The 57671-nt window shown below is 64.1% G+C and carries 52 protein-coding genes and 3 pseudogenes (1 of these 55 running past the window's edge); 36 read left to right on the top strand and 19 right to left on the bottom strand.

The features are described from left to right. Positions 1 to 143 precede the first annotated feature (143 nt). From ACP150_RS04195 to ACP150_RS04205, 3 genes are read left to right on the top strand one after another with little or no spacing between them, the layout of a single operon-like run. On the top strand, positions 144 to 812 hold the full coding sequence (locus ACP150_RS04195; RefSeq protein WP_424965290.1) for a TRAP transporter small permease: 669 nt from the start codon (positions 144 to 146) through the stop codon (positions 810 to 812). Further along, entirely contained in the window at positions 812 to 2170 is a 1359-nt protein-coding gene (locus ACP150_RS04200) for a TRAP transporter large permease (RefSeq protein ID WP_424965291.1), read from the top strand. Before ACP150_RS04195 ends, ACP150_RS04200 begins: the two co-directional genes overlap by 1 nt. 11 nt (positions 2171 to 2181) lie before the next feature. After that, positions 2182 to 2961, top strand: a complete 780-nt coding sequence (locus tag ACP150_RS04205) for an IclR family transcriptional regulator (protein WP_424965292.1) — start codon at positions 2182 to 2184, stop codon at positions 2959 to 2961. Between the two features lie 109 nt (positions 2962 to 3070). Here the strand turns inward: ACP150_RS04205 and ACP150_RS04210 are convergent, their stop codons facing one another. Next, entirely contained in the window at positions 3071 to 3895 is an 825-nt protein-coding gene (locus ACP150_RS04210) for a LysR family transcriptional regulator (protein WP_424965293.1), read from the bottom strand. 81 nt (positions 3896 to 3976) lie between these two features. Between ACP150_RS04210 and ACP150_RS04215 the strand changes: the two genes are divergently transcribed. Next, on the top strand, positions 3977 to 4966 hold the full coding sequence (locus ACP150_RS04215) for an aldo/keto reductase (RefSeq protein WP_424965294.1): 990 nt from the start codon (positions 3977 to 3979) through the stop codon (positions 4964 to 4966). A 14-nt stretch (positions 4967 to 4980) separates the two neighbouring features. Here ACP150_RS04215 and ACP150_RS04220 read toward each other — a convergent pair whose 3' ends face one another. Further along, a complete protein-coding gene (locus ACP150_RS04220; protein ID WP_424965295.1) occupies positions 4981 to 5889 on the bottom strand; it encodes a LysR substrate-binding domain-containing protein in 909 nt (302 codons plus the stop codon). Between the two features lie 125 nt (positions 5890 to 6014). Between ACP150_RS04220 and ACP150_RS04225 the strand changes: the two genes are divergently transcribed. The 10 genes from ACP150_RS04225 to ACP150_RS04270 all read left to right on the top strand — a co-directional run bounded on the left by ACP150_RS04225 (position 6015) and on the right by ACP150_RS04270 (position 18197). Further along, positions 6015 to 7067 carry a dipeptidase gene (locus tag ACP150_RS04225; protein WP_424965296.1) on the top strand — a complete coding sequence of 351 codons (1053 nt, stop codon included), beginning with the start codon at positions 6015 to 6017 and terminating at the stop codon, positions 7065 to 7067. A 44-nt stretch (positions 7068 to 7111) separates the two neighbouring features. After that, positions 7112 to 8707 (top strand): ABC transporter substrate-binding protein, encoded by a 1596-nt coding sequence (locus ACP150_RS04230; protein WP_424965297.1) that lies wholly within the window; start codon positions 7112 to 7114, stop codon positions 8705 to 8707. Further along, positions 8708 to 9766 carry an ABC transporter permease gene (locus tag ACP150_RS04235; RefSeq protein ID WP_424965298.1) on the top strand — a complete coding sequence of 353 codons (1059 nt, stop codon included), beginning with the start codon at positions 8708 to 8710 and terminating at the stop codon, positions 9764 to 9766. Beyond that, entirely contained in the window at positions 9767 to 10675 is a 909-nt protein-coding gene (nikC, locus tag ACP150_RS04240) for a nickel transporter permease (protein ID WP_424965299.1), read from the top strand. Continuing rightward, positions 10675 to 11532 carry an ABC transporter ATP-binding protein gene (locus ACP150_RS04245; RefSeq protein WP_424965300.1) on the top strand — a complete coding sequence of 286 codons (858 nt, stop codon included), beginning with the start codon at positions 10675 to 10677 and terminating at the stop codon, positions 11530 to 11532. Before nikC ends, ACP150_RS04245 begins: the two co-directional genes overlap by 1 nt. Beyond that, the gene (locus tag ACP150_RS04250) at positions 11529 to 12269 is read left to right on the top strand and encodes an ABC transporter ATP-binding protein (RefSeq protein ID WP_424965301.1); all 741 of its coding nucleotides are present in this window, start codon (positions 11529 to 11531) and stop codon (positions 12267 to 12269) included. Before ACP150_RS04245 ends, ACP150_RS04250 begins: the two co-directional genes overlap by 4 nt. 26 nt (positions 12270 to 12295) lie before the next feature. Beyond that, positions 12296 to 13888: an ABC transporter substrate-binding protein gene (locus ACP150_RS04255; protein ID WP_424965302.1), complete on the top strand. Its 1593-nt coding sequence runs from the start codon at positions 12296 to 12298 to the stop codon at positions 13886 to 13888. After that, a complete protein-coding gene (locus ACP150_RS04260) occupies positions 13885 to 14328 on the top strand; it encodes a GAF domain-containing protein (protein ID WP_424965303.1) in 444 nt (147 codons plus the stop codon). The genes ACP150_RS04255 and ACP150_RS04260 overlap by 4 nt, the downstream gene beginning before the upstream one ends. A gap of 324 nt (positions 14329 to 14652) precedes the next feature. Further along, entirely contained in the window at positions 14653 to 15636 is a 984-nt protein-coding gene (locus ACP150_RS04265) for a hypothetical protein (RefSeq protein ID WP_424965304.1), read from the top strand. A gap of 71 nt (positions 15637 to 15707) precedes the next feature. Next, positions 15708 to 18197, top strand: a complete 2490-nt coding sequence (locus tag ACP150_RS04270) for an ankyrin repeat domain-containing protein (RefSeq protein WP_424965305.1) — start codon at positions 15708 to 15710, stop codon at positions 18195 to 18197. A gap of 288 nt (positions 18198 to 18485) precedes the next feature. Here the strand turns inward: ACP150_RS04270 and ACP150_RS04275 are convergent, their stop codons facing one another. From ACP150_RS04275 to ACP150_RS04285, 3 genes are all read right to left on the bottom strand, one after another. Beyond that, positions 18486 to 19688, bottom strand: coding sequence for an acyl-CoA dehydrogenase family protein (locus tag ACP150_RS04275; RefSeq protein ID WP_424965306.1), 1203 nt, complete (start codon positions 19686 to 19688; stop codon positions 18486 to 18488). A gap of 176 nt (positions 19689 to 19864) precedes the next feature. Beyond that, complete coding sequence (locus ACP150_RS04280) at positions 19865 to 20875, bottom strand: AraC family transcriptional regulator ligand-binding domain-containing protein (RefSeq protein WP_424965307.1); 1011 nt, start codon at positions 20873 to 20875, stop codon at positions 19865 to 19867. Positions 20876 to 21134: 259 nt separating this feature from the next. After that, complete coding sequence (locus tag ACP150_RS04285; RefSeq protein WP_424965308.1) at positions 21135 to 21581, bottom strand: Lrp/AsnC family transcriptional regulator; 447 nt, start codon at positions 21579 to 21581, stop codon at positions 21135 to 21137. A gap of 132 nt (positions 21582 to 21713) precedes the next feature. Here ACP150_RS04285 and ACP150_RS04290 point away from each other — a divergent pair, with 132 nt between their 5' ends. The 4 genes from ACP150_RS04290 to ACP150_RS04305 all read left to right on the top strand — a co-directional run bounded on the left by ACP150_RS04290 (position 21714) and on the right by ACP150_RS04305 (position 26072). After that, positions 21714 to 22775, top strand: a complete 1062-nt coding sequence (locus ACP150_RS04290) for an ornithine cyclodeaminase (protein ID WP_424965309.1) — start codon at positions 21714 to 21716, stop codon at positions 22773 to 22775. Beyond that, positions 22772 to 23725 (top strand): citrulline utilization hydrolase CtlX, encoded by a 954-nt coding sequence (ctlX, locus tag ACP150_RS04295; RefSeq protein ID WP_424965310.1) that lies wholly within the window; start codon positions 22772 to 22774, stop codon positions 23723 to 23725. The genes ACP150_RS04290 and ctlX overlap by 4 nt, the downstream gene beginning before the upstream one ends. Positions 23726 to 24070: 345 nt before the next feature. After that, positions 24071 to 24889, top strand: a complete 819-nt coding sequence (locus tag ACP150_RS04300) for an alpha/beta fold hydrolase (protein WP_424965311.1) — start codon at positions 24071 to 24073, stop codon at positions 24887 to 24889. Positions 24890 to 25196: 307 nt separating this feature from the next. Then, positions 25197 to 26072, top strand: coding sequence for a GNAT family N-acetyltransferase (locus ACP150_RS04305; protein ID WP_424965312.1), 876 nt, complete (start codon positions 25197 to 25199; stop codon positions 26070 to 26072). 154 nt (positions 26073 to 26226) lie between these two features. On the opposite strand, the gene ACP150_RS04310 is transcribed toward ACP150_RS04305, so the two are convergent. After that, positions 26227 to 27447, bottom strand: coding sequence for a M20 family metallo-hydrolase (locus ACP150_RS04310; RefSeq protein ID WP_424965313.1), 1221 nt, complete (start codon positions 27445 to 27447; stop codon positions 26227 to 26229). Between the two features lie 28 nt (positions 27448 to 27475). On the opposite strand from ACP150_RS04310, the gene ACP150_RS04315 reads away from it, so the two are divergent. Together ACP150_RS04315 and ACP150_RS04320 are read left to right on the top strand one after the other, a co-directional pair. Next, a complete protein-coding gene (locus tag ACP150_RS04315; RefSeq protein ID WP_424965314.1) occupies positions 27476 to 28291 on the top strand; it encodes a FadR/GntR family transcriptional regulator in 816 nt (271 codons plus the stop codon). After that, entirely contained in the window at positions 28266 to 29195 is a 930-nt protein-coding gene (locus tag ACP150_RS04320) for a glutaminase (RefSeq protein ID WP_424965315.1), read from the top strand. The genes ACP150_RS04315 and ACP150_RS04320 overlap by 26 nt, the downstream gene beginning before the upstream one ends. Here ACP150_RS04320 and ACP150_RS04325 read toward each other — a convergent pair. Next, entirely contained in the window at positions 29192 to 29875 is a 684-nt protein-coding gene (locus ACP150_RS04325) for a DUF1028 domain-containing protein (protein WP_424965316.1), read from the bottom strand. The genes ACP150_RS04320 and ACP150_RS04325 overlap by 4 nt on opposite strands. A 90-nt stretch (positions 29876 to 29965) precedes the next feature. On the opposite strand from ACP150_RS04325, the pseudogene ACP150_RS04330 reads away from it, so the two are divergent. The 4 genes and pseudogenes from ACP150_RS04330 (at position 29966) to ACP150_RS04345 (ending at position 35427) form a co-directional block, all read left to right on the top strand. Then, positions 29966 to 31540, top strand: a pseudogene (locus ACP150_RS04330) (ABC transporter substrate-binding protein). A 100-nt stretch (positions 31541 to 31640) separates the two neighbouring features. After that, the gene (locus tag ACP150_RS04335) at positions 31641 to 32588 is read left to right on the top strand and encodes an ABC transporter permease (protein ID WP_424965317.1); all 948 of its coding nucleotides are present in this window, start codon (positions 31641 to 31643) and stop codon (positions 32586 to 32588) included. Next, positions 32588 to 34471, top strand: a complete 1884-nt coding sequence (locus tag ACP150_RS04340) for a dipeptide/oligopeptide/nickel ABC transporter permease/ATP-binding protein (RefSeq protein WP_424965426.1) — start codon at positions 32588 to 32590, stop codon at positions 34469 to 34471. Before ACP150_RS04335 ends, ACP150_RS04340 begins: the two co-directional genes overlap by 1 nt. Continuing rightward, complete coding sequence (locus ACP150_RS04345; protein ID WP_424965318.1) at positions 34468 to 35427, top strand: oligopeptide/dipeptide ABC transporter ATP-binding protein; 960 nt, start codon at positions 34468 to 34470, stop codon at positions 35425 to 35427. The genes ACP150_RS04340 and ACP150_RS04345 overlap by 4 nt, the downstream gene beginning before the upstream one ends. Positions 35428 to 35544: 117 nt before the next feature. Here ACP150_RS04345 and ACP150_RS04350 read toward each other — a convergent pair whose 3' ends face one another. The 5 genes from ACP150_RS04350 to ACP150_RS04370 are packed head-to-tail and all read right to left on the bottom strand — an operon-like array spanning position 35545 to position 40843. Next, positions 35545 to 36810, bottom strand: a complete 1266-nt coding sequence (locus ACP150_RS04350; protein ID WP_424965319.1) for a hypothetical protein — start codon at positions 36808 to 36810, stop codon at positions 35545 to 35547. 55 nt (positions 36811 to 36865) lie between these two features. Continuing rightward, positions 36866 to 37681, bottom strand: coding sequence for a hypothetical protein (locus tag ACP150_RS04355; RefSeq protein WP_424965320.1), 816 nt, complete (start codon positions 37679 to 37681; stop codon positions 36866 to 36868). Positions 37682 to 37691: 10 nt separating this feature from the next. Next, complete coding sequence (locus ACP150_RS04360) at positions 37692 to 39056, bottom strand: caspase family protein (protein WP_424965321.1); 1365 nt, start codon at positions 39054 to 39056, stop codon at positions 37692 to 37694. A 4-nt stretch (positions 39057 to 39060) separates the two neighbouring features. Continuing rightward, positions 39061 to 40074: a TAXI family TRAP transporter solute-binding subunit gene (locus ACP150_RS04365; protein ID WP_424965322.1), complete on the bottom strand. Its 1014-nt coding sequence runs from the start codon at positions 40072 to 40074 to the stop codon at positions 39061 to 39063. A gap of 10 nt (positions 40075 to 40084) precedes the next feature. Next, positions 40085 to 40843: a hypothetical protein gene (locus ACP150_RS04370; RefSeq protein WP_424965323.1), complete on the bottom strand. Its 759-nt coding sequence runs from the start codon at positions 40841 to 40843 to the stop codon at positions 40085 to 40087. A 211-nt stretch (positions 40844 to 41054) separates the two neighbouring features. On the opposite strand from ACP150_RS04370, the gene ACP150_RS04375 reads away from it, so the two are divergent. The 7 genes and pseudogenes from ACP150_RS04375 to ACP150_RS04405 all read left to right on the top strand — a co-directional run bounded on the left by ACP150_RS04375 (position 41055) and on the right by ACP150_RS04405 (position 48838). Beyond that, on the top strand, positions 41055 to 41702 hold the full coding sequence (locus ACP150_RS04375) for a hypothetical protein (RefSeq protein WP_424965324.1): 648 nt from the start codon (positions 41055 to 41057) through the stop codon (positions 41700 to 41702). Then, a complete protein-coding gene (locus tag ACP150_RS04380; RefSeq protein ID WP_424965325.1) occupies positions 41690 to 42784 on the top strand; it encodes a DUF4384 domain-containing protein in 1095 nt (364 codons plus the stop codon). Before ACP150_RS04375 ends, ACP150_RS04380 begins: the two co-directional genes overlap by 13 nt. A gap of 27 nt (positions 42785 to 42811) precedes the next feature. Continuing rightward, positions 42812 to 43360, top strand: a complete 549-nt coding sequence (locus tag ACP150_RS04385; protein WP_424965326.1) for an OmpA family protein — start codon at positions 42812 to 42814, stop codon at positions 43358 to 43360. 25 nt (positions 43361 to 43385) lie between these two features. Beyond that, a complete protein-coding gene (locus ACP150_RS04390) occupies positions 43386 to 44891 on the top strand; it encodes a caspase family protein (protein ID WP_424965327.1) in 1506 nt (501 codons plus the stop codon). A gap of 509 nt (positions 44892 to 45400) precedes the next feature. Then, a complete protein-coding gene (locus ACP150_RS04395; protein ID WP_424965328.1) occupies positions 45401 to 46483 on the top strand; it encodes a hypothetical protein in 1083 nt (360 codons plus the stop codon). Between the two features lies 1 nt (position 46484). Continuing rightward, positions 46485 to 48086: pseudogene (locus ACP150_RS04400) on the top strand (ATP-binding protein). An 80-nt stretch (positions 48087 to 48166) separates the two neighbouring features. Then, positions 48167 to 48838: a response regulator transcription factor gene (locus tag ACP150_RS04405; protein ID WP_424965329.1), complete on the top strand. Its 672-nt coding sequence runs from the start codon at positions 48167 to 48169 to the stop codon at positions 48836 to 48838. Between the two features lie 67 nt (positions 48839 to 48905). Here ACP150_RS04405 and ACP150_RS04410 read toward each other — a convergent pair whose 3' ends face one another. The 6 genes and pseudogenes from ACP150_RS04410 to ACP150_RS04435 form a co-directional block, all read right to left on the bottom strand. Continuing rightward, complete coding sequence (locus ACP150_RS04410) at positions 48906 to 49544, bottom strand: hypothetical protein (RefSeq protein WP_424965330.1); 639 nt, start codon at positions 49542 to 49544, stop codon at positions 48906 to 48908. Between the two features lie 53 nt (positions 49545 to 49597). Continuing rightward, positions 49598 to 50140, bottom strand: a pseudogene (locus ACP150_RS04415) (outer membrane lipoprotein-sorting protein). Positions 50141 to 50253: 113 nt separating this feature from the next. Then, a complete protein-coding gene (locus ACP150_RS04420; protein ID WP_424965331.1) occupies positions 50254 to 50385 on the bottom strand; it encodes a hypothetical protein in 132 nt (43 codons plus the stop codon). Continuing rightward, positions 50385 to 50948 carry a hypothetical protein gene (locus ACP150_RS04425; RefSeq protein ID WP_424965332.1) on the bottom strand — a complete coding sequence of 188 codons (564 nt, stop codon included), beginning with the start codon at positions 50946 to 50948 and terminating at the stop codon, positions 50385 to 50387. Before ACP150_RS04425 ends, ACP150_RS04420 begins: the two co-directional genes overlap by 1 nt. Positions 50949 to 51107: 159 nt before the next feature. Further along, complete coding sequence (locus ACP150_RS04430) at positions 51108 to 51617, bottom strand: hypothetical protein (RefSeq protein WP_424965333.1); 510 nt, start codon at positions 51615 to 51617, stop codon at positions 51108 to 51110. Between the two features lie 462 nt (positions 51618 to 52079). After that, positions 52080 to 52970 (bottom strand): LysR family transcriptional regulator, encoded by an 891-nt coding sequence (locus ACP150_RS04435; protein WP_424965334.1) that lies wholly within the window; start codon positions 52968 to 52970, stop codon positions 52080 to 52082. A 109-nt stretch (positions 52971 to 53079) separates the two neighbouring features. On the opposite strand from ACP150_RS04435, the gene ACP150_RS04440 reads away from it, so the two are divergent. Then, the gene (locus ACP150_RS04440; protein ID WP_424965335.1) at positions 53080 to 53967 is read left to right on the top strand and encodes a DMT family transporter; all 888 of its coding nucleotides are present in this window, start codon (positions 53080 to 53082) and stop codon (positions 53965 to 53967) included. Between the two features lie 65 nt (positions 53968 to 54032). Then, entirely contained in the window at positions 54033 to 54473 is a 441-nt protein-coding gene (locus tag ACP150_RS04445; RefSeq protein ID WP_424965336.1) for a GNAT family N-acetyltransferase, read from the top strand. Between the two features lie 174 nt (positions 54474 to 54647). Here the strand turns inward: ACP150_RS04445 and ACP150_RS04450 are convergent, their stop codons facing one another. Continuing rightward, a complete protein-coding gene (locus ACP150_RS04450) occupies positions 54648 to 54818 on the bottom strand; it encodes a hypothetical protein (RefSeq protein WP_424965337.1) in 171 nt (56 codons plus the stop codon). A 467-nt stretch (positions 54819 to 55285) separates the two neighbouring features. Here ACP150_RS04450 and ACP150_RS04455 point away from each other — a divergent pair, with 467 nt between their 5' ends. From ACP150_RS04455 to ugpB, 3 genes are all read left to right on the top strand, one after another. Then, positions 55286 to 56134, top strand: coding sequence for a sensor histidine kinase (locus ACP150_RS04455; RefSeq protein WP_424965338.1), 849 nt, complete (start codon positions 55286 to 55288; stop codon positions 56132 to 56134). Continuing rightward, the gene (locus tag ACP150_RS04460; protein ID WP_424965339.1) at positions 56131 to 56757 is read left to right on the top strand and encodes a LuxR C-terminal-related transcriptional regulator; all 627 of its coding nucleotides are present in this window, start codon (positions 56131 to 56133) and stop codon (positions 56755 to 56757) included. Before ACP150_RS04455 ends, ACP150_RS04460 begins: the two co-directional genes overlap by 4 nt. Positions 56758 to 57033: 276 nt before the next feature. Next, on the top strand, positions 57034 to 57671 hold the 5' portion of the coding sequence (gene ugpB, locus ACP150_RS04465; RefSeq protein ID WP_424965340.1) for a sn-glycerol-3-phosphate ABC transporter substrate-binding protein UgpB. It continues 676 nt past the right edge of the window; 638 of the gene's 1314 nt are visible here — the first part of the coding sequence; the start codon lies at positions 57034 to 57036; its stop codon lies off the right edge, out of view.

The following is a 57671-nucleotide window of genomic DNA, read 5'->3' on the forward strand; positions in this document are numbered from 1 at the left end:
GAGAATGTCGCGCCCCCCCGGTGGTGTAATGGCTGCGGATCACGCCGTTGCCTCGGGGGGCGGCCCCCTTGCGGGGGCCGCTCGACCACACGGCAATCAGACCGGATCAATCCGGCGGTGCGCATCATAGGGAGGAGGGACCGATGGAAATCTGGTCCGATTTGGGGGCATTGATCAGCGCCCTGGGCAGTCAGGATTCCTGGACAATCCGCCAGGCACTGACCCCCAACACAGTCTATATTTTCGGGGCGGTGTTTCTGGCGATGTCTGGCCTGGCTCTGGCATGGGTCTATCACCATGTCCCGATCGTCGAACGCTATTTCGAGCGCACGGTGATGGTGACCTGCTATCTCGCGACCGCCGGGATCATCTTCTGGGGCGTGATCGATCGCTTCATCTTTTCGAACCAGCAGCCCTGGTCGACGACGATCCCCCCGTTCCTCTTCATGATCATGGCGCTCTTCGGCGGGGCCTATAACATCCGCCTGAGGACCCATCTGAGCTTTTCCGAATTCCGGACCGTGATGCCCCGCAAGGCGCAATATGCGTGCCTCTGCCTCGATTTCGCCCTGTGGTTCGGCTTTGCGCTGATCCTGCTGGTGACGACGCTGCGGGTCGTAGCGCTGTCGGCTTCGAACTTCCAGATCGTGCTGGGCACGGACAACACCATGCAGTGGTGGTTCCTGCTCTCGGCCCCGATCGCCGCCACCCTGATGGCCGCGCGCGCGGTCGAGAACATTCAGGATGACACCAAGAACCTGCGAAGCGGTGCGCCGCTGATCAAGCAGGCCGTGATCGGAGGAGATGTCTGATGGCTGACGGAACTCTTGTCACACTGATCTCGGTTGGGGTCACATTCCTGTTCATGCTGGGCGTGCCGGTCTTTCTGGTGATCGCCTATTGGGTGGTCGGCTGCTCCTTCGTGCTGGGCCTGACGCTCGACAATATGGGCGCCGAGATCCTCAACGTCTTCAACAAGGGCTTTGCCCTGCTGGCGATGCCGCTCTTCATTCTGACCGGGGACCTGATCAACAAGTCAGGCATCGCGCGGCGGCTGTCGGATTTCGCCTATGCCTGTCTCGGCTGGCTGCGCGGCGGTCTCGCCATGGCGTCGCTGGGCGCTTGTGGGCTTTTCGCGGCGATCTCGGGCTCGAACTCGGCCACCACGGCGACCATCGGCTCGATGCTGCATCCCGAGATGGTCAAGGGCGGCTATGACGAGCGCTTCTCGGCGGCCACCGCGGCGGCGGGTGGCACGGTGGGGATCATCATCCCGCCCTCGATCATCTTCATCGTCTATGGCTTCCTGATGAACCTGCCGATCTCGGATCTCTTCGTGGCAGGGATCATTCCCGGCACGCTGATGGTGGTCGGCATGCAGCTCGCCTGCTGGATCATCTGCCGGATCAACGGCTGGGGCTATATCATCCCGCTGCAGCTGAACCGCGTCCTGAAGACTGCCTTTGGCGCCTGGCTCGGCTTCTTTGCCATCGGCCTCGTGCTCTGGGGGATCTATACGGGCAAGTTCTCTCCCACCGAGGCGGCGGGCGTGACCGTGGGCTTCTGCATCATCGCGGGCCTCGTATCGTGGCTGCTGACCAAGGTGCTGAGCCTGCGCACGGACAAGACCTGGGAAGAGAAGAGCTATGGCGAGATGCTGGTCGTCGAGGGCTTCACCCTGCGCCAGATCCCCGGGATCACCATGCGCTCGGCCGAGATCACCGGGATCCTCGCGCCGCTCATCGCCATCTCGGTGGTGATGCAGCAGATCCTGTCGCTCCTCGGGGCGCAGCAGGTGATCGGGGATTTCGTAACCTCCATGGGCGGCTACCATGCGGTGCTGTTCACGGCGATGATCATCGTGTTCTTCTCGGGCATGGTGCTGGAAAGCCTGCCGGTGACGATCATCCTCGCGCCGATCCTTGCGCCGATTGCGGCCAGTGTCGGGGTCGATCCGATCCACTTCGCGGTGATCTTCCTCGTGGGGGCCTCGATCGGGTTCATCACACCGCCTTACGGGCTTAACCTCTATGTGGCCTCAGGGGTCACCGGCGTGCCCTATTTCCGGCTTCTGCGCTACACGGTGCCTTATCTTGTGGCACTGATCTCGGTGTGGTTCCTGGTGTCGCTGGTGCCCGATTTGGCCTTGATCCTGCTGCCGAATAAGTAACCCATAGCGGTATGGATGAGACGGTAACACATGAGAAAGACGCCCAGATTCCCACGAACCTGCGGTTGCTTCTGATCCTCGAGGAGGTGGCGCGCCGCGGCGTGCCCCTCAAACCGTCTGATCTGATCGACGCACTCGGGCTGGCCAAACCCACCGTGCATCGCCTTCTGCAGACCGCCGAGGCCGAGGGCTTCCTGCAGCGCGATCTCGATGGGCGGTCCTATGGGCCGGGGCCGCGGCTCCGGCGCCTGTCGGTGAATACGATGTCCTCCGCATACCTGCGCACCGCCCGTCTGGCGATCCTGCGCAGGGTGGCGGAAGAGATCGGCGAGACCTGCAACCTCGCGATCCCGGACCGGGAGGGGATGATCTATCTCGACCGCGTTGAGACGAAATGGCCCCTGCGGATCCAGCTGGCCGTGGGCACGCAGGTGCCGTTTCATTGCACGGCGAGCGGGAAGCTCTATCTTTCGACCCTGCGGCGCAAGACGTTGGAGGGGTTTCTTGCGGCAGGCAGCCTGCCCCGGAGTACCGAGCGTACGCTGACGGAACCGGACGCGCTGCGCGCGGAACTGCATGCGATCTCGCGGAACGGGTTCTCCACCGATGATGAAGAATTCATGGCGGGCATGGCCGCTGTGGCCGTGCCGATCCTCGACGATCAACGCCGTCTCGTGGCGTCGCTGGCCGTGCATGCGCCGGTCCAGCGTCACGATCTGACCGGATTGCTGCGGTTTCTGCCCGTGCTGCAATCGGGCGCGGGGCAGCTGGCGGATCTGCTGGCAAGCTAGCCGCGTGCCCCGCGCGCGGCGGAGGATACTGCCCCTCACCCGAGATCTCCGCAAAAGGCGCGCAGAGGATCACGCAGCACGTCGGCGCCGACTGCATGCAGTCGGCGCGTCACGCTCCGCTGCAATTGTCCTTCAGGATGGCCACGAGCCGCGTGATCACCGCACGGACGGCAGGGATGTGGCGGTCATCCTGATGCATGACCAGCCATTGATCATGGGCCAGCTCATCGATCTCGACCGAGACCCGCTGCAACCCGGTTTCCCGATCCCCGACGAAACACGGCAGCACGGCCCGTCCGGCCCCCGCCAGCGCCAGATCCAGCGCGTTGCGGGGATGGGTCACTTCGACTCCGGTCTCCGAACCTCCCTGGGCCGCCACCCATTGCGACGAGGGCGTCGCCCCCATGACCCGGATCCAGGGCCTTTCCGTACGGTCGATGGCATAGGTCGCAAATCGGATCCGTCCGATCTTGCGCCCGGCGAGCAGGGGATCCTCCGGGCCTTGGTTCCGCACCCCGATCAGGGTCTCGCGCCGCGTGATGCTCAGCACCTCCTCGGCGGATATGAACCGCAGGCGCGCGCCGCTCGTCCCGACCAGCTCGGGCAAGCGCCGGCAGAGCAGCGCGGTGATCCAGCTCCCGGCGGAGATCTTGATCAAAGGTCGCTCTGGTCGCCCGGTCTCGACCATGGGCACCAACTCGGCCTCCAGACGGCATACCTTCTCGAAAAACGCCTGCCCCTCCTCCGTAAGCGCATAGCCCCGGGGCATCCGCTCAAAGAGTTCCTGCCCCAGCCGCCGCTCCAGCGACAGCATCCGACGCCCCAAGGTTGGCGCACTCTTGCCCGTGACATCCACCGCCCGCGCCAGCCCCTGGCCGCGTGCCACGGCCAGAAACAGCCGCAGATCATCCCAATCGAAGTTCATTTCACTCATGAAATGAACTGTACAGTTTGTGTCGTGGAATTGCACCTGCCCGATCCATACCCTGCCTCCGACAGCACAAGGAGCAGAGCTATGGAGTTTCTCGACACCCAGATTGCGCCCCTCGGCATGGGGTGCTGGCCCATCGGTGGACCGATGTTCTCGGGCGACCAGTCCCTCGGTTACAGCAATGCCGAGGATGGCATGTCCATCCGCACCATCCATGCCGCCCTCGACGGGGGGATCACCCTGTTCGACACGGCGGCAGCCTATGGGGCCGGGCATTCCGAGCGCCTGCTGGCCCAGGCGCTGGCCGACCGCCCCGATGCCATGATCGTCACCAAGATCGGCATAGGTATCGACGAGCAGAGCAAGCAACTCTCCTTCGACATGCCCACCCCGGAGGACGTGCAACCGGCCATCGAGGCCTGCCTCACGCGTCTGAACCGCGACCGGATCGACCTTGTTCTGCTGCACCAGAACGAGATGCCGATTGCCGAGGCCGCCGCGATCTTCGACGCCATGGAGGAGGTGCGCCAAAGCGGCAAGATCCGCGCCTTCGGGTGGAGCACGGATTTCTCGGACCGCACCGCCGCCATGGCCAAGCGCGACGGGTTCGTGGCCATCGAGCATGCGATGAACGTCTTTTTCGATGCGGAAAACGTGCAAACGACCGCTCGGGACCATGGTCTCGCAAGGCTCATCCGCTCTCCGCTCGCCATGGGGGTGCTGACCGGGAAATACGGGGCCACCGAACGTCTGGGCAAGGACGACATCCGCGCCTCGGGCGAAACATGGATGGAGTATTTCAAGGATGGCAGGGCCAATCCCGACTATCTCGCACGGTTGGATGCGGTCCGCGAGTTGCTCTGTTCCGATGGGGGGTCTCTGGTGCAAGGGGCCTTGGGCTGGATCTGGGCCAAGGCACCGGACAACATCCCGATCCCCGGCGCGCGGACCGAGGGCCAGATCACCGAGATCGCCGGGGCGCTGGCCCATGGACCACTTTCAGCGGAGGTTCTGACCGAGATCGAAGCCCAGATTGACCGCGCAAGTCAGCCGGTCCCGGAGCGACCCCGCTGAAGCACGCCCCGTTGTCAGGTCGACTGGGTAAAAGGCGTTTTCACCGTGTGGAGTCGCACATGTCGGATGAAGGCGCGGGCGATGGCCGGGGTGGGTTTGCGGTCCGAGGTCACGAAATAGGTCCGGTACTCGATGGGTGAGGCGAATTTGCGAAACACCACATCGCCGGACCGATACTGCACCACCGGGAAGGGGTTGATGACTGTGACACCCAGCCCAGCCTGCGCCAGATCCGCCGCCGCGAACGAGGTCGAGGCCTCGGCCACGATCCGCGGGATGCTGCGACTGTTGGTCAGCACCTTTTCCAATTGCGCCCGGCGCGAGTGCCGGTGGCTCAGGGCGATCAGCGGCTGCTCATGGAGATCCTCGGGCCGCACGACCTCGCGCGCGGCCAGGGGATGCCCCTTAGGCATCGCGCAGACCGCCTCGGAATGCCGATAGGGCGTCAACTTGATCCCCTCCCGGGTCAGATCCACACCCGACAGCCCGAGATCGGACCGATCCTCCTGGATCCGGGTGATCACATCCTCCGATGAGGCGACCTCGAGACTGACAAAGAAATGCGGGTTGGCGGTCAGGAAGGTCGCCATATGTCCCACGAGGAAACGATGGGCGAAACTGGGCGGCGCGGTGAGGCGCAGGGTCTCTTGCGCGGGCTCGGTGGGCCCGTCGATCCGGTCGAGCGCCTCGAACAACGGATCGAGCCGCCGGTTGAGCTGGGCCGCCTCCGAGGTCGGACGCAAGCGCCCACCATCGCGCTCGAACAGGATGCGCCCGAGCCGCGCCTCGAGACTGGCGATGGACCGGCTGACGGCGGATTGAGACAGCCCCAGACGCAGCGCCGCCTTGGAGGTTGTCCCGCTTTCCATGAGCGCGCGCAGCGCTTCGTATTCCGGCAGGCTGTGCCAGGTGCGTCCTGCCATGGGGGCCTCTGCAAAAATCTCATCGGTCTATGATATTTTATCATTCACTCAAGGATGGTCTATGAGAAAATATGGCCTACGCTGGCCCGGTTGCGATCGCTTTGGGGGCGGCACCGATGGAACAGATGACCCAACCACTCATATTCGACGGGCATAACGACGTATTGCTGCGGCTCTTCACCGAAGGGCGCGCGACGGCGGCGCAGGGCTTTCTCGCGGGGCGCGACGGGGCGATCGACGTGCCCTCGGCCCGCGCGGGCGGGTTCGGCGGGGGCCTTTTCGCGGTCTATGTCCCCTCCCCCAAGGATCTCGACAGTCAGCTCGAAGAGATGCTGAAGGACACCTATGACATGCCCCTGCCCGACCCGATCCATTGGGAGGATGCCTTCCCGGTGGTCATGGCGCAGGCGGCGATCCTGTTCGACCTCGAAGAGCAGGGCGCGTTGACGGTGTGCCGCAGCGCAGCCGAAGTGCAGGCCTGCCTGAACTCCGGAATTCTGGCAGCGGTCCTGCATATCGAGGGCGCGGAAGCCATTGATCCGGATCTGAATACTCTGGATGTGCTCTATCAGGCGGGGCTGCGGTCCATCGGACCGGTCTGGAGCCGCGAGACGATTTTCGGCCATGGCGTGCCCTTTCGTTATCCCAGCTCGCCGGATACCGGCCCGGGCCTGACCGACCACGGCTTGCGGCTTGTGCGGCGCTGCAACGAGCTCGGCATCATGATCGATCTGTCGCATCTCAACGAGGCGGGTTTCTGGGATGTGGCGCGCCATTCGACCCAACCGCTGGTCGCGACCCATTCCAACGCCCATGCGATCTGCCCCCATGCGCGGAACCTGACGGACAAACAACTGGCCGCCATTGCCGAGAGTGATGGTATGGTCGGGCTCAACTTCGCGGTCGCCTTTCTGCGATCGGATGGCAAGAAGCTGTCCGAGGTGCCGCTGGAGCAAATGATCCGCCATCTGGATCACCTGATCGAAACGCTCGGCGAGGATCGGGTGGGATTCGGTTCGGATTACGACGGTGCGCTCGTGCCGGACGTGCTTAACTCCTGTGCCGGACTGCCAAAACTTCGGGCAGCCCTGCGCCAGCACGGCTATGACGATGCGTTGATGACGAAGCTCTGCCAGGGAAACTGGCTTAGGGTTCTCGAGAAGACCTGGGGCGCATAACCCGGGTTAAACTTTCCAATTCCCGACAACGGAGGACGACCAAAATGAATACTTTTGCGAAATTGCTCAGCGGGGCCGCATTGGGCCTCGCGGTGAGCGTGACATCCTTCTCGGCCTTCGCCGAGACGCCTGCGAACATGCTGGTGATCGCGCACCGGATCGACGATGTGACCACCATCGACCCGGCCGAGAGCTTTGAATTCGCCGGCTCGGATATCAGCCGGAATGTCTACAGCCGTCTGGTCAATCTCGACCCGAACGATCTGGCCGCTGGCTACAAGCCCGACCTGGCCGAAAGCTGGGAAGTCTCCGAGGACGGCAAGACCATCACCTTCACCATGCGCGAGGGTGTCACCTTCCACTCGGGCAACCCGGTGACCGCCGAGGACGCGGCCTTCTCGCTGCAGCGCGCGGTGATCCTGAACAAGACACCGGCCTTCATCCTGACGCAGTTCGGCTTCACCGCAGAGAACGCGGCCGAGACGATCCGCGCCGAAGGCAACAAGTTGATGATCACGACGGACAAGCGCTATGCGACCTCCTTCGTGCTGAACTGCCTCACGGCGACGATCGGCGCGATCGTGGACATGAAAACCGTCATGGCCAACGAGGTCGATGGCGACATGGGCAACGAGTGGCTCAAGACGAACTCCGCCGGCTCGGGCCCCTACAAGCTCGACAGCTGGAAGCCGAATGAGAGCGTCACGCTGACCTCGAACCCGGATTACTACGGTGGCGCCCCCGCCATGGAGCGCGTGATCGTGCGCCATGTGCTGGAAAGCGCGTCCCAGCGCCTGCTGCTGGAGCGCGGAGATATCGACATCGCCCGCAACCTCAACCCCGAGGACATCGCCGGGGCCTCCGGGGCTGAGGGCGTCAAGATCCAGGATGAGCTGAAGGGCCGCCTGATGTATCTGGCCCTGAACCAGAAGCATCCGGAACTGTCCAAGCCTGAGGTTCGTCAGGCGTTCAAATACCTGATCGATTATGAAGGCATGCGCGACAGCTTCCTGAAGGGTCAGTACACGATCCATCAGAACTTCCTGCCCGCGACCTATCTGGGCGCGTCGGATGAGAACCCGTTCTCCTACAATATCGAGAAGGCCAAGGAGCTGCTCGCGGCTGCCGGGGTCGAGAATCTCGAGATCGAGATCGGCGTGCGCGAAGCACAGGAGCGGATCGAGATCGGTCAAAGCTTCCAGAACGCCGCAGCGCAGGCCGGGATCACGGTCAACATCACTGTCGGCACCGCCAAGCAGATCCTCGCCCGTTACCGCGCACGGGAGCTGGATGTCTATCTCGGTGCCTGGGGCCCGGACTACCCGGATCCGCAGACCAATGCCGGCACCTTCGCCTATAACCCGGACAACTCGGACGAAGCCAACGCGACCGGCCTTCTGGCGTGGCGCAACAGCTGGGATACCGGTGGTCTGACCGCCAAGGTCGACGCCGCCGTGGTCGAGAATGATCGCGACATGCGCATCAAGATGTACGAGGAGATCCAGGCCGAGTTCCGCGAGACATCCCCCTTCGTGGTGATGTTCCAGCAGATCGAGCAATCTGCCCTGCGCGAGAATGTCATGAACTGGTCCACCGGTCAGGCTGTGACCGCCGCCGCCTATTGGCAGGTCACAAAGTAAATGGCCCTCTCCGAGGACAACGGGAAGGGGCGCGCGCGCGCGTCCCTTCCCCCATGGATCAAAACGACGGCCCTGACCCTCGGCTCCATTGCCGTGACGATGCTGGGCCTGCTTTTCATTACCTTCATTATCGGTCGGGTGATGCCCATCGACCCGGTGCTGGCCATCGTTGGCGAGCGGGCGTCGCAATCGACCTATGACGCGGTTTTTCTGGAGCTTGGGCTCGACAAACCGCTGATCGTGCAATTCGGCTATTACATCTGGGACGTGCTGCATCTGGACTTCGGCACCTCGCTGCTGAACGCGCGGCCCGTCTCCGAAGACATCGCCCGCGTCTTCCCCGCCACGCTGGAGCTGGCAACGCTCGGCATTCTCATCGGGGTCATCCTCGGGGTGCCGCTGGGCGTGGTCGCCGCGGCCCGCAAGGGATCCTGGATCGACCAGGTGGCCCGGGTGCTCGCACTGGTGGGCTATTCGATGCCCATCTTCTGGCTGGGCCTGATGGGGCTCTTGATTTTCTACGGCATTCTCGGCTGGGTCGGCGGACCGGGGCGCGTGGGCATCTTCTATGTCGACGTGGTGCCCAGCGTGACCGGGCTGATCCTTGTGGATGCTGCCCTTGACGGCAATTGGGACGTCTTCAAGGACGCCTTCAGCCATATCATCCTGCCCGCCTCGCTGCTGGGCTATTTCTCGCTGGCCTATATCAGCCGGATGACGCGGTCGTTCATGCTGGAACAGCTCAGCGCCGAATACATCACCACGGCCCGGGTCAAGGGCATGTCGGAATGGGATGTGATCTGGAAGCACGCCTTCAAGAACATCCGGGTGCAGCTCATCACGGTCATCGCGCTGAGCTATGCGAACCTGCTGGAGGGCTCGGTCCTGACGGAGATCATCTTCTCCTGGCCCGGGATCGGCAGCTACATCACCACGGCCCTTCTCAGCGCGGATATGAACGCGGTGCTGGGCGGCACAGTGGTGGTCGGGCTGATCTTCATCCTGCTCAATATCTTTTCGGACCTTCTCTACAAGGTCTTCGATCCGAGGGCGAAATAGATGGCCGACCAGACCCTCCGGGCGTGGCTCCTGACGGACACGCCAACCTCGCGGCGCCATGCGAAGCTTTCGGCGCTTTATCAGGGCTGGCTGTCGTTCCGGTCCAACACCATGGCAATGATCGGCCTCGGCATTCTGGTCGCGCTGGTGCTGATCGCAGCCGCCGCCCCCCTGATCGCGCCCCACGATCCCTTCGTGCAGGATCTGGGCAACCGCCTCGCACCGCTGGGATCCGAAGGGCATATCCTCGGCACGGACAGCCTGGGTCGGGATATCCTCTCGCGGCTGATCTATGGCGCGCGGATCACGCTCTATATCGTGGCGCTGGTGGCGCTGATCGCGCCGGTGGTCGGGCTGCTGGTGGGCACGGTCTCGGGCTATCTGGGCGGGTGGATGGATGTGGTGCTGATGCGGATCACCGATATCTTCCTCGCCTTCCCGCGGCTCGTGCTGGCGCTCGCCTTCGTGGCCGCCCTCGGCGCGGGGATCGAGAACGCGGTGATCGCGATCTCGCTCACGGCGTGGCCCCCTTACGCCCGGATCGCCCGGGCCGAGACCCTGACCATCCGCTCGTCGGATTACATCTCGGCCATCAAGCTGCAGGGGGCGGGCGGTCTGCGGATCATCACACGGCATATCTGGCCGCTCTGCATCTCGTCGCTGATCGTGCGGGTGACGCTGGACATGGCGGGGATCATCCTGGCCGCTGCCGGCCTCGGCTTTCTCGGCCTTGGCGCGCAGCCGCCCAGCCCGGAATGGGGCGCGATGATCTCGGAAGGGCGTCGGTTCATCCTCGATCACTGGTGGGTCGCCACCATGCCGGGGCTCGCGATCTTCACCGTATCGCTGGCCTTCAACCTGCTGGGCGACGGCCTGCGCGATGTGCTCGACCCGAAGGCAGGTGAATGATGGACAGGCTTCTGGATGTGGAAAACCTCTGGGTGAAGTTCCCGACCCGGCAGGGGATCTTCGACGCGGTGCGCGGGGTGTCCTTCACCCTCGGGCGCGAGCGGTTGGGGATCGTCGGCGAAAGCGGCTCGGGCAAGTCCATGACCGGGCGCGCGATCCTGCGCCTGATCCGCCCCCCGGGGATCGTGGAGGCGGATCACATCGCTCTCGACGGCGTGGATCTGTTGCAGAAATCCGAAAAAGAGATGCGGGCCGTGCGCGGCCAGCGGATCTCGATGGTGATGCAGGACCCGAAATTCTCGCTCAACCCGGTGATGACCATCGGCGACCAGATCATGGAGGCCTACCGCCTGCACTCCAAGGCCTCGAAATCCGAGGCCCGCACCAAGGCGCTGGAGATGCTGGAGGCGGTCTCGATCCGCAACCCGGACCGGGTGATGCGCGCCTATCCGCACGAGATGTCCGGCGGGATGGGCCAGCGGATCATGATCGCCATGATGCTGATCCCCAACCCCGAGATCCTGATCGCGGATGAGCCGACCTCGGCGCTGGATGTGTCGGTGCAGCGACAGGTGCTCGACATCATGGACAAGCTGGTCACGGACCGGGGCATGGGCCTGATCTTCATCAGCCATGACCTGAACCTCGTGGCGGATTTCTGTGACCGGGTGCTGATCATGTATGCCGGTCGGATCGTCGAGGTCTGCGATGCGGACAAGCTGCATGAGGCGCAGCACCCCTATACGCGCGGCCTGCTGAATTCTCTGCCCCGACTGGATGCGCCGCGCGACCGGCTCGAGGTGCTGACCCGTGCGCCGGAATGGTCCGAAGCCCCAAGTGTGAGCGGTCGCCAATGACGATGCTGGAAATCGATGGTCTCGACGTCTGGTTCGGGCGCGATCGCGACCGGGTGGACGCGGTCAAGCAGGCGCGGTTTTCCGTGGACGCGGGCGAGAGTTTTGGCCTTGTAGGCGAGAGCGGCTCGGGCAAGTCCACCATCCTGCGCGCCATCACCGGGCTGGCCCCCACCTGGTCCGGTCGGATCGCCGTGGGCGGTCAGGAGATCGAGTTGAAACGCGCCAAGACCTTCTACAAGAAGGTGCAGATGGTGTTTCAGGACCCCTATGCCTCGCTCCACCCGCGCCATTCCGTGGATGCGGTGCTGGGAGAGACCCTGCATCTGCACGGGTTCAGGGATATCGACACGCGGGTCATGAAGCTGCTGGATGATGTGGGGTTAGGGCAGAAGTTCCGGTTTCGCTATCCGCACCAGCTTTCGGGGGGGCAGCGGCAGCGGGTCGCGATTGCCCGCGCGCTCGCACCCGAGCCCGAGCTCTTGCTGTTGGACGAGCCCACCTCAGCGCTAGATGTTTCCGTGCAAGCCGAGATCCTGAACCTGCTCGCGGATCTGCGGCAGGAACACGGCCTGACCTATCTCATGGTGTCCCACGACCTGAGCGTGGTGGGCCATATGTGCGACCGGCTTGCAGTGATGAAAGACGGCGAGATTGTCGAGATCATGGATGTGGCGGCGCTTCGGGCCATGAAGGCCACCCATCCCTATTCGCAGCACCTGCTCAGGGCCTCGATCTGAGGCGCGGGCCAATCACGGGGGTTTACATGTATCATTCGACCAAGACCTTACTTGCGGGCGTCGCGGTGGCGGCTCTGACGGCCGGGCCGCTCTGGGCCGAGACGCCGGACACCATTCTGGTGGTGGCCCAGAATATCGATGACATCGTGACCATCGATCCGGCCTCGGCCTATGAGTTCAGCTCGGGCGAGTATGTGGCGAACACCTATGACACGCTGGTGCGCTATGACGCCATGGACACCACGGTTCTGGCCCCTGCCCTCGCCACGGAATGGGAGATCGACGGCGCCAGCAAGACGGTGACCTTCACCCTGCGCGACGGCGTCACCTTTCACAGCGGCAACCCCTTGCGCGGCGCGGATGTGGTCGGCTCCTGGAAGCGGGTGGTGACACTCGACAAGGCACCGGCCTTCATCCTCAAGCAGCTCGGCTGGACCCCGGAGAACATCGACGAGATGGTCACGGCTGAGGGCAACACGGTCACGGTCCGCTATGAGGGCGAGTTTGCGCCCTCATTTGTGCTGAACGTGCTGGCGGCGCGCCCGGCTTCCATCGTGGATATGGAAACGGTCATGGCCAACGAGGTCGATGGCGATCTGGGCCACGCCTGGATGAACAAGAATTCCGCCGGGACCGGACCCTTCAGCCTCGGCACCTACCGGCCTGCGGATATCCTCTCGCTCACGGCCAATCCGGACTATTACCAGGGCGGCCCGGCCATGGAACGGGTGGTGATCCAGCACAATCCCGAGGGCGCGACACAGCGCCTGCAGCTTGAAGCCGGGGATATCGACATCGCCAAGAACCTCGATCCGGGCCAGATCGCCGGGCTCGACGACGCCGAGGGCGTCCGGGTGGAGACCTATCCCCAGGCGGCGGTGCATTGGGTGTCGTTCAATCAGAAGACCGAGAGCCTGACGGATCCGGCGGTCTGGGAAGCGGCGCGCTATCTGGTGGATTACGAGGGCATGGCCGAGGGCATGCTCAAGGGTCAGATGAAGGTGCATCAGGCCTTCTGGCCCGACGGCTTTCCCGGCGCGCTCACGGAGACGCCCTTTGGTTACAATCCCGAAAAGGCGCGTCAGATCCTGTCCGAGGCCGGGGTGGAGACCCCGATCAACGTGACCATGGACGTGATCTCTGCCCCGACCTTTGTCGAGATGGCTCAGGCGCTTCAGGCGTCTTTCGCCGAGGGCGGCATCAATCTCGAGATCATCCCGGGCACCGGTGCGCAGGTCATCACCAAGTACCGGGCGCGGACCCATGAGGCGATGATGCTCTATTGGGGGCCGGACTTCATGGACCCCCATTCCAACGCCAAGGCCTTTGCCTATAACGCGGATAATTCCGACGACAAATACGCCTCCACCACCACGTGGCGCAACGCGTGGATGCCGCCGGAGGAAATGAACAAAAAGACCATGGCGGCGTTGGCCGAGCAGGACGCCGACACCCGGCTTGAGATGTATATGGATCTGCAAAAGGCGACCCAGGCCGAGGCGCCGTTCGTCATCATGTTCCAGGCGATCAAGCAGGTGGCCATGCGCGACAACGTGCAGGGCTTCGTCAACGGCGCCACCTCCGACTACGTCTTCTACCGGCTGGTCGAAAAGGAATGAGCCCGCCGCGCTCCGCCGACGCCTTCTTCGCAGCATTGCATGAGGCCATCGGCGGGCGCCTGTTCACGATCACCGTGCTGGACCGGGACGCCGGTCTGGCACGGCGCGCCTACAGCTCGCATCCCGAGGCGTATCCCGTCTCGGGCACCAAGCCCATGGCGCAAGGCGCCTGGACGGACATGGTGGTGGCGCGTGGCGAGGTGTTCGTGGCGAACTCGGTGGCCGAGTTCGCGATCTATTTTCCCGACCACGCGCTCATCGAGAGCCTCGGCTGCGGGGCCGCGCTGAACGTGCCCATCCGCAATGGCCCGGTGATCGGCACCGTAAATGTTCTGGACGTCGCCGGGGCGTTCTCGCCTCCGGTTGTGACGCGGATCTGTGCCGAGATCGCCGCGCAGGAGGACGCGCTGCGGACCCATCTGGAAGATCTCGCGCTGTAGTCAGACGCCCTGTACGGGGGCCGATACGCCCTGACGGATCGACAGCATGCTACAGGGCCCAGCTGGGACCCGTTCCCGGAGCATTGCCGCAACGCTGTCTCGACCCGAGGCCGTCCGCACATACCCGGCGGCCCCGGTTCCAACATCGACACCACCCACCGGGGGACAGGTCGAAATTCTGCAGCGCTGCGCGAGGGCGCCCGAGGCCCGCGCGCTTGACACGAAGCCTGCGCCCGCGGCACGCTGCGTCATTTCTTGACGCCAAATCCGACCTGCACCGTGCTGTTTCGAAGTCTTTGCCTATCCCTTTTCTGTCTGGCGGCCATGCCGTTACAGGCCTTTGGACAAAGCTCCTGTGACACCAGCATCCGCTTCGCCGCCGCCAGAATGAGCGTCTCGGCGGCGCAGGCTCGGTTTCGGGGCTGCGTCGCCCGCGAGGACAGGCTGGTCGAGCAGGACCGCGACGCCTATTACACTGGACGCCGCCCCCCGCAGCAGCAATGCGCGGGTGAGGCCGTCATCTACACCGCATGCGAGCGCGAAAGCCGCAATATCTGCACCGCCCGGGAGGAACTGGAGGCCGCGCGCGACGCCTGCTTGCGGTTCGATCAGGAAGAGCTCAACACGATCACTGAGGCCGTTGAGGACCTGAATGATCGACGCCCCGATGCCGGGGCCGGTGCGCTTTCGAAAAAGCTGACCGAGCAGGCCCTCAAGGAGTTGGACGCAAGCATCCGCACGACCCTCGGTGCGTTGGATAGCGTCATCGCGGATGCGGACGCCGTGGATCCGGTCGGAGATGCCGCCTCCACTCCGAGGTTTTCCGCCACGACGGGCCCCGGCGGCGCGGATCAACCCAACGCGCTGCCTGCCGACCTGCAAGCCATTCTGGATCAGACGGTTGAGGGGCTGCAAAGCGCCGTTCAGGATGGCGATCTGTCGGTGCAAGAGGCGCAGACCCTGTTGAACCGGGGCCTGCGCCAAATCCGCGAAGACCGCGATCGACAGGTCAGGGCCGCGCGAGAAGAGATCTGGGACAACAGGGTTCAGGGCTCCGAAGAAGACGAGCTGGCGGCGCGCATGCGGTCGCAACTCTCTGCGTTCTCGCGATCAAGCCCGGCGCAACCGCCCAGAGGTCAGCAATCCCGACCCAGCGCCGCGAACGAGGTCGCCGCGTGTATTCAGGCCTGTGTCACCTGGCCGAGCAACACCCGGGGCGGGTGCACCCGGTGTTGCCAACAGCTGGGCGCGGGCGTGTTCACCAGCTGCTTTCCCAACAGCAGAACGTATTTCGAACGGTGGCGATAGACGGGTCCGCGATGCGCAGAAGCCCGGGGCCTCAGGCGACGGGCGGACATCCCCAATCCGAGGACAACGAGATGACACAGCAATCTGATCCTATGACACGGGCCTCGCGGGTCGCTGCGCTCGTGGTTTTGACCTTTTGCAGCATTGCACCCTTGGCCTCGCAGGCCTTCGAGCCCGTGGCGGAGTTTCCGGTGGATCACAACTCCTACACGCTCACCGCGCAGACCTTTGGCCCGGACGGCACCTTCTACGCGGGCGACGGGCTGCGGCTCAGGGCGTTTGATCTGCTCGGGAACACGCAAACAGACGGGTTGATCGTCGGGCAGGCGGCGGGCATCGCGGTCTCGCCGAATGGTCGGCAGGTCGCCATCGGAACCCATGATGACGGTGTCACGCTCTACGCGCTGCCCGACGGATCCGAGATTGCGCGCTTCGATCTGGACCTGGTCTACACTCCCCCTGTCTTTCAGTTCGACCCCTTGGGCCAGAACCTGCTGGTCAAGACGCAAGCTGCGCCGAACGCGCTCCATCTGTTCAACGTCACATCCGGGACGCTGCGCCGGATCGCGCCGGACAAGGTCTCCCCTGAAATGGCTGCATTCTCGCCCGATGGCCTGTCCATCTACGTGATTGAGCGGTCCGGAGAGATCGAGAAGATCGACCTCGCAAGCGGCGCGACTCAGGCCGCAGCCAGAACGCGCGTCCCCCTGGCAATGCCGGTGCGCTTGCAAATCCTGCCGGACACGAAGGATGTGGCCGTGGTCTCGGTGGGCGAGGTCAATCGCTTCAACGACCAGCTGGGCGGGCGCAGGCATAGCTTCGCGCCCCCCGCATTTGGCGAAGGCTTCACCGGGTCGGGGCAGTTCGATCGGTTCCTGTTCACGAACCCGTCGGGCAGTTCAGTGGGGCGGCTAACCCTGGCGGGGGATTTTTCGACCTATGACATTGGTCGGGACGGGGCGTCACAGTTCCGGAACCCGCGCATTGCGAGCGCATTCCCGGCTTGGAAACACGATGCCGCCGCATTGAGCCGGGATGGCTCTGTTCTGGGGGTGGTTCAACGAAACCCGGATGAAGGCGGTGTTTTCTTCTTTGCACTTCCATCCGAGCGTTGGACCGATCTGAGCCAGATGTTTGAGCGCCAAGCAAGCGCACGCGCGGCGCTGGAGGCGATCAAGCGGAATGACCTCGACGCGCTCGCCACGCTCGTGACGCCCGAGCTGGTCCTGACCACACCGATGGCGCCCTCGCTGCTTTCGGTGGCGGCGGCCTTTGGATCGCTTGAGAGTGTGTTCCTGCTGGTCGAGAATGGCGCGGATGTGGATCATCTTGCGCCCCTGACGGGCAAGACCGCCTTGATCCATGCCGCGGAAGCCGGAAATGAGGAGACGATTCAGGCGCTGCTCAGCCTGGGTGCGGATACCACTCGGATCGCGCGGACCGGCGAGACATTCACGGCAGCCTTGGCGAAGTCGCCTATCGCAGAAGACAGCGGATCGCAGATCGCCACGCTCAAAGCGCAGATCAGGCGCAAGCTGCCCGCCGCAGCGCTGGGTCAGGCCCTCTTCACGGCGGTGGCGCGGGGCGACCGGCATCTGCTGGCGACCCTTCTGTCCATGGGGGCGGATGCGAATGCCCGGGACAGAGAAGGCCGAACCCCCTTGATGATCGCAGCCGCATCCGAGGCGGACACGGCGCTGGGGATGGTGCGGGATCTGCTGCGTTTCGGGTCCGCCGATCCGAACATGACAAACAGGGACGGGGCAACAGCGCTGGCCTTCGCCATGGCCGCGGATGCCGGGGAGGACCTTCTCAGGACCCTGATCGTGGTCAGCGCGCTCGCACGCGAGGACAACCCGAGCTATGCGTGGGATCTTGCGTCCGAGCTGAACAATCCGGCGGCTCTGGCCCTTCTGCCCGCCCAAGGCTGGCAGCCGCCCAACATCCCCATGCCGGAGATCGCGAAAATCGACCTGCCGATCGCGGGCAACATGACCCGCCAGCAGATCCGCACCCTGCAGGAGGCGCTGAAGCGCCAAGGGCTCTATGCCGGATCCATCGATGGTCTGTGGGGGCCTGCCAGCCGGCGGGGGCTCGCGTCCTATTTCAAGGTTGTGTTCGAAGACCACCACAGTGTCCTTGAAGAGTTCTGCACCGGGATCGGGGCCGAGATTGACCAACGCTCCGCCCGGGGGGCGGCCTATCTGGGGTCTGGATCCGGCTCGGGCGTGGCGTGGCGCTTCGAAGGCTTTCAGGGGATAGGCGTCGATGTAGAGGCATCGAGCACCGACCGGGACATGACCGTCCGATGCGAGTTCAGGGCGGGCGCGAATGGCGCGCGCACCATCGACCAGCTTGAGCTTTGGGCGGGGTTTGTGCGCTACGACAGCCGTCAGATCATCGCCGATTTCCGCAACAAATGTGCAACCGCGCAGGACTGGTTGCGATCTCAGTTCTACGTGGCCGAAGCGCCGGTCGCGGTGGATTTCGCCTGCGACCGGGCCATGGCGGGGGTACCTGTCAGTGATCGCGGGGTTGCCACGACCTGGCAGGAATACTGATCGGCATCGGGCGGCCATCGAACGGAGCGCTGCACTGTTTTGGGCAACCTCGTCCTGCGGGAAAGCGCGCAGCGCCTCTCTGCAGCGCCGCGCGGGGGATTTCGGACCCTGACGCCCCGCGCAGGCATCAAGGGGAACAGACACTGGCGGTGCCACCTCCCCCGCGATCGTCTCATGGCCCTGCGGATCGTCATCAATGGCCCGGATACTACAGGTCCGGGGAGGTTCCTTGCCGCCGGGCCTAGCCGCTTCTCGCGCCCCGGTCGTCGCCAGACGGATCGCTCCCCGTTACTCTGCGGCAACGGCCTTTGGCTCGTCGGTCTCGCCGTAGCCCTTCGGCACGGGCAGATCCGGCAGGCCTGCGGCCCGCTTTTTCAGGGCGCGCCCGATGACGACGCGGCTAACCTCGGTCGTTCCGTCCACGATCCGAAGCATCTGCGCGAGCCGGGACAGACGGTCCAGACCATAAGGTTGCAGCAGACCCATGCCGCCCAGCACCTGTGTACAGGTGTTTGCCGCCTTCACCGCGGCATCGGGCACGAAGCGTTTGGCATGGGCCGCCATCAGGGGGCCTTCGGGCGTACCCAAGGCCTCGGCGGCCTTGCGATAGAGCAGCCTGGAGGCCTCCAGATCGGTCGCGACCTCGCCCAGCATCCACTGGATCCCGTCGAGATCAAGGGTCGTTCTCCCGAACATCTTGCGGTTCTTGGAATAGGACAGCGCCGTATCCAGCGCCGCCTGCATCAGCCCGCAACACCCCGACGCGATGGAGACCCGCGCGATGTCGATCGCCATGAGCCCGCCTTGCAGCCCCTGACCGATCGGCAGGATGATGTTGTCTTCACTGACCACGACCTCGTCGAGATACATCTCGGACATCGGCAAGAAACGATAGGAGGGCGTGTCATAGAGCGGGCCAAAGCTGATCCCCGGGGCGTCGGCGGGAATGGCGATCATGGCCATGTCCTTGTGACCGGGCGCGTCGCTGGTTTTGACCACGGTGAAGTAGATGTCCGCCTCGGTCGCCAGACTGACCCAGGCTTTCGCCCCACGGATCGTCCAGGTGCCATCACCGTTGATGGTGGCTCTGGTATACATCGTCATGGGGTCAGAGCCGGATTGCGGCTCCGTCAGGGCGAAATTCGCCAGCTTGCGGCCGGAGGTCAGGTCACGCGCCCACGCCTCCTTGAATGCCTCGGTCCCGTATCCGCATGCCGCGAAGGTACAGATATTGTGCATCGACAAGGCAAAGGCATAGGCCCCGTCGCCCAGCCCCAACTGTTCATAGACCTGAATGCCCTCGGCCAAGGGCAGGCCCTGCCCGCCCCACGCTTCGGGCGCGTATAGCCCGGTCAGACCCGCGGCCCCGGCCTTGTCAGAGGCGGCGCGGGGCCAGGCCCTCTCGGTATTCCAGGTTGCCACATTCGGTGTGATGACATCGCGCGCGTGATCGCGGGCCGCGGCGAGGATGGCGTCGAGTTTGGCTGACATGGGCGAGATCCTTGGACATGGCCGCGCATATCCGAATTCGCCAAACAGAGCTGGCAAAACAGATCGAACAGACACGGCGCGTTGTGATTTTCCGCCTTATATCTGCCTGAACCCATGCAGGCCATCTCACAGAGTGACAGGCCATTGTCCAAAAGTGACAGATCAGGCGCTCACCATCATCGCCGCCGGTAAGAACTGGGCGTTGCCCCGGTCCAGCGGTGAAACGCCTTGTGAAAGCTGGCCGCCGATGAAAACCCGACATCCTGGGCAATCGCTTCGATACTCGCCTCCTCCAGCTGCAGCCGCCGGATGGCGATGTCCCGGCGCAGCCCGTCCTTGATCGCCTGAAAGGAGGTGCCATCGGCCTCGAGCCTGCGGATCAATGTGCGCGGGGTCATGTGAAGGGCATTGGCGGCTGCCCCCAGATGCGCCGCCTCCCACGGGACCTCGGTCAGATAGGCCCGCACCCGCAGCGATTGCGTATGCTCCTGCGAGCGCGTGAAGATCCAGTCGCGGGGCGCGTTCTCGAGAAAGCGGTCCAGATCATCGGAACTGCGGATCTGAACCGGGCCGAGCGCTTTCGTGGGCACGCGGATCGTGGTTGCGGGGGCCGAGAACCTGATCGGCGCCGGGAAGATGACAGCGTAATCCTCTTCAAAGGACGGGGGCTCAAAGGCGAAGGCGACCCCCGCCAGCGGCACCTCCTGCCGGGCCAGCCAGGACAGGATGCCATGCGCAAGTTTCAGGATCAGCATGTGGCCGAAACGCTGGGCGGGCGCGTCGGTCTGGGGGATGAGGCGCAGGGCATAGGTCTCGGCCTCCTCGGACAGGTCGAACTGGTAGTCATCCAGCAGCAGATTCCAGAAGGTGGAAAAGCGATAGAGCGCCGAGGCGAGCGATGTGGACTCGCGCAGCGTGGTCAGCAGATGCTGCAAAGCGCGCGCTCGGATCGGGCGGGACCAAAGGCCCATCATCTCGTCCCCTGTCTCGACCGCCGCCAACTGGTACAGGCGCACGATCTGATCAAGGGTGACCCGCCCTTGGGCGGGGCCAGCCTCCATGGGCAAGCCGGATCGCTCCAGCAAGGAACGATAGTCATCCTCGGAACAGATCGCCCGAAGGCCGTCAAGCCAGTCCTGGATGAACTGGCTGGAGACCGTCGAGAAGGAGGGGGCTGCTGCGCTCATGTACCGGCGAATCTAGCAACGAAACGCCCGCGCCAGAAGCCGTCATTCTGCAACCGCCCACACGCGCGACAGGGGGTGCCATGCCCTCTGCGTAGGCACGTGGCTCTGCCCTCGGCGGCGGGACGCGCGCGCATGTCAGCGCGGCAAGGGAGGGCCCCATCTGACCCAGCGAGCACACGCCACGCCTCCTGCCCCGCTGCGGTCGAGACCAGCCCATGCGCCGAAGACGCACAAGACACTTCCGTCCAGGCGGCGCGTGTCAGATCGTCGACAGAAGGATGCTCGTTTCGCTGTTCAGGACGCCATCGACAACGCGAACCTCCCGCAGAACCCGATCGAACTCGGCAAGATCATCCACAAGGATCTCAGTGATCAGATCCCATTTGCCACTGGTTGTGTGAATGGCAGTCAGCTCAGGCAAGCGCCGCAGCTTGTTGATCACCTGCGTGGTGTTGCGGCCCTCGACCTCGATCATCATGATCGCCCGGATCTGGCCGGGGCCGTAATCCTCGCGAACGCGGGCCGTGAAGCCCAGCAAGGCCCCCGATGCCAGCAGCCTGTCCAACCGGGTTTGGACCGTGCCCCGGGTGACCCCCATGATCTCTGCCAGCTTGGACACCGGCGCGCGCCCATCGTGACGCAGCAGCCCAATGAGCGTGCGGTCATGATCGTCGAAGACATGTTTGCTCGCCCCGCGCCTGGACATGCGGATCCCTCATTTTGCATTGTGCTACCATACAAAATGTACGATTCATGGACATAAATCCATTCTGTTGAGCATTTGAACTGCTATTATCAGGGTCGATAACAGGGGCACAAAACAGTACCGAGGTCCGCCATGTTGCCCCCCGCCCCGTCCAGACGTGCATTTGTCCCATTCGTCAGCGTTACAAACATCATGTCCCTGATCCACCGGATCGGGCTCGAAGAGATGATGTCCGGTATGGCTGACTATATCGAAGAGGACTTCCGCCGGTGGGAGCTCTTTGACAAGACGCCGCGCGTGGCCTCGCATTCCGAGGTGGGTGTGATCGAGTTGATGCCGACCTCGGATGGTGCGGTCTATGGTTTCAAATATGTGAACGGCCACCCCAAGAACGCGGCGGAGGGATTGCAGACCGTCACAGCCTTCGGGCTTCTGGCGGAGGTCGATACGGGTTATCCGGTTCTGCTCTCGGAGATGACGGTGCTGACCGCGTTGCGCACGGCAGCGACCTCGGCCATGGTCGCGCGGCACCTGGCCCCCGGATCCGCCGAGACCATGGCGCTGATCGGCAATGGCGCGCAATCGGAGTTTCAGGCGATCGCCTTTCGCGCGATTTGCGGTGTAAACAGGCTGCGGCTCCATGACATAGATCCTGCTGCAACCCGCAAAACGATCGCAAATCTTGAGACGCAGGGCTTCGAGCTGATTGCCTGCGCCACTGCGCAAGAGGCGATCGAGGGGGCGCAGATCATCACCACCTGCACGGCCGACAAGCAATATGCCACCATTCTCACCGACAACATGGTGGGTGCCGGTGTGCATATCAACGCGATTGGCGGGGACTGCCCCGGCAAGACGGAATTGCACAAGGACATCCTGAACCGCGCCGACGTGTTCGTGGAATACCCGCCGCAAACCCGGGTCGAGGGCGAGATCCAGCAGATGCCCGACGATTTCGCCGTGACCGAGATCTGGCAGGTCATCACGGGGGCCGCACAGGGCCGCAGGGATGACCGTCAGATCACGCTGTTCGACGGGGTCGGCTTTGCCATCGAGGATTTCTCGGCGCTGCGTTACCTGCGGGACCATCTCACCGACACGGGGCTCTGCGCGCAGCTGGACATGATCGCCGACCCGGATGATCCCCGTGATCTGTTCGGCATGGTGCAGCGCGCGCACGGAGCGGCCGCATGATCCGCCCGTCGGTCCAGGCCCCGGCTGCCATCGTCATGGTCCGCCCCTACGGCTTCAAGGTGAACACCGAAACCGCGCAGGACAACGCCTTCCAAAGCCATATCGGTGCCGCAGGTCCCGACATCGCCCGCCGCGCCTATGAAGAACACAGCGCCATGGTCGCCGAACTGGAGCATCACGGCGTGACTGTGCACCTCTTCGAAGGCGAGAACACTGATACGCCGGATTGCGTGTTTCCGAACAACTGGTTCTCGACACATGCCGGAGGACATGTGGCCCTCTACCCGATGAAGGCCGAGAACCGCCGGCTGGAACGGCGGCCCGACATCATCGAGTTTCTCAAAACCCGGTACCGGGTCCAGGATGTCATCGACTATTCCGGGCTCGAAATGGACGGGCTCTATCTCGAGGGTACGGGCGCCATGGTCCTCGACCATATCGAACGGGTGGCCTACGCGGTGGGGTCCGACCGCACGAACCCCATCGCGCTGGAACGGTTCTGCACCCATTTCAACTTTGAGCCGTTGGTCTTTCCCGCCACGGACGGCAACGGCGTCAGCATTTACCACACGAATGTCCTGATGTGCATTGGAACCGATTTCGCCCTGCTGGGGGCCGAGCTGATCACAGACAGCGCGCGTCGGCATCATGTGATCGCACGGCTCAAGGCCTCGGGCCGTGAAATCATCAACCTGAGCGCCGCCCAGATTGCGGCTTTCGCGGGGAATGCAATCGAAGTGCAGGGCGCAGACGGGCGTCTCTTGGCGCTATCTCAGACCGCCTATGACGCGTTGACCACGGACCAGATCGCACGGTTGGAGCAGGTCGTTTCCCCGATCCCGTTATCGGTGCCCACCATAGAGATGGCAGGCGGGTCCGTCCGCTGCATGATCGCGGGCATCCATTTGACACCACGTGGCTCGGCTGCCCCGCCTCAGGCTCTGGCCTGATGGCTGGGGGCGTCGCGTGGCTGCACGCGGCCATGGTCTGGCGCGCGTGCGATCAGCCGGCCGTGCCCGGTCCGTCGGTCAAACTCGGGTCCGCTCAGGTCGCATCCGTCGCGGCGCCTGTCAAAACGCCTCCGAGTGGTCTGCGGAGAACCGGGCCAGCAGTGCCCCAAATCACCTGTCCAAACGCGCGCCAGCCTCGGGCGCGCCCCATAGGGCGACTGATCCGCCCCGAACCGATGCGCCGTCTGCGACCCGCACCCAAGTTTCACCTGTGATCCCGCCGCTCCGCTCTCGCATCGACCCGGTTTTTCAGATTAGCTCATGGCAGCAGACAGAGAGGCATCCATGACCGAGTGGACCCTGAACGAGCGCTACCAGACGACAGCGGGCCCGGTCGCGGCCGGTCGTACCGGGGATGGCCCGGCCCTGGTTCTGGCGCATGGCTGGCCTTGGTCGTCATACGCCTGGCACCGCATCATTTCCGAACTGGCGAGGTATTTCACCGTCCACTGGTATGACATGCCCGGCTATGGCAAGTCGCACAAAGCGCCAGATCAACGCACATCCCTCGATGTTCAGGGTGAGGTTTTCGCCGAAATGCTGAGGCATTGGGGATTGGCAAAACCCCATGTCGTTGCCCATGATTTCGGCGGCGCCACGACGCTCAGGGCGCATCTGCTGCAGGACTGCGACTTCGAGAAATACGTGCTCATGAATGTCGTCGCGATGCGGCCATGGGGATCGAATTTCTTCGATCATGTGGGGCGGCATGTCGAGGCGTTTCAGGGTTTGCCGCCGCATATCCACAAGGCGGTGGTGGCGGCTTACATTCAGGGCGCATTGGTCAATGACCTCCCCGCCGAAGATGTCGAGGCTTTGGTGGCCCCATGGCTCACCGAGGAGGGGGCGGTGAGTTTCTATCGCCAGTTCGCGCAAGCCGATGAACGGTTTACGGAAGAGGTCGAGCCGTTCTTCGGGGCCGTGCGATGCCCTGTGACAATCCTGTGGGGTGAGGACGACCCCTGGATACCGCTCGCCCGAGGCAAGGCTCTGCACCAGCGCATGCCGGACGCCGGGTTCGCGACCATCCCGAATGCAGGTCACTTGCCGCAGCTCGAAAGGCCGGATGCTGTTCTGACGGAGCTGCTGGGGGTCCTGCGGTAGCTCGACAGGCACCAAGCCGGTCCACCGACGCGCGAGGGTGGCGGCCTTGCCTCTGTGGTCGATCACCCCGCCGTGGTGAGGTCAAAGGGCAGGCAATCCCGCTGGCGTTTGCTGCGTCTGTTTCCGATGGGGCGGTCGCCCATGCCGGGGCTGATCTAAGCCAGACCACCCATTCTTCGGGTTGCTTGTCACGGCGCGGACAGCCACGGACGGAGCGAGCAAGGCACGGGCCCGCGCCCCGGATCGGCCCCGCGGATGCGCCGAATTTTCTCTTGCACGCGCGAATTGCCTGACTAAAGTCAGCTAAATGGACCAAGATGACATCACCCGTATTCGAAACTTCGGGCGCTCCGTCGCCGTCGAAGTTGGCGCGCTTGAGGATTCCTTTTTGAACCGGGGGCGCCCGCTTGGCTCTGCGCGTGTCTTGAACGCGATTGGTCTCGGCTATGAAAACGTCTCGGATCTGCGCGCGAAGCTCAAACTCGACACCGGTCTCCTGAGCCGGTTGCTCCGGGGGCTCGAAGCCGAAGGGCTGGTCGAGACCAAGCCCAACCCGGACGACCGCCGAGGCCGTATTTCCACGCTCACCCCTGCGGGCGAGACCGAGTTCGACATCTACGAGACGCTTTCGAACGAGCGGGCCGCGACGATCCTGGCGCGCCACAAACAAGCGCGCCGACTGCTTGATGCGATGGATGTGGTGACGATCACCCTGTCCCGCGACGAGATCATTTTCGAAGAGACCGACTATGCCTCCGACATTGCCAATGCATGCCTGTCTGCCTTCGCGCGGGAGCTGAGCGCACGTCTGAACCTGACCTTCGATCTGGACAATTCCGGTGTTCAGGAACTCTCGCAGATGCGGCCGCCTCTGGGCAGTTTCGTCGTGGCCCGGATCGGCGAGATGCCGGTCGGCTGCGTGGGGATCAAGGGCAATGGCGGACCCGTGGCCGAGATCAAGCGCATGTGGATCACGCCCGCCGGACGCGGGCTCGGGCTGGCAAGGCGTCTGATGCGCACTGCCGAAGACGCCGCCCGGAACATGGGCATTAAAACGCTGCGGCTCGATACCAACAGCACCCTCGTCGAAGCCGCGACCCTATACCGGAACACGGGCTGGGTGGAAATCGAGCGGTTCAACGACGACCCATACCCGGATCTGTTCTTCGAAAAGCAGCTCTGACCCGCCTTGGCCGGGCGAGGGGCTGGTCGGCCTTGCGCCCCTGCGACGCCCCTCGGGGGCGCGGAGTATTGGCGCCAATCGGACAGGACAGGCCGGTCCGGTATTGCGCTCGGGCACCTGCCCTTGATTGCCAGATCCGCCGAGATGTCCGACCTCAGGCCCAGTGATCGAAAGCCAGCAGCGTTCTGGCCAGAACATCAATGGCCGCGCCCATATCCTCCGCGCTCGCGAATTCCTCTGGCCTGTGGCTCACCCCGCCCCGGCATCTGACAAAGAGCATGCCGATATCGCACAGATCCGCCATGGCGGACGCATCATGGGTGGCACCGGACGCAAGGCGCGTGGCCTCACGCCCCGTGGTCGCGGCCACGGCTTCGGACAGGCGCGCCACCAGATCAGGCGCACAAGGGACCGCCGGTTGCTCATAGCTCCGCGTCATCGCACTGCGCACGCCGCGTCGGATGGCGCAGCGCTCGGCCTCTGCCTGCATGCGCGCGGCAAACGCCGCGCGGGCCACATCCTCCGGAGCGCGGAGTTCAAGCGTGAGCTCTACCCGATCGGGGATCCCGTTTGCCACGCCCGGCCCCACCCGGCAGGTGCCGATGGTCGCGCGCAGATCCGCTGTCTGACGGGCCTGATCATGCACCGCACTGATGAAATCCGCTGCCGCGACCAGCGCATCCGCCCGGCCCAGCATGGGCACCGTGCCCGCATGGCCGGTCTCGCCCCGAAAGAGAACCGTGTTCCGCTCTATCCCGCAGATCCCGGTTACGACCCCGACGGGCCTGTCCAGCGTCTCGAGCACCGGCCCCTGTTCGATATGCAACTCGAGATAGCACCGGATATCCGCCGGATCCCGGGCCAATGCGGGCACCGCGCGCTGGTCACCGCCAAAGGCGTCGAGAGCCGCGCCCAGGACCTCCCCCTCCTCATCGGCCATGGTCAGCACCCCCGGATCAGCCGTCTCCGCCAGGGCGCGCGGTCCCAACAGGGCCGTGGGAAAGCGCACGCCTTCCTCATCCGCGAAGGCCAGAACCTCAACCGGATAGGCAAGCGACATGCCATCCGCGCGCAGTTTCTCAAGGGCGAGGCAGGCCAGCGCGACCCCCATGATCCCGTCATAGCGCCCGGCATGGCGCACGCTGTCCTGATGGGAACCGAGAAGCACGCATGCCCCCTGCCCGTCCTGTCGGCCCACAAGGGTGCCTGCGGCATCGAGATGAGACGACAGGCCCGCACGGCTCATCCAGCCGCGCATCACCTCCAATGCGGCCCTATGCTCCGGCGTGAAGGGAAAGCGCGTCACCCCGGGCCCGGGAAGACTGCAAGTGGCGATTTCGGCCAGTCGGTCTTGTGCAAGTTCACCCCAGCGCATGGCACCCTCTATTTATCATGATAAATTTGTGCTACACAAACCGCGCGAGGTTGTCTATCTCTGGACGAAAATCGAGGTGAGCATGGACGGCGGACAAGAGGTCAAACCCAAAGGCAAGCGGTCGCGCCCGGTTCAGGTCGCCGATCAGATCAAGGCCTGGGTCGTGGAGCGGGACCTGCACCAGGGCGACAAACTGCCCAATGAGGCAGAGATGATCGCGCTGTTTCAGGTCTCGAAAGGCACGGTGCGCGAAGCCCTGCGCATTCTGGAGGCGCAGGGCCTCATCGCCACGCGCACCGGTCCCGGCGGGGGCAGTTTCGTGGGCGAGGTCTCGCAGGACCGGGCGCTCTCGCTGCTGGGCAATTACTTCTACTTCCAGGAACTCTCGCTCGCCGACATCTACCAGATGCGCAAGGCGCTGGAACCGGAACTGGCGGCCGGGCTGGCAGGGCGGCTGGACGCAGCCCAGCTGGACGCGCTGACCGCGCTGGTGGGGGCCCATGCGACCCCGGCGCAATCGCCCGAAGAAGAGAAGCGCGAACATATCGCCTCACTGGCCTTCCACGCCAAGCTGGCCGAATATGCGGGCAACCGGCTCTTGGGCTTCATGATCGCCTTCATGGTGCGCATGCTGACCGAGATGACCGTCTACCGGAAGCTCTACGATATGCCCAACCACGAGCTGTGGCGGCGCGGCCGCCACCATCAGCTCGAACTGATTACAGCCCTGCGCAAGGGCGATCCGGACGGGGCGCGACGGACCATGGCCTCCCATATGGCCGCCGCGGAAGAGCTGATGCAGCATCAGGAGGCCCGCCTTGCCCGGAGGTTCCTCCCTGACTGATCTCTCCGGGATCATCGCCGAGATCGACGCGGATCTGCGCGCCCGGGCCGATTGGGGCCGGCCCGCGCAATACATCCCGCAGCTCGCCAAGGTCGACCCTGCGCAATTCGCGATCGCCGTCTGCGATGCCGCCGGGCAATGCCATGTGGCCGGAGATGTGGACACTCCGTTCTCGATCCAGAGCATCTCGAAGGTCTTTGCGCTGACGGCCACGCTGGGCCGGATCGGGGACCAGATCTGGCGACGCGTGGGGCGCGAACCCTCGGGGACCTCGTTCGATTCCGTCGTCCTGCTCGAGAGTGAGAAGGGCCACCCGCGCAATCCTTTCGTGAATGCGGGCGCATTGGTGGTGACGGATGCGCTGCTGGGGGGCCGCCCTCCCAAGATCGCCCTCGCCGAAATCCTGGGGCTGGTCCGCGCGCTGGCCGAAGATGACGAGATCCATATCGATGCGGAGGTCGCCCGCTCGGAACAGGCCACCGGCGCGCGGAACAAGGCGCTGGCCCACTACCTCGACAGCCATGGCAACCTGATGGATGAGCCGGAGCGGGTCCTTGGCACCTATTTCCACCAATGCGCAATCGAGATGACCGTTCGGCAACTCGCCATGGCTGGGCGCAGTCTTGCGGCCCTCCCCCAAGCGCCGCGCCTGATTTCGCAGGACCGGGTCCGCCGAATCAACGCGCTGATGATGACCTGCGGCCACTACGACGGGTCCGGAGAGTTTGCCTTTCGGGTCGGCTTGCCCGGCAAATCGGGGGTCGGCGGGGGCATATTGCTGATCGCGCCGGGGCGGGCTTCGATCGGGATCTGGTCGCCGGGGCTCGACGCCTATGGCAACTCCAAGGCGGGGACCGAAGCCGCCGCCTTGTTGAGCCGAGCAACCGGGTGGTCCGTCTTCTAGGAGTGCGGCGCGGCAAGGGATTTCGGCGCGCGATTGGGGTCGCTGGCCACGGGGACCTCGTGCAGCCAATCCGCATAGGGGCGCGACCGCGCGAGGCGCAGGAGCTCTGCCAACGCCGCGATCGGCCGCGCGTCATGGTCGATCCGCAAATCGAGAGGCGGGGCATCCGGCGACAGAACCAGCAGCGCTGCCGATAGCAGCCCCCGCGAATCGCCCCCTGCCCGGCCCGCCCCCCGAAGCGCAGAAATCAGGCGATCCGCCATGGGCTGCGTGCTCTGGGAATATGCGCTGCGCAAACCGTCAAGCACTTGAGGTCCGGCCAGCATGTTGCCCGCACAGACAAGGCCGGGCTGCGCCAGATGTCCTGCCCAGACGACACTTTCCCCGCCGGTGAAAGCGCCCGTCCCGCCATGCGGATCCAGAGCGGTCAGCTGACGATGCGCGCGCCCCTCATCGGCCTGGGTGATTGATTTCACCGCGTTTTCCGCCACCATCCCCTGCGCCATGGCGCCCAGCGCGGCGTCCCGCCAGAGCGTCGAGGGGGCGGTCCCCTGACTGGCCACCAGCCCCGCCTCCAGACTGCCCCGCAGCACCCACCCCCCGACGCAAAGACTGCCCGTGGCGGCGGCAGCCCCGTATGTGCCTGTTTTTTGATCGAACGCGAGAATCGAGAAAGTCATGCGCATCACCTTAGACATTTTTCTTGAATTTATAATGATAATTTGTCTGGATGTAATTAATCATGATAAATTCGGCAGAGAGGAGCCAAGATGTCCCTACTTACCTTCACCCGCAGAACCGCCCTCGCGACAGGCGCGGCCATGGCGCTGGCCCTGTCCGCCACCGGGTCTTTTGCGCAAACGCCGCCCGGCGTTCTGATCGTCGGCCAGATCGCGGAGCCCAAGGCGCTTGATCCGGCGGCGGTCACGGCGGTGAATGATTTCCGCATTCTGATGAATGTGTATGACGGCTTGGTGCGCTACAAGGACGGCACGCTGGAGACCGAGCCGGCGCTGGCCACGGATTGGACGATCTCCGAGGATGGCACGGTCTACACCTTCCAACTGCGCGAGGGCGTGACCTTTCACGATGGCAGCGCCTTTGATGCGGAGGCGGTGAAATTCAATTTCGACCGCATGCTCGACGAAAGCCACCCCTATCACGATACAGGCCCCTTCCCGCTCGCCTTCTTCTTCTCTGCGGTCGAGAGCGTTGATGTGATCGACCCGATGACCGTCCAGTTCACCCTGAACGCGCCCTATGCGCCCTTCCTGTCCAATCTCGCCTATCCGACCGGCTTGATCGTCTCGCCCGCCGCTGTGATGGCGCATGGGGCCGAGTTCGGGCGCAACCCCTCGGGCACGGGCGCCTTCAAGTTCATCGAGTGGCGCTCCAACGAGGCGGTCGTGGTCGAGGCGAACCCTGACCACTGGGATGGCGCGCCGGAGCTGCAGGCGGTCGTGTTCCGTCCGATCACCGATGCCAATACCCGCACGGCCGAGATGCTGGCCGGTGGGATCGACCTGATGGTGGAGGTGCCGCCCGTGGCCCTCAGCCAGTTCCAGACCGATCCCTATACGGTGCATGAACAGGCTGGGCCCCATGTCTGGTTCCTCATTCTGAATGCCAAAGAAGGCCCCTTTGCCGATATCCGCGTCCGGCAGGCCGCGAATTACGCGATCAACAAGGAAGCGATCGTCAATGATGTGCTCGAAGGCACGGCCGAGGTCGCTGCGGGCCCGACGCCGCCAGCCTTTGCCTGGGCCTATAACCCCGAGCTTGAGCCCTATCCCTATGATCCTGAGCGGGCAAAGGCCCTGATTGCCGAGGCCGGTGTCGAGGGGGCGGAGCTTACATTCTATGTCACCGAAGGCGGCTCGGGCATGCTTGACCCGGTGGCCATGGGCACGGCCATGCAAGCCGATCTGGAGGCTGTCGGCTTCGATGTGAAAATCGAGACCTATGAGTGGAACACCTTTCTGGGCAATGTGAACCCGGGTCTCGAAGGCAAGGCGGATATGGCGCAGATGGCCTAGATGACAAATGATCCGGACACGCTGCCCTTCCTCGCCCTGCGCACCGCCGCTTTCCCGGATCAAGGCGGGTTCAACTCGGGCTATTATTCGAACCCGAAGGTGGACGAACTGCTCGAGGCCGCGCGCGCCGCGACCGATCAGGCGGAACGCGCCCGGCTCTATCAGGAGATGCAGACCATCGTGCAACAGGATGCGCCCTGGGTCTTTGTGGCGAACTGGAAGCAGAACGCCGTGACCTCGGACCGGGTGGAGGACTTCGCCCTGCAGCCGTCCTTCTTCCTGCTGCTCGACGACGTCGTAAAGAACTGACCCTGTTGCGCCCGGATCGGCTCCGGGCCTGACAACTCGTCTCGGGGCGCGGGCGGTCACGCGCGCCCCGAGCCTCCGCAGGCTGTCACAAGGGGGTGTTATGGCAGGCTATATTCTCAAGCGGCTGCTCTCCGCGATCCCGGTGCTGTTCGGCATCTCGATCATCGTCTTTCTGATCATGGCGATGATCCCCGGCGATCCGGCCACCGCGATCCTCGGGTCCTTCGCGACGCCCGAGAATGTCGAAAAGCTGAACCGCGATCTTGGGCTCGATCAGGGTCTGGTGCAGCGCTACTTCATCTGGCTGACCAACATGCTTCAGGGGGATTTCGGTCGCTCCTTCGCCCTGAACCGCCCGGTCCTGGACGAGGTACTCGAGAGGTTCAACGCCACGCTCATCCTTGCGGGCACGGCCTTTGTCATCTGCGCGTTGCTGGGGGTCGCGGCGGGTGTGGTCTCCGCGGCACGGCAATACGGGGTCGCGGATAAGGTCATCACCTTCGTCGTCCTCTTGGGGATCTCGATCCCGTCCTTCTTTCTCGGAATGATGATGATCCTCATCTTCTCCGTGAACCTGCGCTGGTTCCCGGTCTCGGGCATGTGGCCGATCTATGGCACGCGGGACATCTGGGCGCTGCTGGACCATCTGATGCTGCCCGCACTGGCGCTCGCCGTGGTGGCCACCGGTGTCATCGCCCGTCTCGCCCGGTCCGCAATGCTCGAGGTTCTGCGCCAGGATTTCATCCGCACCGCCCGCGCCAAGGGCGTCCGGGAAAGCCGGGTGATCTGGGGACATGCCCTGCGCGCAGCGATGGTGTCGATCATCCCTGTGCTGGGCATTCAGGCAGGCTTTGTCCTGTCGGGGGCGGTCTATATCGAGATGGTGTTCCAGTGGCCCGGCGTGGGGCGCATGCTGGTCGATGCCATCCTCAAGCGCGACATCCTGCTGGTTCAGGGAGGCGTCGTCTTCGTGGCGGCCTGCTACGTGCTCTTTAACATCGCGGTGGATGTTGCGCAGTCCATGCTCGACCCGAGGATCAAGACATGATGGCGTTCCTGGGGCTGCTGGCCCGCAACCGGCTGGCGCTGGCCGGATTGATCGTGATGGGCGTCGTGGTCGGTCTGGCGATCCTTACGCCGATCCTGCCGCTGGCCAACCCGGATGTGACCAATACGGGCAACCGGTTCAAGCCGCCCTTCTCGGAGGGCGCGCTTCTGGGGACCGACCATCTCGGGCGGGATTTGTTGAGCCGGTTGATGTGGGGCACGCGCCTGTCTCTGGCCGTGGGCTTTGCCGCCGCGATCATCGCGGCCACGCTGGGCGCCGCGATCGGAATCATCGCGGGCTTTTACGGCGGGCGGACTGACAATGTGATCATGCGCGGCGTCGATATGCTGATGGCTTTTCCCTATATCCTGCTGGCGCTGGCGATTGTCGCGGCCCTGGGTCCGGGGCTGATGAATGCGCTCATCGCCGTGGCGGCGGTCAACATTCCCTTTTTCGCCCGCAATATCCGTGGGATCACCGTGGGAATCGCCCGTAAGGAATTCGTCGATGCCGCGCGGCTCTCGGGTATGAGCGACGCGCGGATCATCCTGACCGAGATCCTGCCCAATGTGGTCCCGGTGATTGTCATCGCCATGTCCACGACCATTGGCTGGATGATCCTCGAAACCGCGGGCCTGTCCTTTCTCGGGCTCGGCTCGCAGCCGCCCCAGGCGGATCTGGGCTCTATGCTGGGCGAGGCGCGCTCGGCGCTGATCACCAATCCGCATACGTCGGTGGTACCCGGGGCGATGATCCTGATCATCGTGATGGCGATCAATCTGCTCGGTGACGGGGTGCGCGACGCGCTCGACCCGCGCCTGAAATCGGGGGCGCTGGAACGGCCCATGCCCACCACGCGCGTGGCGCGCCAAGGTCCGGCCCCGGCCCCACAAGGCGATGCGATCCTCGCGCTGCAGGGGCTTGAGACACAGTTCCATGTCAAGGATCGGGTCTACGAAGCCGTGGGTGGCGTGAGTCTTGAGGTGCATCCGGGCGAGTGCCTCGGCATCATCGGCGAGAGCGGATCGGGCAAGTCCGTGACCGCGCTCAGCGTCATGGGACTGGTCGCGTCGCCGCCGGGCGTGATCACCGGAGGGGCGGTGCGGTTCAAGGGTGAGGATCTGATCGGTGCCCCCTACGAGACCTTGCGATCCCTGCGCGGCAAGAAGGTGGCCTATATCTTTCAGGACCCTCTGGCAACGCTGCACCCGCTTTACACGGTGGGCCAGCAGTTGATCGAAGCGGTCCAGTGCCATCACCGCACGCCCCGGGCCCAAGCCCGCGCCCAAGCCATCAACCTGCTGAAAGCCGTGCGCATCCCGAATGCCGAGAGCCGCGTGGACAGCTATCCGCATGAAATGTCGGGCGGGATGCGGCAGCGGGTCGGGATCGCCATGGCGCTGGCCAATGATCCGGAGGTCATCATCGCCGATGAGCCGACCACCGCGCTCGACGTGACCGTCCAGGCCCAGATCTTGTCCCTCCTGGACGATCTGCGCCGGGAACGCGGGCTGGCCATCATCTTCATCACCCACGACTTCGGCGTGGTGGCCCAGCTCTGTGACCGGGTGGCGGTGATGTATGCCGGGCGCATCGTGGAAAAGGGCAGCACGCAGGAAATCCTGGACGCACCGGCCCATCCCTACACCGCCAAGCTCATGGACTGCGTGCCCGAGCTTGGCGCGGGCCGCCGTCGGTTGGAGGCCATCCCGGGTCTGCCGCCGGTGGTGGACAGGTTGCCTGCGGGATGCGCCTTTGCGGATCGCTGTCACAAGGTGCAGCCCGCCTGTCGCGAGGGCGAGGTCGCGCTCGCCCCCCACGCGGCCGGGCATCTGGTTCGCTGCAAGGACCCGGAAACATCCCGTCAGGAGGCCGCGCAATGACCGCCGCGCTGAAAGTAACCGGGCTGAGCAAGACCTTTGCCGTCGGCAAGCGTCTCTTCGGCCCGCCAAGAGCCCTTGTTCATGCGGTGCAGCCGCTCAACCTGACGGTGGAGCAGGGCGAAACGCTGGGCATCGTGGGTGAATCCGGTTGCGGGAAATCCACACTCGCGCGGATGCTCGTAGGGCTCTTGCCGCCCAGCGCTGGCGCGATCGAGCTGAACGGTTCCGCAGTCGGAGCTGTTGATCCGGCGGCCTTCGGCAGGAAGATCCAATATGTCTTTCAGGATCCGATCTCGTCACTCAACCCGCGCAAAACCATCCGGGAGATCATGGAGGCGCCGCTCAAGCATCTCCACCAGATGGATGCCGAGACCCGGCAGGCGCGCATTCGCGAGATCTTTGCCGCGGTGAACCTGCGCGAGGAGTTTCTGGGCCGCTATCCGCATGAGTTCTCGGGCGGGCAGGCCCAGCGGATCGGGATTGCCCGGGCGCTGGCTGCGGACGCCCGGATCCTCATTCTGGATGAGCCGGTCTCGGCGCTCGACGTCTCTGTGCAGGCGCAGGTGCTCAACCTGCTCGCGGATCTCAAGGCGGAGTTCGGGCTGACCTACCTTTTCATCAGCCACGACCTCGCGGTGGTCGAAGCCGTCAGCGACCGGGTGGCCGTGCTCTATTTCGGCGCGGTGGTTGAGGTCGGCCCGGCGGAGGAGGTGTTTGCCAGACCAAAGCACCCCTATACCAAGCTCCTCGCCGATAGCGCGCCGGTGGTCGGGCGGGGACTGACAGCGCCCGAGGGGCGGGAAACCGAGTTGCCCGATCCGCTCCATCCGCCCGAAGGATGCGCCTTTGCCGCGCGCTGCGCCTTTGCCACCGACCGATGCCGGAAAGAAAAACCTCAACTGATCCGCACCGACGCGGTGACAGAGATTGCCTGTTTCAACCCGCTGGAGAGCTGAATCTGCGGCGGCTGCGGCGTTTCAGTGGCCGCGCGAACACGAGCCATGGCACGTAAAGCACCCCTTGCTTGGCCGCTCGCCATGAGAGCCCCTGCAGGAGCCCGGATCGCCCCGCGACTAGTCCTCGTCCTCGATCTGCAGAATGCCGAACACGAGGCCCGAGAAGGTGAAAAACAGCGAGGCGCAGAGGATCAGCCAAGGCTCCAGCAGAACCCGGTCGATGAAGGGCACCGAGACGATGTTGCTGTCCTGCAAACGCCCCCCTGCCCCGGGGCGCAGCACCTTGAAGCTGTCCGCCTCGGTCGCGACATCCACGGTATAGCGCCCGTCTTCGAAACTGACCTGACCATAGAACTGGGACGGGGCTTCGGGCTCCGACCACGGGGTCACGACCCCTGTCAGCGCCGACCCCGGCGGCAGCGCGATGGGCTCAGCCTCCACCCGATAGATCCGCCGGCAGGCCTTGTCATACTCTGCGAACCCGGTGTCCCAGATCGTCGCAATCAGTTCGACGCACAGCGCCTGACGGATGATCACCTCGACCTGACCGCTCAGATGGGGAATATCGTCATCGACCACGATCAGCCCGCTGACCTGTCGCAACTTGCGCCCGATGACGGCGGGACCGTCGATGGTCATGGGGGCGGAGCGGGTGGCGAAGGCCGCGTCTGAGCCTTCGCCCATGTCCTCGCGGATAAGCTCCGCACAGGCGGGGTCAGACACCAGGGTGAACGGCGCTGTCAGCGGAAACTCCCCCACACGCTGGGGCTGCAGGCCGTCCGACTCCGACTCTTCGCTCTCTGACAGTGGATCCAGCAGCAGCGCAGCGAGGGGATCAGCGGTTGGACCACCAGCGTCCAACTGGGCGAGCCGGTCCGCATTGAGCATCAGATCACGGTCATTATAGCTGAGCGTGCCATAGCTTTCGCTCCGCTCTGCGTCGGGCTGAACCGCGTCGATGCGGAGCACCTGCTCCCCCCCTTCAAAGGACAGCTCCACCCGCGTTTCGGGACCCGGCCTGATGACACCGCGATAGCAATAGGCCGCCGCGTGATCGGCAATGGCGGGCACCTCATCTGCCACGGTCTCGAGCTGCGCGGCATCGACGACCCAGTCCGAGCCGACCTGCACGAGCGCCCCTTGCACGGCGATCTCGCTGCGCTCGGCGCTCGTGACTTCGTAGTCGAGACGGCTCGTCTCCGCCGTGACCACGAACAACCCACCCGAAGGGAAGATGATCCAGAACACCAGCGACAGCACCATGAGACAGAAGAGCGACAGGAACATCAGGCCGCTGAGATAGGGCACGCTGCGGCAGAAGAACCGCTTGAGCCCCTTATGGGTCGTCGCCGCCTCTTTGCAGCTTTGCATCGCACGGCGCATACGCCCCGGCGTTGCGGGGGCGGGCTCTGCTGCAGGTTCGGGCTTGCTGGGAAAGTCAGTTGGCATCAGAGACCGGCGGTGGCAGCGTGATGCGCGAGCGGAAGATCCGCGCCTCCGGCCGATGGGGCTGAACCACCTCGAGCCGGACCTCGTAGAGCATGAACTCGTTCGACCGCACCGTGTCGATGTTCAACCGGCAATCATAACCGCGATCCACACGCTCGGTTTCGACGCATTCGAACCGTTTCAGATAGTCTTCGGATACCTCGCCAGTCTCCCTGACGCCGTAGAGGGTCGCGTCGATCTGTGCATTGCCGATTTCGAACACCGCGAGCAGCGTATCCGCCTCGTCGGAGAAGAACATGGGCACGTAGTAGCTGGAGCGGCGCGATGTGCAATCGGGCGCGAGAAAGCCGCGCATGAGCATCAGGGCCTCGGAATACTGGTTGTCTATATGCTGACTGCTGATCTTGGTGATGACCTCGGTCTTGGCCGTGTCGCCATCCTGAAGCTCGCTCAGGCTGACGCTGGTGCCAATCGCCTCGTAGAACCCGTTGATCGTGCGCACCTCGGCGCACAGTTTGACACCCGCATCCTTGGTGATGGCCGCCGGCAGAAGGATCGGCGCGAAATCCAGCGTCTTCATCTCGATCTTGTGGTCTTCGTCCTCATTGCGGATCAGCTGGAACGCCGAGAACAATGTGTTGGTCCGGATCGCCAGTCGCGCATTGCCCGACATGGTGCCGGTGCCCGCATTCACATTCTCGGTAAGCTCGAGGGGTCGCGGGACCTGCCAGCTGTTGAATTCCTGAGCCTGCAGGGACGTGACCATCCCGGCCATGCAGAAACCGACTGTGAGAGACTTCAGCATGGGCATCTCCTTAGAAATTTCGTGGCTCGAACCCGGAGGCTGGCAGGCTGCCATCGGTGCGCCGCCAGCCAAAGACGAACTTGCTGCCTTCGGCAAAGTAGTGGCGCGCCAGCATGTCCTGAAAGATATCAAGGGATTGAAACGAGAACCGCTGGCGCGGCTGCCCCTGCAGGACGACATTTGCCATGGCAATCCGGTCCTGGGACCGGAACGACGACGCAGTATTGGTTTCGGACACAATCACGCTCTTGGCGTCCGCATCAAAGCCGAGCTTGAGGATGCCGAGATCGCCCAGCGCCGCCTCGAGAATGCAGGCCCGCAAGGCCGCCCCATCCGGCCCGTCCTCGGCCGATCCCGCGGCGGCGCGCAAGGCAAGCGCCTCGTCCCGCTTGGCCGGATCCACGCGGCAGAGCTGCGCATTGCGCCGCCAGTCCGCGCCGTCGGTCTGGGCAACCTCCCCCGTTGCGGGGCTCTGGGACAGGGAGAACCCGCCACTGATCGTATCGTAGAGAACATGGGGGATCTGCCGCCAACCCAGGGGCGGCAGGCCACGATCACTGGCGGCAAAGGTGCTTTGCTGCTCGACCTCCAGGCGCACTTCGGTGAAGAGGCTCAGCAGCGGGCGGTCATCCTGGATCTTCGGAATGAAGTTCCGGGAGAACAGGGAATAGAGCGGTGCCTCAGGCTCCAGCCCAAGGCCAAGCGCGCCGCCGGCCGGCTCCCGCTCGCTGTTATCCATGATGTCATAGGCGATGCCCCGGGGCGACGAGCTGTAGAGCACGAGGATCTCGTTGCCGGCATCGTCGAAGCGCGGGCGGACCGGGGCGCGTGATGCCTCCGAGACCAAGGGTTCATCGCCACAGGCGTTAATGATCAGGATGATCCGCGCAGGCCGTCCGATATTGAGCTTGCGGATCACGTTCTCAAGCGTGATCGACCCGGCGCGCATATCCCCGATCGACCGGTACCGCTCGCCGGTTTCGGGCACCCCGACGAGGAAGTTCTCGCCGCCATCGGTAAAGCCATGCCCGTTGAAGATGAACAGCACCTCGGACCCCTCGGTCACCCGTGTCGACGCGGCGTCCAGATCATTTTCCAGCGATCGGCGCGACCGGTCGGAGAAGGACTCGTTGATCACGGTCCATCCGACACTTTCCAGCGCGTCCACATAGCCCAGCGCGTCATTGCGCGGCGTCAGCAGGTTCAGCGGCGAGCCGTTGATCGCCACGTTGTCACTGCTGCTTTCATAGGATTGGTTGCCGATCACGAAGGCCAGCCGATCCGGCGCAACCTGCGCGAGGGCCGAGACCGCCCCGAAGACGATCAGACCGAGCCCTGCCAGAGCACTCCGGAGGATATGCGGGCCCGCGGCCAATGCTCTAGCGTCCGTTCAGGACACGGGCGGCGCATTTGTAGATGTCTTTCCGGTTGCCCGCTTCCACCAGATTGACCTCCCGCCATTTCGGATGGCTGCCCGAAATCGGATTTTTCCGGTCCTCTAGCCCATCCCGAATTGCACGGGTCACCTGCGCGATCAAATCGCAATAGGGATTGTCCTCGTCATAATCGAAAGTGACCAGCAATGCCGTGACCGCGAGCGTTTCCACGTCTTCCTCAAGCCAGGGATATTGGTCACGGGTCAACAGGGCCTTGCGGTAAGGGGATTCCGCGCTGTCCAGAAGCGAGGCGTATTCCTTAATGGGCAACAGCTCCAATTCCTGATCCGGGGTGATCGACTTGCCCAGACTGCTTGGCGCGCCGGAGACGTCGAACACGACATCATAGCCGAGCCCGATATTCGGCAGGCCCAGTTCGACGGAAAAATTCTCCCAGTTCGCGGTCTGGTCCGAATGGCCCAACTGCTCGAAGAGCCAGCGCGATGTCAGGTTCGTGCCACTGGTCTCTCCCCCGGCGTTCACCTGCACCTGACCGTTCAGGATGTCGCCCACCGAGTTCATGTCCCAGGACTGGTGCGCATAGACATGGATCTCTTCACCATAGAGCGGCATCACCACCTTGATGCGGTCCACCACGCTCTTGAGCACTTCATTGCCCTCTGCGCGCACGCGCAACTGGTCGAGCACGTCGGCCTGAACCAGCGCCAGCTGGAAATACTGCTGCGTGTCATGACCTTCATATCCGATCAGACGCTTGAGGTTCTGCACCGAGCCGCCGCTGGGCACGATCTCGAACCGGACCGAGGGCAGCATGGCCGCGATCTCGCGGGCAAAGCGGGTATAGGTGCCGTTCTCCGATCCGGTGGTGATCGTCAGATACAGCTCCTCATCCTGCGCCAGCGCCGCCGGGCTCGACAGCGACAGGGCCAGTCCCGCCCCGGCCAAGAACACGCGAGCCTGCCGTCCGAGTGAAGATAGAATTGTGCCACGTGACATGAGCACCCCCTTAGCGCGCGTAGAAGTCTGATTTATCGGCGTAAACGAGGCCATACCCCGCATGCACCAACATGATGGTCTCCGGATCCGGCTCGACCGTTTCGATGACGATGACAATGTCGCCCGAACCGTTGGTCTGTCCGACCGGCTCGGAGGTCGGGTCGGGATCCGCCGTCAGCGACAGAGCGGCGGGCGCCTCGTCCAGAGCGATCCGCGCAACCTGCCCCAGATCGAAGGCGCGATTGCGTTCAAGCTCCATCACGAAACGCCGCATGACATCGCCCCGCAGAGCGACCGCATCCAGCCGGTCCAGCACCTCCCGCAGCCCTTCGAGCTGCGCAGCGATCTCGGGAGAGGACCGGCCGAACGTGTCCTGGCGACTTCTGAGGCGATCATAATCCTTGCGGACGATCTCGACCCGCGCGGCGAGCGCGTCGCGCTGATCCTTGAGCCGCGCCAGATCCCACTCGAATAGCCCTACGAGGTCATTATTGTCCCGCTTCGGTGCACATTGATAGGCGAATTTCTCTTTTTCGAGCTCCGGAATATCTGCGCAATTCCCAGCGGTCGGCGGGGCCACGAACCACACCCACGCCCGGCTTTTCTCGATCTCGAGCCGCTCCCGGCGTAGGGCCTCGCGCGCCTCCAGATAGAGCGGCAGGGCCCGCAGATACTCGAACCCGCATTCGGTCCGAAATTTCGGCCATTCCAGCAGCGGAACGTCCTGGCAGGACTGGATCTGAACCGGGTCGCCTATCTGCGCCAGCAACCCGTCCGAGGTTTGCGACGCTTGGCTTGAAAACGGGAAAAAAGATGCCGCAAAAAGCGCCAGAAAACCCAGAATTCCAGATCGCGGAATGATCAAAATTAAGAACACCTTCACCGATTGTTGCGGCGTATCAAAGGTCAAACTATCATCAACTCGTCTTTAAGTTTCAATCGATTCGTCTTTCATCGCAACTGTAAATGAGCCCTTGAGAGTGATACGCGCAATTGACGTTTTAGCAGTGGGCTTTCTGATCTTCGGCGCGGGAAACGCTCTGGCACAGCAGATTGTCAGCGATGACGACATGGCGACGCTCGACCTTTCATCGATCGACAGGACTATCGATCAGATCGCCTTGCAGGTAGAGCTCCTGAAAGGGGCCGGGTCCGGAGCGGCCTCGGCGCTTGGTCCCGCGCCGACGGAGCCGGAAACGACCGAGACCGTGGTGTATCGGACGGACCGCGCGCGCTCCAACGCGCTGTGCTTCCGGGATTCCGATACCGGGCATGATACGCTCGGGGCGCTCGATGGGTATTTCGAAACCGTCGAGGCCCTGATCGGCACCGTCGACACGACCGTGGTTGCCTTTGACGGGCTCAAGGGCATTCACCAGCAGGGATCATGCCCAAAATTCATGCGCGATATGCTGACGACCCTGGACCGGCAGCTTGCCTCGGTGTCACGGCGGGATCTGAGCGATCTCGTGTTTCATCTTGAGACCTGCTGGCCCGATGAGGGCGCAACCGAAGCAGATGGGAGCGTGTTGGACATGGATGCCCGCTATGCCCGGGCCCGCACGAGCCTGAATTCCTATCGGCGCAGTCAGCGCGGTTTCCGGGAGGCTGCGGCATGGTGCGAGTGACCCTGGCCGCCCTCGCGATGCTCGCCGCACCGCTCGCCCCGGCGGCCGCACAACAGAGCGAGGCCCTGCGCGAGGTCCGCACCCTCGTGAACGAGGCGAACCGCCAAGTGCTCGAGATGCAGATCGCCATCGAAGAGATCGAAGCCAATCTCTCGCGATGGGAGGCCGGCATGCGCCGCGCCAGCGCCACAGGCAGCATCCGCCCGGTCTTGTCGACAAGCGCGTCGGATGATCTGAGCGATCTGGCCGAACAGATTGCCGACCACCCCAGTGTCGCGATTGCCGATGGCACCTGCCGCGACGATCTGCGCGCCATGGGGCGGCAGGACCTGCTGGACAGTTCGCTGGCCCGCCTGCCCGCGCTGAGCGAATGCGCCGCGCGGATCGCGCCCCGCGTCCGGATCGATCTGCCCTATGAATGCGCCAGCCTGTTCTGGCAGGTGTCCGCGACGGGGGACCTGAACCTGACGGGGCATGTGCAGGATCCCGGCGATCTCGCCGAGTTGCAGACGCGCTTCGGCCCTGCCCTGACCGAGAATGTCGTCGCCCGCCCCTTCCCGGTCTGCTCGGCGCTCGAAGCGCTGGAACTGCCGCTGACCTCGGACAAGAAACCGGCGATCCGCATGTTGAGCGGAAAGTCTCGCATCCCCTACAATGACAGTCTCGCCTTCGAGGTGGTGACCCCGGATTTCTATGCCTTCGTCTACCTCGCCTATCTGCAGGCGGACGGGACGGTGGTGAACCTGCTGCCGCGGCGAAGCTTCATCCGCAAGCAACACCCGCCCCGCACGGTCCTGCGCTTTGGCGATGGCCAGGAGGGGCGTCAGACCTATACCGCCACGGCCCCGGCCGGGACCGAAGCGATCATCGGCATCGCCTCGCGCAGCCCCATCGACGCGCTCGAGGATCTCGAGCAGGGGGCCTCCGGCCAATACCCCGCCCGGGATGCCAGCGGACGCATCCTGGATCAGTCCGTGTTTCTCGACCTTTTGAACTCAAGTCTGGATGACGAGTTCGAACAGGGCAGCGGGCGACGCGAAATTTCCGCAGAAGTGCTTCATTTGACCGTTATTCCCGGTTGACCCAGCCCACCCATGAGGAGGCCCTTGATGACGACACTATCCAGACTGCTCGCGATGACACTGTGCATTTTTCTGGCGATGCCTGCCGCCGCTCAGGGGTTCAAGGACAGCCAGGCGATCCTGCAACAGCTGATGCCGCAGAATACCGGGCCGATGGTGCGCTCGATGAATTCAGTGGCCAAGCGCGGGATCAACATTCAGGGCCCGCTGCCGCCTATGGTGGACTTGCCCAAGGTGGACCTCACCGTGAATTTCGAGCTGGGTTCGGCGCTTTTGACCAATGACGGGATGCTCGCCCTGCGCTCGCTGGCCAAGGCCCTGCACCATCCCAGTGTCCAGAACATGACCTTTCAGGTGGCCGGTCATACGGATGGGCGCGGGGATGCGCTGATGAATCAGCGCCTCTCGGAGCGGCGCGCCCAGGCAGTGGTGGAATTCCTGACGGTGCATTTCGAGATCCCGCCGGGAACGCTCATTCCCATCGGCTATGGGTTCTCCCGCCCTATGGATCCGACGAACCTGCTCAATCCGCTGAACCGGCGGGTCGAGATCATCAATCTGCAACCCTTGTCCTGACGGGCACACAAAAGGAGACGTTCGAATGCTGAGAACCCTGAAATCCATCTTTGTGTGCATGGCCCTCGTTGTCACCGCCCACACGGCCAGCGCCTCGGTCGAGCGCAAGGTCGCCCTCGTGATCGGCAATGGCGCCTATATGCATGCCAGCCCCCTGACCAACCCGGTGAATGACGCCCAGGCCATGTCAAACAAGCTCGAAGCGCTCGGCTTTGAGACCTATACCGGCTTTGATCTGGACAAGTTCGGAATGGAACGGCTGCTGCGCGACTTCTCGCGCGCCTCCCGTGCCAGTGATGTGAACGTGTTCTTCTATGCCGGACATGGGATGTCGGTGAACGGCGTGAACTATCTGGTGCCGGTGGATGCGGCGTTTCAGGATGAAACCGCGCTCGACTTCGAAGCCGTCGCGGTGGACTTCATCACCCGGCAGATGTCCCTGTCGGATGCGGTGAACCTCGTCTTCCTCGATGCCTGCCGGGACAATCCGCTGGCCAATACTCTGTCGCGTTCGATCGGCGGCGGCACCCGGTCGGCGGCGGTGGCCAATGGCCTGGCCGAGATGAAAGTGTCGAACACCGGCAAGGGCATGGCGATTGCCTTCGCCACCAGCCCGGGCGAGGTGGCGCTGGACGGCGAGGGCGTGAATTCGCCCTTCACCACCGCGCTTCTGAAGCATCTGGACGCCGAGAACACCGATATCGCCGAGGTGTTCACGCGGGTCACCGGGGATGTCTACAACTCCACCGACCAGCAACAGCGTCCTTGGCTGAACGTGTCCCTCACCGGGCCGGTCATGCTGAACCCTGTTGTGCGTCTGCAGCAGCCCGCTCCGACCGACCAGCTCGCCATGGCAACACCTGCGCCGCAAGCCGCAGCCCCGGCGACGGGTCCCGGAACCCAGCGCCTGGAAGAGCAGAAACTGCTCTTTGATCTCGCCCGGGAAACCGGCGATGTGGATGACTACCGCGCCTATCTCGAGAGCTTTCCGCAAGGGCTCTATGCGAACAATGCGCGCCGGACGATCCGCAAGCTCGAGGGCGGCGCGGTGCAGAACACCCGGACACAGGCCGTGGCAGCCGTCGTAGCGCCGCCGGCCAATTCCCGCAGCGCCCAGATCAACGAGGTCGGGCCGCTCGTGCTGCCGGTTTCCGCGACCTTGCGGAGCCTGCCATCCAGCCAGGCGACCGAGTCCATGCTGGAACTGGACCGGACCCGTCGGGGCAACATCCAGTCGCGCCTCAACGCAGCGGGCCACAATGTCGGCGGGGTCGACGGGCAATGGGGTCGCAAAACCCGTGCCGGGATTTCCAACTGGCAGCTGGCCAACGGACTGCCGCCCTCTGGCTATCTGAACGTGCCGCAATACCAGCTGCTCGTGTCGCAGACCGAGGGCCGTTACACGCCCTATACCGCCCCTGTCCGGAGCTCGAACTCCGGTGGCGGTGGCTCCAAGAGCAAGTCGAGCGGGGCCGGTGAGATCGGGGCCGCTCTGCTCGGTGTGGCGATCGGGACGATCCTCGCCAAGTAACAATTGGATGGGGGCAGGCCGTGCCCGCCCCCATCCGGTGGCGTGGTTCCGAAACCGGAACCACGCGGACCCGCCAGGCTGATGCCGAAGGCTTGAAATCCGCCAGCCAGCGCCGGGCGCGTCGCATCTCTCATGCTCTGATCCGCTGTCCTTGCTGGCGCCAGGATCCTCAGTAAGGATCCTTGTCGGGCACGACCCGTCTGCAGAGGCCCGCATCCACCCTGTTCCTGCCCATACGTGACCCGCCGCCCGCGCAAGGCACGCCGTGCCCATTCCGCGCGATCCTTTGCCCCGTCCCGTGGCCCACAGCCAATGCCACCAGATCCGGCGCCGCAATACCCTTCGTTCATCTGCCGTTCATCTGGGCGCATGGGCAGATGTCATGGCGCTATGGGATGGACAGAGGTTTGAGGCGATGCGATTCCCAAGAGGACAGAGTAGTCAGCATGTCAAAACCGAGTGGTGGACCGCGCAGAACGGCTGGACTGACGCGCTGCCTCGCCGTTCTGGTGACCTCGACACTCCTGACCGGCATCGGCGCGGACAGCAGTTGGGCCCAGACCGCAAGCTTCAGATCCGTGGACACCAATGGGGACCGGGTACTGGATTTCGACGAGCTGGTTGCCGCCTTCGGTGAGCGCGGGGCGCGCAGCCTGCTGTCCTCCATGGACCGAAACCGAAACGGGCAGATCACGTTTCCGGAGTTGCGGGGGCTGGATCGGGACAGCGCCAGCCTGCGCGACCGGGCGGTGGCCCGACGGGGACGGACTGCCGGGCTTCAGGCCCTGCTACAGGGCGGGCTCGCCCTGTCAGGCCTCGCGATGTTCTGGGCCGCAGGCCAGATGGGTACGGCGCCGGCAACCCTCGCCGCGAGCCTGTCGGTTATGGCACTTGTGGCCGCCCCGCTTCAGGATCTCGGCAGCGCCTGGGACCACGCATGTGCCTGGCGGGTCGCCCGTGAAAAGGCGCTGCGACTGCTCGGTGAGCCCGTGCTCGCCCCGCGCGGCGGACAGGCCGACGCGCCGGTTGCCGTGGATCTGCAAGGCATGTGGCAGGGAGCGCCGCTTGCCGTCTCGGTTCAACCGGGGGATCTCGCGACGCTGCGCGGACCACGAGCGGATCTCTTGGCGCGCCATGTCTCCGGCCTCGACGCTTGCGCGGACCTGCAGGTCTCGATCGCGACCACAGGCGGAGCGGCGCATATCGCGCATATCGGCGACGCGCATATCGGCCTTCAGGGATCGCTCAGGCGCTCGGCCACGCTGATGAGCCGGAAGCGCCCCGATGACACGCGGATCGCACAGGTTCTGACAGCCTTTGGGCTGGAAGCGCTGCTGGACGGGCCTAGGGGGCTCGACCAGCGGGTTGCCGAGAATGGCAAGGGCCTGACACGGGCACACACCCTGCGGCTGGATCTGGCGCGCGCGGTGCTTGGCAAGGCCGAGCTTGTGGTGATCGCCTCTTCGCGGTGGTCGGCGGATCCGGATCGTGCCACCCTGCTGCAGGTTTTGCGGCACCAGACGGACGCGACGCTCCTCATCGCTGAAACGCCCCACGACACCCAAGCCGCTCAACCTGCCGAGGCCCCCTGATATGCGTTCTTCCACCCTGTTCGGCATCTACGCCATCGTGATCATCGGCCTTCTGGGCGGGCTTGCCGGGCTGACGCTCTACAGTCTCGAGAAATCCCGCTGGTGGGACGAACGTACCCAGCTGGCCCAGGAATCCTATGGCCACCACCTGCGGCTCGAGGCCAATCTCTATCGGCTGTTCAAACAGCATGGCGACGCCCTGCTGATTGGCGACCGGGATGACGGCGTCCGCGAGCGCGAACTGCGCAGCAAGATCGACCAGAACCTGATCGACATCCGAAACGTGATCGCGCGCGAGATCCAGCTGGTGGGCGAGGAGGAGATCGAGGAGCTCGAACTGCTCGACGCCATCGAGGATGACATCCGCGCGGTGAATGCGGCGATCTCGAGCCTCACACGCTCCGGGGATCCGATTGAAACCTTCGTTCAGATCGAACGCCTCGCGGCGCTTCTGGATGGGGATATCGACGATCAGCTGGACAAGAAGATCAACGCAGCCCTCGAAGAGGAGCTGGAAGAAACCGAAGAGGTTCTGATGGAGGCCGCCGCCTTCCGCGCCTGGAACAAGCGGCTGGTTTACGCGATCGTTCTGGTCGGGATCGCGACACTGGTCGTGGCCCTGATCTCGTTTGACGCGCAGATCCGCAAGCCGATCATCCGGCTCAAGGATGGAATCAACCGGCTGCGCGATGCCGAATACGCGAAGGCGGTCTATCTCGGCGGCAGCCGCGAGTTCCGGGATCTTGGCGGGGTTCTGAACCAGATGGGCGAAAAGCTCGCCGAGCGGGAGGCCAGCCGGGAAGAGCAGAAGCGCCGGCTGGAAGAGATGGTCGCAATCCGCACTGCGGAACTGAAGAGCCTCGTGGACAAACTCGAGATCGGGGAGGAAAACCGCAAGCGCCTGATGGCGGATATCAGTCATGAGCTCAGAACGCCGCTGGCCATCATTCTCGGGGTAGCGGACGTGACGTTGCGGACGGCGGGCAAGCTGAGTGAGGAGGTCTCGGATTCCCTCGCGCGCATCCGCGAGTCCGCCAAGCACACGAACCAGATCGTTGACGATATGCTTACCGTGGCCCGGTATGAAGCAGGACAGTTGCGGCTGGACCGGATGGAAACCGACTTGCGCAAAATCATGCATGATGCGGTTTCGATGTTCCCCAAAGCCGTACAGATCAAGATCCCCGATGCCCCGGTGATGGCCCGGGTCGATGAAGTGCGTCTGCGCCAGTCGATCCTTGCGCTCTTGCAGAATGCGCGCCGGTATGGCGGCCCGACGGTTTCGGTCGAGCTGCTGGATGGAGAGACGGGACATATCATTGCCGTCGAGGATGATGGGCCCGGCCTCAACGCGGCCGAGAAATCGCAGGCCTTTGACCGGTTCTAACAGGGCTCCAACGTCTCGGGTCTTGGGACCGCAGGCAGCGGTCTGGGCCTGCCCGTCGTGAAATCCATCGTCGAGGCCCATGGCGGGACCGTCGAGTTGCAGGATCGGATGGGCGGCGGGCTGCGCGTGATCGTGGACCTGCCCAAGGAGGCTCCGATGCGCACCGTCGCTCCCGTGGTTCCGCGGAAATCCACCGGTTCAAACCTCCCGGAGTGACACAGAATGCTCAGACGCCCTATCCTTTCGCCCCGACCCGGCCATGTCCGGCCCTCAGCAAGCCCGTCGCGGAGCCAGGCATGAACATTCTGCTTGTCGAAGACGAAACCCGCGTGGCCGATTTCATTCGGCGCGTTCTGGCCGCGGAAGGGTGGTCCGTGGACCATGCACCGGATGGGGAAGAGGCGTCCGAGCATGCCGCCACCAGCAGCTATGATGTCATCCTGCTGGATCTCATGCTGCCCGGCATTCAGGGCCAGGATGTGTGTCGCAAGCTGCGGGCCCGGAAATCCAAGACCCCGGTCCTGATGCTCACGGCTCTGAACAGCCCGAAAGAAAAGGTCGAGGGCCTGACCATCGGGGCCGATGACTACCTCGCCAAGCCCTTCGATTTCGATGAACTTGTCGCCCGCGTCGAAGCACTGCATCGCCGGGCCAATGGCTATGCGACGGATGTCAACGAGACCCTGATCTCCAACGGCGCGATCAGTTTTGACAGGACATCCCTGCAAGTCGCCGTCGAGGGCGTCGAAATCAGCCTGTCCAAGAAAGAGCGCGACCTGCTCTTGCTGTTTCTGACAAATGCCGGACGGGTCCTGTCCCGGGAACGGATCCTGAACGCGGTCTGGGGGCTCAACGCGGACCCATTGACCAATGTGGTCGATGTTTACGTGGGACGGCTGCGCCGCAAGATGGGCCCCGAGGGCAAGCGCATCGTGACCCTGCGCCATGTGGGTTACAGAATGACCTGACACACCCGCGACGATCCCTCTCGGGTCGCGGCGACCGCACCGTGGAGGGATATCGCCCGAGACACCCCTATGTCGCCACACCCGGCTCGAAAAAGCGCGTCCAGCGGATCAGCAGGCGGGAGTCCCGTTCGGCGGCCCGAAGCAGAGGATCGTCCTGCGCATCAATGGCGCGAAGCTCGAGTCCCAGCAGCTTCTGTTCGAAAAGCCCGCGTTGATACCCGAGCCTGTACCGTGCGCCGCCACCATTCACGTCGAGTATCGCCACGGCCCAAAGCTCGGTATCGTCGATATCGTCCCAGGTGATCCGGGTGCCAAGGAAGACGTCATCGTAGAAAGGGGTGACCGGGCTGCGGGCCTGGTCGCGATCGTCATAGATAATATTCGGCGATCGGTCCGAGATCCCGACCGGACCTGCCCAGATCGCAGAACATGTAGTCCAGCCGTCGCCGAAATAACGCAAGTAAGCACGACGGAGATCCCCGTAAGAGCGATCGCTATCCCAGCTGTCGTAACGCAGATAGGGCTCGATCACCGCCTGCCAGTTGCGATCGCCACGGCGCCAGGTCACATCCCCCGTAGCGATTAGGGCACCGACAGCCCCGTCCCGCTGACCGGGAAACTGCGGGTTTTCAGGAAAGCCGGAGAACTCCAGGGCAACCTCCGGCGACACCCTAAGGTCCTGCGCCATGGCAACCCCGGCGAGCATGAGGACGCCGCTAAACGCGCCTCCCGGCAAGTGATCTCGGCCCCGATTGCATGTCAGAGCCTGTCCAGTGCGGCAGGCTCGAAACCGCCCCGGCCCAGACGGGCAGCGAAATCGAAAGGTCCGCATTCCAGCACGGTGGTCTTGCCCGTCAGATGGTTGACCATGCTCTGCTTCTGCGCCCGCCAAACCGAGCCATAGCGCTTGAAATTGGTCAGGGTCAGCGCCTTGAGCCTCTGCCCACCGCGATCAAAGAAGACGAACTTGCGCAGCGGTCAGGTCTTGGTGTCAAAATGGCACAGCACGCGCGAACAATCCGAGCGGCGATAGGCGAGGATGCATTCGAGAATGCTCATCTCCATTCCGGCGACAGATGTCGTCTCCAGATACCGATACTCGAACCTGCCCAGCTCAGAGATCGTCAAATCCTCGAAGGAGAATCCCGAGCCCACAAAGGGCCCCGACTTGTTGGCCGAAAAGATCCGTTTGACCCGCGAGAGGCTGGGCAGGAACAGCCATGGATCTTCGGCGGCGGTGACCTTGGCATGGGACAAGAGCGCCGTGCCGTCCACATCGCCCGGGGAGAAGACCTGGATCATCGAGCGATCTCCGTCTCCCCCGGCCCGATATCTTTAGCGTGTCGATCTGCAATGCGCGGGTTGTGCGCCCCCGCCCGGTTCGTCAGGGTCATGGTGACCTCGGCAGAGCTCTTTCAGAAGCCCTTGTCGGATAGCCCCCTCTTCTGGGCGATGGCAGGGCTCTTCTCGGCGGCAGTTTGCGCGATACCGGCCAGCGGGATCAGAACGAGAGCGGTCGCACAGGCGACAATCGCGAGACGGGTCATCAGGAAGCCCCTTTCAAAGATGCCGTTGAGGTGGGAGCCTTGCGATTACCGAGCACCAGAAAGCTTGGCAAAAGGAGGAAATTGACGAGCATCACCATCATGATGGCCATGGCGGACAATAGCCCGAGATCGGCGTTAAACTGGAAGCTCGAGGTGACGCGCACCGCGCAGACCGCGCTCAGGAGGGTCGTAGTCGACAGCATCGCTGTCCCGGCAGTGTCAAAGGCATAGCGAATGCCCACGGCAACGGTTCGGCCCTTGTCCCGGGTGGCACGCAGGTGTTCCGACCGGCAATGCACCGCGCAATCGACCACGAGCCCGCCGGCGACGGCCCCGGCGGCTGCCACCGAGAACCCGACCGTCCCCACCAGCGCGGACCACAGGCCAAAGGTGATCAGGATCGCCAGCGCAGTGGGCAAAAGGCTCATCAGCCCCACCCGCAGCGACCCGAAGGTCAGCGACAGGATACCGACAATCGCATAGACGAGGTACACCGTGCCTTCGAACATCGCTTCGACAATACGCTGAGCGACAAAAACAAAGAACTTCTTGGCGCCGGTCACCTCGACCGTCGCCAGACCCTGCCCATTGATGGCAAACCTGGCCTCCGCCTCGGCGATGGACTGGCGCGTCTCGGTGGTCGTTACGTCGCGGGTCGTGGCCGGGGTCCGCGTGGTGCAAACGTCGATATCCGCCCTGTCATTCAGGTCGAGCCCTTGGGCTCAGCTCACAGACCAGCAGGTACTGGGCCGCGAGCTCTTTCCCAGCAGGGATGGTCGCGAATCCGGCTCCTCGCCATTCAGGTTCCGGTTCAGCCGTTTCAGGATGTCGGAAATCGCGAAGGCGTGGGTGACAACAGTGTCCTGCGCACGCAGGCAGTGGGTAAAGTCGTCCACGATCCCGCGGAACTCCGCATCCGTCGCCTGCCCAGGTGCTCCGGCATCGATCACGAATTCCATGGGTTCAGTCCCTGAGAACGGCTTGACCGCCTCGACCGCCTGCCGAAATTCGAACCGCGGAGAGACGTATTTGCTCCATTCGTCGTTCACTTCGATCAGCGGGATGAAGGCCATGGTCAGCACCGCGAACACCGCCGTGGTGCCAAACACAGCCCCGCCCGGGTGGTGACCAGCGTGGCGCGCCGCTCGGTCCAGCCAGCGCTGGTGCGCGATCCGCCGGGTGAACCGCAAGGGCAGGATCGAGGCCAGCGCGGGCACGAATGATCTGTTCATCGCATGCGTGACCGAATGATATGCCAATGCAGTCAATGCTTTGATTGAGATCCGCACAGAAACGGACTTGGGAGACGCGGCCAAGATCCGCGTCGCGATCAAAAGCCTCTACGACACGATTGTGGTCTCTGCTACCGGGCGGCTCTCGCCCTTGGTCGCCAAAGTCTTCCAGACCATGCCCGCCGTCGCACAACCCTTTCACAGCGATGACATTGATCATCAGCGCGCCGCCCTTGAGAATCTCGTGAGTGACGGGGTCGCCCGTGGCAGCTTCAAGGCACAGGATTTCGACATCTTCCGTCATCTCGTCATTAATCCGATTGTGACCCTGTCCCTGTCCCTGTCGCGCAAGATGTTTGCGAAGTTCGAGATCTGGATGACCACTTTCCCGTCCGCAAGCTCTGTGATGGGCATAGCTAGGCGATCATGGCCCTGCTGCGGGATTGAGACCGTGGCGGCGCGTCAGGCCGCGAGTTCCTCGCGCAGCCAGTCCAGCAATTGCTCGGTTTGCGGATGGGTCTGGCGCGCCGGGCCGCGAAACACCGACAGTTCAGTCGGACACTCGACCAGCGCGGTGCAGGGACGGACCAGCTTGCCTTCGGCGATCAGGGCCTCGGTGGTCCTGCGCCATCCCAGGGCCACGCCCTGCCCCGCCACGGCCGCCTGCAGGGCCAGCGGATAGCTGTCGAACGGGGTCAGTCGCGGACGGCGCGCCCCGTCCACGCCGACCCGGGCAAACCAGTCCTGCCACTCCATCCAGTCCTGAGGAGCCACCGCATGGGACAGAAGCGGAAGGGACAGCAGCGCGGCCGGGTCCAGCGGCAGGGCGCGATCTGCGACCAGACCCGGCGCACAAACCGGAAAGATATCATCAGCGGCCGTGAACATCCGCCGGGCCGTGCCCGAAGGACGCCCGGTGGTCTGCAGCGCCACATCAAACGCCTCGCCGCTTTCGGTCAGGGGGATCAGGCTGGACACCACCCGCAGCTCGGTACCCGGATGGCGCTCGTGAAACCGGGGCAGGCGCGGCATCAGCCAGTAGAACGCCTCGCACAGCTGGCAATGGAGCACGAGCTCGGTCTTGCGTCTGCGGTGTTGCAACCCCGCGATCTCTTCGCTGATCTCAGACAAGGCCGCGCTGACCACCCGCCCGAGGCGCTTGCCGCTCTCGGTCAGGAACACCGCACGGTTGCGCCGTTCGAACAGGGGCACGCCAATCTCGCGCTCAAGGGCGGCGATCTGTTTGCTGATCGCGGTCTGGGTCATGCCCAGCTCATCCGCCGCGCGCGAGAAGCTTTCCAGTCGGGCAGCGGCTTCAAAGGGTTTCAGGCGCGAGAGCGGCGGCAGGGACATGGCGGCCTATCTATTCCATTTGATCATGCAAATCGCATGAGAACTCCTTTTTCATTCGCAATCATACATGATTTCCCTGCCACAGCGAGACAAAGCTGAGAGGCCCCGCATGTCATCCCGCCCCCACCCCACCGAGACGCGCTACGCGGTGCTGGCGATCCTTCTCTCCGTTGCGGCCCTGTCCCTGGGGGATGCGGTGATCAAGGCGACCGGGCTGGCCCTGCCCCTGTGGCAGATGCTGATCCTGCGCTCCGCGCTTGTGGCGCCGGTCCTGTGGTGGCTGGCACGGCGCGGGGGCGGGCCGGTTCTGCGCCGCCCCCACTGGGCGCTGCTGCGCGCGGGGCTGCTCGTGGCCATGTGGCTCTGCAACTATACGGCCCTGCCCCTGATGCCGCTATCACTGGCAGCGGCGGCGTATTACACGGGGCCGCTGTTCATCGTGGTGCTGGCCGCTCTGGTGGCGCGCCGCTGGCCGCGTCGGCAAGCACTGCTGGCCATTCTTGCGGGCTTCATCGGGGTTCTGATGGTCATTCGCCCGGACATGTCGGGCTTTGCGCCGGGCACGCTTCTGCCGGTGCTCGCGGCCGTGCTCTATGCCGCCGCCATGGTGCTGACCGCCGCCACATGCCGGGAGGAGAACCCCTTTGGCCTCGCCCTTGTGCTGAACCTGAGCTTCGTCCTCGGTGGCGCGGTGCTCGGTCTCTTTTCCGGCCGCGAGGGGTCGTTCATGCTCGGCCCATGGCAGGGCGTCGATCTGAGCCTTCTGATCACCGTCGCGGGGCTCGCGCTGTTGATCCTGATCGGCAGTGTCGGCGCAGCCATCGCCTATCAGAAGGGCCCACCCGCCACCGTGGCCGCATTCGATTACAGCTATCTGGTCTTCAGCCTGATCTGGGGCGCGCTGTTCTTTGCCGAGGTGCCGGGGCGCGTGGCGCTGCTGGGCATCGCGCTGATCCTCGGTGCGGGCCTCTTCGCCCTGCCGGGCCGAAAGAACTAGGCGGGAGCACGACAACGCGCAGCCGGGCTCTGGCCCCTGTGGCGCGCCAGCGCTATGCCATCCGCATGGAGAATTTGAATGTCACGCCGGCCGATGGGGTCAACCCCGAGATCCTTGCCGCCCTGCGGGTCGAGGCCATGCGGCCCAGCCTCGAAGCGGTTGGTCGCTTTGACCCCGAGAGCGCGCGCCAGCGGTTCCTCGACAGCTACAGCGCGGCGGATACGCGGCTGATCCATGCAGGCCATGTCCTGATCGGGTTTTACGTTCTGCGGCAATTGCCCGACCACATCTACCTCAATCACATCTATATCGAGGCCGCGCATCAGGGCGGCGGCGCAGGGCGCAGCATCCTGACCACGATCCAGGATCAAGCCCGCGCGGCGGGACTGCCAGTGCGCCTGCGCGCCTTGGGGGGCAGCCCCGCCAATGACTTCTATGCCTCTTGCGGGTTTGTTTGCGAGCGCTCGGATGCGCTGGACAACTACTATATCTGGGAGCCGACCTGAGCACCGGTCGGGCCGCATCCCGATCATGCGCCCCAAGCGCTCCGCCCGCCCAAGGTGGTGGTGGTTGATCTGACGCCGCACACTGGCCGCGTTGCGGGCCGTAGTTAGATCGCACCGTCAGGCAGGGACCGCACACCCGGCACCGCAACCCGGCGCGTCCGGCAACCCCGGTGATCAGTCATACCCCGCCCGAAGGCCGGGGATGGTCATACTGGCCCCGAACGTGACCGGGCCAAGCCTCTCGCGGTCGCCGAGATGGACCAGAGCCCGGTCGAAGCTGTTGCTCCGCAAGGCACCCGGAGCGTCGAGCCCAAGCGGAGTGCCGCCCAGCGCCGCGCGGGACAATTGTGGTCGCGGCGGAGGTCCCATTGTCGATCAGTCCGAAAACTGCACTGCTCACCGCGCCCGCGGCAGCGTTGGGAGAACAGGGTCCGGCCTCGAAAGACCACGCGAAGTTCGGCGTTCACGCAGAACCGATGTCCGCCCCACAAGGCGAAACCGGCGGCACAAATAGTCCCTGCCTCGCGCAACTCTGCAACCATGAGCATGTCGGCCCCATACGCTCTCGACCCGACCCGGAGAGCGCGCAAATCATCACGCCCCTCTCGTTGCCCCCCTTTCGCACCAGCTACGGGAAACGCGCGCCGGCACTGGTCGAAAGTCCAGTATTCCCTCTTTTTTTCGCCATTTTTCAATGCGTTGGAGTTTAAGAGATTGGACAACACGCCATTATGAGGCTTCGGAGGGGAGGACGCACACGGCGCTCGTGGACAGCTCGCGGGCCCTTGTCTGGCGTGCTGAGACAGCTTGCGATGGCGGTTTCACTTCTCCTGGCACCCATGGCGCAGGCTGCCGAACTGAACCTGTCCGGGAGCCATAAACTCATGCTCGCGGCAGATGCCCCGGGTTTCGCCGAGCCGGGTTATGATGACAGCGGATGGCAGAGCGAGGTGGTCGTGGCCCTGATCCTGATGGTGGTCTGGAGCGTGATTGCCCTGGCGCAGGACCTGGACCACGCCCGGCCCCTTCTGGTGGGTATCGGCGCGCTGAGCGCTTCGATCCTTGTCGATCTCATGCTGCCCGCAGACTACTTCGAGACCACCTTTGGTGTGCGCCTCGGCGAGCTCGGCGTGCTCGCGCTGCTTCTGTCGCTGTTCTACATTTTCGGCCAGCGGGTCCTGCGCCTCGAGACGGCGGTGCTGCGCGCGAATTCAGACGTGCTGACGGCCCATGAACAGGAGCGCGCCCGGATCGCGCAGGACCTGCACGATGGCGTCGGACAATGGCTTTCGGTGGTGAAGATCAAGCTTGAGGTTCTGAAGGCCAAGACCCCCCGGGACCCCGACGCCGCAAGCGATCCCTTGACAGAACTTGTCTCGGACATGGACAACGCGCTCGAAGAGACGCGGCGGGTCGCGCAGGACCTATTACCGGTGTTTCTGGACGATCACGGGTTGGTGGGCGCCGTGCGGAACCTCGCCTCGCGCCTTGCCTTGCAGACCCGGCACGCCATCACGCTGGACGCGCCGTCGGGCCGGGGGTTGGCCTCCATGCGGGACCGCGCGCGGCTGCTGCAGGGGGAGCTCGACCTCGTCTCCGACCCCGGAAGCGGCACACGTGTCGATCTCTCATTCCCGATCCCCCCGGCGACGCGGCAATGACCCGGTGCGCGCACATATCCATTGTGATCGCGGATGATCACGTCATGTTCGTGGAGGCGATGCGCCTGCTGCTGGCCCAAACGCCCGAGATCCGGCTGGTGGGTGTGGCGCGGGATGGCGATGCGCTCTTGTCGCTGATCGCGGAACAGGTCCCGGATGTAGCACTTGTCGATCTGTCCATGCCTGGCCCCGGGGCCGCGGCCATTGCCCGGCAGGTCGCAGACCAACAGCTCGAATGCCGTCTCATCGCCCTGATCATGCATGAAGAACCGCATCTGGCAGGCAGCCTGATCCATGGGGGCTTTTCAGGTTATGTGGTCAAAGGCTCCGATGTCGGAGATTTGCGGAGGGCGATCCGTCAGGTCGTGGCGCGTCAGACCTTTCTCTCTGCGGCCGTGGCAGAGCAGACCACAGGCGGCACCGATCCGCAGACGGTCTTGACGCCGCGGGAACTGGAATGTCTGCGCGCGGCCTCGCTGGGCATGCCGAACAAGACCATCGCCCTGCATCTCGGCGTGAGCTTGCGCACTGTGAAGTTTCACTTCGAAAATGCCTTTCGCAAACTGAACGCCCGCAACCGCAGCGGGGCCATCGCGATTGGCCGTCAAGACGGCCTGCTGTAGCGTGCTGGTGTCCGAGATACGGCGGCGCGTCCGCCCGGGGGCTGGCAAGCTGCGGTCAACCGGTGCCCGGTGAAGAGAAATAGCACGAACTGCGCAGCCTCCGGGATGGCGGACGGACCAAACAGCCCTCGCCCCCGGGGCGCCCCTAGGCCAAATCCCTGAAATGACAAGCGACCCTTGCAATGCGGCTCCGCGAGGGTAATGTCGGACACCTGAGATGGCTTCGGACAAGAACGCTGTTCAAGAACGCACGCAACGACGTGCAAGGGAGGAAGAATGAGAAAACACCTTACTGGCGCGCTCCTGCTCGCCGGAACCGCTTTGTCGCCCATGGCTGCCTACGCGCAAACCGAGGTTCAGTTCTGGCACGCCTTCACGGGCCGCCTCGGCGAGCTGGTGAAAGCCCAGGTCGAAGAATTCAACGGAAGCCAGGACGATTTCGTCGTCGTCGAAAGCCACAAGGGCAACTATTCCGAAACGCTGAACGCCGGGATCGCGGCCTTCCGCGCGGGCGAGCAGCCCCACATCCTGATGGTGTTCGAAGTGGGCACCGCGACCATGATGTCCGCCGCGGGTGCAACCAAGCCGGTCTATGAAGTGATGGCCGAGAGCGGCGCGACCTTTGACCCGGATGCCTATATCGGCTCGGTCAAAGGGTATTACACCACGACCGATGGCGAGATGCTGTCCTTGCCCTTCAACTCCTCGACCCCGGTTCTCTGGGTGAACCGTGACGCGTTCGAGGCGGCGGGCGTGGATCCGGACACGGACCTGTCCACATGGCAGAATGTCAGCGCGACGCTGGATGCCCTGAAAGCCGGGGGCGAGGATTGCCCGCTGGTCACCGCTTGGCAGAGCTGGATCCACCTGGAGAACTTTTCGGCCTATCACGACGTGCCCTTCGCCTCGAAGGA

The organism is Dinoroseobacter sp. S375 (genome assembly GCF_049800775.1).
Classification (GTDB): Bacteria; Pseudomonadota; Alphaproteobacteria; order Rhodobacterales; family Rhodobacteraceae; genus Dinoroseobacter.

Coding starts and splice junctions, on each gene's coding strand:
- ACP150_RS04435 (WP_424965334.1), bottom strand. CDS start 52,970: ATGTCCCTGCCGCCGCTCTCGCGCCTGAAACCCTTTGAAGCCGCTGCC.
- ACP150_RS04420 (WP_424965331.1), bottom strand. CDS start 50,385: ATGACCCGTCTCGCGATTGTCGCCTGTGCGACCGCTCTCGTTCTGATC.
- ACP150_RS04310 (WP_424965313.1), bottom strand. CDS start 27,447: ATGCGCTGGGGTGAACTTGCACAAGACCGACTGGCCGAAATCGCCACT.
- ACP150_RS04270 (WP_424965305.1), top strand. CDS start 15,708: ATGACACAGCAATCTGATCCTATGACACGGGCCTCGCGGGTCGCTGCG.
- ACP150_RS04325 (WP_424965316.1), bottom strand. CDS start 29,875: ATGACTTTCTCGATTCTCGCGTTCGATCAAAAAACAGGCACATACGGG.
- ACP150_RS04275 (WP_424965306.1), bottom strand. CDS start 19,688: ATGTCAGCCAAACTCGACGCCATCCTCGCCGCGGCCCGCGATCACGCG.
- ACP150_RS04410 (WP_424965330.1), bottom strand. CDS start 49,544: ATGCTCGCCGGGGTTGCCATGGCGCAGGACCTTAGGGTGTCGCCGGAG.
- ACP150_RS04205 (WP_424965292.1), top strand. CDS start 2,182: ATGGATGAGACGGTAACACATGAGAAAGACGCCCAGATTCCCACGAAC.
- ACP150_RS04350 (WP_424965319.1), bottom strand. CDS start 36,810: ATGCGCCGTGCGATGCAAAGCTGCAAAGAGGCGGCGACGACCCATAAG.
- ACP150_RS04345 (WP_424965318.1), top strand. CDS start 34,468: ATGACCGCCGCGCTGAAAGTAACCGGGCTGAGCAAGACCTTTGCCGTC.
- ACP150_RS04430 (WP_424965333.1), bottom strand. CDS start 51,617: ATGAACAGATCATTCGTGCCCGCGCTGGCCTCGATCCTGCCCTTGCGG.
- nikC (WP_424965299.1), top strand. CDS start 9,767: ATGGCCGACCAGACCCTCCGGGCGTGGCTCCTGACGGACACGCCAACC.
- ACP150_RS04280 (WP_424965307.1), bottom strand. CDS start 20,875: ATGAGCGCAGCAGCCCCCTCCTTCTCGACGGTCTCCAGCCAGTTCATC.
- ACP150_RS04440 (WP_424965335.1), top strand. CDS start 53,080: ATGTCATCCCGCCCCCACCCCACCGAGACGCGCTACGCGGTGCTGGCG.
- ACP150_RS04355 (WP_424965320.1), bottom strand. CDS start 37,681: ATGCTGAAGTCTCTCACAGTCGGTTTCTGCATGGCCGGGATGGTCACG.
- ACP150_RS04255 (WP_424965302.1), top strand. CDS start 12,296: ATGTATCATTCGACCAAGACCTTACTTGCGGGCGTCGCGGTGGCGGCT.
- ACP150_RS04230 (WP_424965297.1), top strand. CDS start 7,112: ATGAATACTTTTGCGAAATTGCTCAGCGGGGCCGCATTGGGCCTCGCG.
- ACP150_RS04365 (WP_424965322.1), bottom strand. CDS start 40,074: ATGTCACGTGGCACAATTCTATCTTCACTCGGACGGCAGGCTCGCGTG.
- ACP150_RS04455 (WP_424965338.1), top strand. CDS start 55,286: ATGGCGGTTTCACTTCTCCTGGCACCCATGGCGCAGGCTGCCGAACTG.
- ACP150_RS04195 (WP_424965290.1), top strand. CDS start 144: ATGGAAATCTGGTCCGATTTGGGGGCATTGATCAGCGCCCTGGGCAGT.
- ACP150_RS04265 (WP_424965304.1), top strand. CDS start 14,653: ATGCCGTTACAGGCCTTTGGACAAAGCTCCTGTGACACCAGCATCCGC.
- ctlX (WP_424965310.1), top strand. CDS start 22,772: ATGATCCGCCCGTCGGTCCAGGCCCCGGCTGCCATCGTCATGGTCCGC.
- ACP150_RS04305 (WP_424965312.1), top strand. CDS start 25,197: ATGGACCAAGATGACATCACCCGTATTCGAAACTTCGGGCGCTCCGTC.
- ACP150_RS04235 (WP_424965298.1), top strand. CDS start 8,708: ATGGCCCTCTCCGAGGACAACGGGAAGGGGCGCGCGCGCGCGTCCCTT.
- ACP150_RS04460 (WP_424965339.1), top strand. CDS start 56,131: ATGACCCGGTGCGCGCACATATCCATTGTGATCGCGGATGATCACGTC.
- ACP150_RS04220 (WP_424965295.1), bottom strand. CDS start 5,889: ATGGCAGGACGCACCTGGCACAGCCTGCCGGAATACGAAGCGCTGCGC.
- ACP150_RS04390 (WP_424965327.1), top strand. CDS start 43,386: ATGCTGAGAACCCTGAAATCCATCTTTGTGTGCATGGCCCTCGTTGTC.
- ACP150_RS04200 (WP_424965291.1), top strand. CDS start 812: ATGGCTGACGGAACTCTTGTCACACTGATCTCGGTTGGGGTCACATTC.
- ACP150_RS04250 (WP_424965301.1), top strand. CDS start 11,529: ATGACGATGCTGGAAATCGATGGTCTCGACGTCTGGTTCGGGCGCGAT.
- ACP150_RS04340 (WP_424965426.1), top strand. CDS start 32,588: ATGGCGTTCCTGGGGCTGCTGGCCCGCAACCGGCTGGCGCTGGCCGGA.
- ACP150_RS04405 (WP_424965329.1), top strand. CDS start 48,167: ATGAACATTCTGCTTGTCGAAGACGAAACCCGCGTGGCCGATTTCATT.
- ACP150_RS04385 (WP_424965326.1), top strand. CDS start 42,812: ATGACGACACTATCCAGACTGCTCGCGATGACACTGTGCATTTTTCTG.
- ACP150_RS04215 (WP_424965294.1), top strand. CDS start 3,977: ATGGAGTTTCTCGACACCCAGATTGCGCCCCTCGGCATGGGGTGCTGG.
- ACP150_RS04285 (WP_424965308.1), bottom strand. CDS start 21,581: ATGTCCAGGCGCGGGGCGAGCAAACATGTCTTCGACGATCATGACCGC.
- ACP150_RS04225 (WP_424965296.1), top strand. CDS start 6,015: ATGACCCAACCACTCATATTCGACGGGCATAACGACGTATTGCTGCGG.
- ACP150_RS04290 (WP_424965309.1), top strand. CDS start 21,714: ATGTTGCCCCCCGCCCCGTCCAGACGTGCATTTGTCCCATTCGTCAGC.
- ACP150_RS04300 (WP_424965311.1), top strand. CDS start 24,071: ATGACCGAGTGGACCCTGAACGAGCGCTACCAGACGACAGCGGGCCCG.
- ACP150_RS04260 (WP_424965303.1), top strand. CDS start 13,885: ATGAGCCCGCCGCGCTCCGCCGACGCCTTCTTCGCAGCATTGCATGAG.
- ACP150_RS04335 (WP_424965317.1), top strand. CDS start 31,641: ATGGCAGGCTATATTCTCAAGCGGCTGCTCTCCGCGATCCCGGTGCTG.
- ACP150_RS04210 (WP_424965293.1), bottom strand. CDS start 3,895: ATGAGTGAAATGAACTTCGATTGGGATGATCTGCGGCTGTTTCTGGCC.
- ACP150_RS04245 (WP_424965300.1), top strand. CDS start 10,675: ATGGACAGGCTTCTGGATGTGGAAAACCTCTGGGTGAAGTTCCCGACC.
- ACP150_RS04380 (WP_424965325.1), top strand. CDS start 41,690: ATGGTGCGAGTGACCCTGGCCGCCCTCGCGATGCTCGCCGCACCGCTC.
- ACP150_RS04445 (WP_424965336.1), top strand. CDS start 54,033: ATGGAGAATTTGAATGTCACGCCGGCCGATGGGGTCAACCCCGAGATC.